At 44.4% G+C, this 57,671-nt stretch carries 52 protein-coding genes, 1 pseudogene and 1 riboswitch (1 of these 54 running past the window's edge); of the genes and pseudogenes, 34 read left to right on the top strand and 19 right to left on the bottom strand.

What is annotated here, in order from left to right; all coding sequences use genetic code 11:
- Positions 1-305, bottom strand: partial view of a GTP pyrophosphokinase family protein gene (locus Q7P33_RS13025; RefSeq protein ID WP_070370848.1) — the beginning only. 361 nt of this gene lie to the left of the window's left edge; only the first 305 of its 666 coding nucleotides appear in the window; it begins with the start codon at positions 303-305; its stop codon lies off the left edge, out of view.
- A 345-nt stretch (positions 306-650) separates the two neighbouring features.
- Between Q7P33_RS13025 and Q7P33_RS13020 the strand changes: the two genes are divergently transcribed.
- From Q7P33_RS13020 to Q7P33_RS13005, 4 genes are all read left to right on the top strand, one after another.
- A complete protein-coding gene (locus Q7P33_RS13020; RefSeq protein ID WP_303870934.1) occupies positions 651-899 on the top strand; it encodes a GlsB/YeaQ/YmgE family stress response membrane protein in 249 nt (82 codons plus the stop codon).
- 194 nt (positions 900-1,093) lie between these two features.
- Complete coding sequence (locus Q7P33_RS13015; protein WP_303870932.1) at positions 1,094-2,152, top strand: bifunctional glycosyltransferase family 2/GtrA family protein; 1,059 nt, start codon at positions 1,094-1,096, stop codon at positions 2,150-2,152.
- Positions 2,149-3,036 carry a phosphodiester glycosidase family protein gene (locus Q7P33_RS13010; RefSeq protein ID WP_303870930.1) on the top strand — a complete coding sequence of 296 codons (888 nt, stop codon included), beginning with the start codon at positions 2,149-2,151 and terminating at the stop codon, positions 3,034-3,036. Before Q7P33_RS13015 ends, Q7P33_RS13010 begins: the two co-directional genes overlap by 4 nt.
- Positions 3,017-3,493, top strand: a complete 477-nt coding sequence (locus Q7P33_RS13005; RefSeq protein WP_303870929.1) for a hypothetical protein — start codon at positions 3,017-3,019, stop codon at positions 3,491-3,493. The genes Q7P33_RS13010 and Q7P33_RS13005 overlap by 20 nt, the downstream gene beginning before the upstream one ends.
- A gap of 146 nt (positions 3,494-3,639) precedes the next feature.
- On the opposite strand, the gene Q7P33_RS13000 is transcribed toward Q7P33_RS13005, so the two are convergent.
- The 4 genes from Q7P33_RS13000 to Q7P33_RS12985 all read right to left on the bottom strand — a co-directional run bounded on the left by Q7P33_RS13000 (position 3,640) and on the right by Q7P33_RS12985 (position 6,451).
- On the bottom strand, positions 3,640-4,521 hold the full coding sequence (locus tag Q7P33_RS13000) for a sensor domain-containing diguanylate cyclase (RefSeq protein ID WP_303870928.1): 882 nt from the start codon (positions 4,519-4,521) through the stop codon (positions 3,640-3,642).
- An 85-nt stretch (positions 4,522-4,606) separates the two neighbouring features.
- On the bottom strand, positions 4,607-5,263 hold the full coding sequence (locus Q7P33_RS12995) for an acetoacetate decarboxylase family protein (RefSeq protein ID WP_303870926.1): 657 nt from the start codon (positions 5,261-5,263) through the stop codon (positions 4,607-4,609).
- Positions 5,256-5,999, bottom strand: a complete 744-nt coding sequence (locus tag Q7P33_RS12990; RefSeq protein WP_303870925.1) for an SDR family oxidoreductase — start codon at positions 5,997-5,999, stop codon at positions 5,256-5,258. Before Q7P33_RS12990 ends, Q7P33_RS12995 begins: the two co-directional genes overlap by 8 nt.
- The gene (locus Q7P33_RS12985) at positions 5,999-6,451 is read right to left on the bottom strand and encodes a MarR family winged helix-turn-helix transcriptional regulator (RefSeq protein WP_303870924.1); all 453 of its coding nucleotides are present in this window, start codon (positions 6,449-6,451) and stop codon (positions 5,999-6,001) included. Before Q7P33_RS12985 ends, Q7P33_RS12990 begins: the two co-directional genes overlap by 1 nt.
- A gap of 232 nt (positions 6,452-6,683) precedes the next feature.
- Between Q7P33_RS12985 and Q7P33_RS12980 the strand changes: the two are divergent.
- The 5 genes and pseudogenes from Q7P33_RS12980 to Q7P33_RS12960 form a co-directional block, all read left to right on the top strand.
- A pseudogene (locus tag Q7P33_RS12980) lies at positions 6,684-6,884 on the top strand (cation transporter); the annotation flags it as partial.
- A gap of 137 nt (positions 6,885-7,021) precedes the next feature.
- Positions 7,022-9,010: a serine hydrolase gene (locus tag Q7P33_RS12975; protein ID WP_303870922.1), complete on the top strand. Its 1,989-nt coding sequence runs from the start codon at positions 7,022-7,024 to the stop codon at positions 9,008-9,010.
- A 90-nt stretch (positions 9,011-9,100) separates the two neighbouring features.
- Positions 9,101-11,095: a serine hydrolase gene (locus tag Q7P33_RS12970; protein ID WP_303870920.1), complete on the top strand. Its 1,995-nt coding sequence runs from the start codon at positions 9,101-9,103 to the stop codon at positions 11,093-11,095.
- Between the two features lie 143 nt (positions 11,096-11,238).
- Positions 11,239-12,642, top strand: a complete 1,404-nt coding sequence (locus Q7P33_RS12965) for a DUF1254 domain-containing protein (RefSeq protein ID WP_303870918.1) — start codon at positions 11,239-11,241, stop codon at positions 12,640-12,642.
- A gap of 76 nt (positions 12,643-12,718) precedes the next feature.
- Positions 12,719-14,182 carry a histidine kinase N-terminal 7TM domain-containing protein gene (locus Q7P33_RS12960; RefSeq protein ID WP_303870917.1) on the top strand — a complete coding sequence of 488 codons (1,464 nt, stop codon included), beginning with the start codon at positions 12,719-12,721 and terminating at the stop codon, positions 14,180-14,182.
- A gap of 91 nt (positions 14,183-14,273) precedes the next feature.
- Here the strand turns inward: Q7P33_RS12960 and Q7P33_RS12955 are convergent, their stop codons facing one another.
- A complete protein-coding gene (locus Q7P33_RS12955) occupies positions 14,274-14,513 on the bottom strand; it encodes a hypothetical protein (protein ID WP_303870916.1) in 240 nt (79 codons plus the stop codon).
- 343 nt (positions 14,514-14,856) lie between these two features.
- Here Q7P33_RS12955 and Q7P33_RS12950 point away from each other — a divergent pair, with 343 nt between their 5' ends.
- The 8 genes from Q7P33_RS12950 to Q7P33_RS12915 all read left to right on the top strand — a co-directional run bounded on the left by Q7P33_RS12950 (position 14,857) and on the right by Q7P33_RS12915 (position 24,131).
- Complete coding sequence (locus Q7P33_RS12950) at positions 14,857-15,036, top strand: hypothetical protein (RefSeq protein ID WP_303870915.1); 180 nt, start codon at positions 14,857-14,859, stop codon at positions 15,034-15,036.
- A 145-nt stretch (positions 15,037-15,181) separates the two neighbouring features.
- Positions 15,182-15,778 (top strand): CdaR family transcriptional regulator, encoded by a 597-nt coding sequence (locus Q7P33_RS12945; protein ID WP_303870913.1) that lies wholly within the window; start codon positions 15,182-15,184, stop codon positions 15,776-15,778.
- Positions 15,779-15,800: 22 nt separating this feature from the next.
- Positions 15,801-16,607 carry a formate dehydrogenase accessory sulfurtransferase FdhD gene (gene fdhD / locus Q7P33_RS12940; protein WP_303870911.1) on the top strand — a complete coding sequence of 269 codons (807 nt, stop codon included), beginning with the start codon at positions 15,801-15,803 and terminating at the stop codon, positions 16,605-16,607.
- A gap of 87 nt (positions 16,608-16,694) precedes the next feature.
- Complete coding sequence (locus Q7P33_RS12935; protein WP_303870909.1) at positions 16,695-17,564, top strand: AraC family transcriptional regulator; 870 nt, start codon at positions 16,695-16,697, stop codon at positions 17,562-17,564.
- Positions 17,561-18,508: a DMT family transporter gene (locus Q7P33_RS12930; RefSeq protein ID WP_303870907.1), complete on the top strand. Its 948-nt coding sequence runs from the start codon at positions 17,561-17,563 to the stop codon at positions 18,506-18,508. Before Q7P33_RS12935 ends, Q7P33_RS12930 begins: the two co-directional genes overlap by 4 nt.
- 113 nt (positions 18,509-18,621) lie before the next feature.
- Positions 18,622-20,253, top strand: a complete 1,632-nt coding sequence (locus Q7P33_RS12925; RefSeq protein ID WP_303870905.1) for a D-alanyl-D-alanine carboxypeptidase family protein — start codon at positions 18,622-18,624, stop codon at positions 20,251-20,253.
- Between the two features lie 37 nt (positions 20,254-20,290).
- A complete protein-coding gene (locus Q7P33_RS12920; protein ID WP_303870903.1) occupies positions 20,291-20,674 on the top strand; it encodes a rhodanese-like domain-containing protein in 384 nt (127 codons plus the stop codon).
- A gap of 367 nt (positions 20,675-21,041) precedes the next feature.
- Entirely contained in the window at positions 21,042-24,131 is a 3,090-nt protein-coding gene (locus tag Q7P33_RS12915; protein WP_303870901.1) for an EAL domain-containing protein, read from the top strand.
- On the opposite strand, the gene Q7P33_RS12910 is transcribed toward Q7P33_RS12915, so the two are convergent.
- The 10 genes from Q7P33_RS12910 to Q7P33_RS12865 all read right to left on the bottom strand — a co-directional run bounded on the left by Q7P33_RS12910 (position 24,099) and on the right by Q7P33_RS12865 (position 34,018).
- Positions 24,099-24,650 (bottom strand): nucleoside-triphosphatase, encoded by a 552-nt coding sequence (locus Q7P33_RS12910; protein WP_303870899.1) that lies wholly within the window; start codon positions 24,648-24,650, stop codon positions 24,099-24,101. The genes Q7P33_RS12915 and Q7P33_RS12910 overlap by 33 nt on opposite strands.
- Positions 24,651-25,352: a methyltransferase gene (locus Q7P33_RS12905; protein ID WP_303870897.1), complete on the bottom strand. Its 702-nt coding sequence runs from the start codon at positions 25,350-25,352 to the stop codon at positions 24,651-24,653.
- The gene (locus Q7P33_RS12900; protein ID WP_303870895.1) at positions 25,349-26,125 is read right to left on the bottom strand and encodes a DUF364 domain-containing protein; all 777 of its coding nucleotides are present in this window, start codon (positions 26,123-26,125) and stop codon (positions 25,349-25,351) included. The genes Q7P33_RS12905 and Q7P33_RS12900 overlap by 4 nt, the downstream gene beginning before the upstream one ends.
- A 12-nt stretch (positions 26,126-26,137) precedes the next feature.
- Entirely contained in the window at positions 26,138-27,160 is a 1,023-nt protein-coding gene (locus Q7P33_RS12895; RefSeq protein WP_303871030.1) for an ATP-binding cassette domain-containing protein, read from the bottom strand.
- Positions 27,160-27,849 (bottom strand): GTP-binding protein, encoded by a 690-nt coding sequence (locus Q7P33_RS12890; RefSeq protein ID WP_303870894.1) that lies wholly within the window; start codon positions 27,847-27,849, stop codon positions 27,160-27,162. The genes Q7P33_RS12895 and Q7P33_RS12890 overlap by 1 nt, the downstream gene beginning before the upstream one ends.
- Positions 27,850-27,957: 108 nt before the next feature.
- Positions 27,958-29,040, bottom strand: a complete 1,083-nt coding sequence (locus Q7P33_RS12885; RefSeq protein ID WP_303870892.1) for an ABC transporter substrate-binding protein — start codon at positions 29,038-29,040, stop codon at positions 27,958-27,960.
- A gap of 113 nt (positions 29,041-29,153) precedes the next feature.
- Positions 29,154-29,930: an ABC transporter ATP-binding protein gene (locus Q7P33_RS12880; RefSeq protein WP_303870890.1), complete on the bottom strand. Its 777-nt coding sequence runs from the start codon at positions 29,928-29,930 to the stop codon at positions 29,154-29,156.
- Complete coding sequence (locus Q7P33_RS12875) at positions 29,927-30,940, bottom strand: iron ABC transporter permease (RefSeq protein WP_303870888.1); 1,014 nt, start codon at positions 30,938-30,940, stop codon at positions 29,927-29,929. The genes Q7P33_RS12880 and Q7P33_RS12875 overlap by 4 nt, the downstream gene beginning before the upstream one ends.
- Positions 30,941-31,189: 249 nt before the next feature.
- On the bottom strand, positions 31,190-32,440 hold the full coding sequence (gene hydF, locus Q7P33_RS12870) for a [FeFe] hydrogenase H-cluster maturation GTPase HydF (protein WP_228878459.1): 1,251 nt from the start codon (positions 32,438-32,440) through the stop codon (positions 31,190-31,192).
- A gap of 183 nt (positions 32,441-32,623) precedes the next feature.
- Entirely contained in the window at positions 32,624-34,018 is a 1,395-nt protein-coding gene (locus Q7P33_RS12865) for an aspartate ammonia-lyase (protein WP_303870885.1), read from the bottom strand.
- Between the two features lie 474 nt (positions 34,019-34,492).
- Here Q7P33_RS12865 and Q7P33_RS12860 point away from each other — a divergent pair, with 474 nt between their 5' ends.
- The 6 genes from Q7P33_RS12860 (at position 34,493) to Q7P33_RS12835 (ending at position 43,392) form a co-directional block, all read left to right on the top strand.
- Positions 34,493-35,290 carry a chemotaxis protein CheW gene (locus Q7P33_RS12860; RefSeq protein ID WP_303870883.1) on the top strand — a complete coding sequence of 266 codons (798 nt, stop codon included), beginning with the start codon at positions 34,493-34,495 and terminating at the stop codon, positions 35,288-35,290.
- A 106-nt stretch (positions 35,291-35,396) separates the two neighbouring features.
- Positions 35,397-36,533, top strand: a complete 1,137-nt coding sequence (locus tag Q7P33_RS12855) for a hypothetical protein (protein WP_303870882.1) — start codon at positions 35,397-35,399, stop codon at positions 36,531-36,533.
- Positions 36,534-36,707: 174 nt separating this feature from the next.
- Complete coding sequence (gene epsC, locus Q7P33_RS12850) at positions 36,708-37,658, top strand: serine O-acetyltransferase EpsC (protein WP_303870881.1); 951 nt, start codon at positions 36,708-36,710, stop codon at positions 37,656-37,658.
- Between the two features lie 240 nt (positions 37,659-37,898).
- Positions 37,899-38,999, top strand: coding sequence for an HD domain-containing phosphohydrolase (locus Q7P33_RS12845; protein ID WP_303870879.1), 1,101 nt, complete (start codon positions 37,899-37,901; stop codon positions 38,997-38,999).
- Complete coding sequence (locus Q7P33_RS12840) at positions 38,996-41,902, top strand: transporter substrate-binding domain-containing protein (protein ID WP_303870877.1); 2,907 nt, start codon at positions 38,996-38,998, stop codon at positions 41,900-41,902. The genes Q7P33_RS12845 and Q7P33_RS12840 overlap by 4 nt, the downstream gene beginning before the upstream one ends.
- A 143-nt stretch (positions 41,903-42,045) precedes the next feature.
- Positions 42,046-43,392, top strand: a complete 1,347-nt coding sequence (locus tag Q7P33_RS12835) for an MFS transporter (protein WP_303870875.1) — start codon at positions 42,046-42,048, stop codon at positions 43,390-43,392.
- Positions 43,393-43,492: 100 nt separating this feature from the next.
- Here the strand turns inward: Q7P33_RS12835 and Q7P33_RS12830 are convergent, their stop codons facing one another.
- Genes Q7P33_RS12830 through Q7P33_RS12820 form a run of 3 tightly spaced genes read right to left on the bottom strand, consistent with a single transcriptional unit; the run spans position 43,493 to position 44,871 of the window.
- Positions 43,493-43,984 (bottom strand): flavodoxin domain-containing protein, encoded by a 492-nt coding sequence (locus Q7P33_RS12830; protein ID WP_303870873.1) that lies wholly within the window; start codon positions 43,982-43,984, stop codon positions 43,493-43,495.
- 21 nt (positions 43,985-44,005) lie between these two features.
- The gene (locus Q7P33_RS12825; protein WP_303870871.1) at positions 44,006-44,392 is read right to left on the bottom strand and encodes an FMN-binding protein; all 387 of its coding nucleotides are present in this window, start codon (positions 44,390-44,392) and stop codon (positions 44,006-44,008) included.
- A 14-nt stretch (positions 44,393-44,406) separates the two neighbouring features.
- Positions 44,407-44,871: a MarR family winged helix-turn-helix transcriptional regulator gene (locus tag Q7P33_RS12820; RefSeq protein WP_369693308.1), complete on the bottom strand. Its 465-nt coding sequence runs from the start codon at positions 44,869-44,871 to the stop codon at positions 44,407-44,409.
- Between the two features lie 211 nt (positions 44,872-45,082).
- Here Q7P33_RS12820 and Q7P33_RS12815 point away from each other — a divergent pair, with 211 nt between their 5' ends.
- The 11 genes from Q7P33_RS12815 to Q7P33_RS12765 all read left to right on the top strand — a co-directional run bounded on the left by Q7P33_RS12815 (position 45,083) and on the right by Q7P33_RS12765 (position 57,662).
- Positions 45,083-46,411 (top strand): HAD hydrolase family protein, encoded by a 1,329-nt coding sequence (locus Q7P33_RS12815; RefSeq protein WP_303870869.1) that lies wholly within the window; start codon positions 45,083-45,085, stop codon positions 46,409-46,411.
- A 64-nt stretch (positions 46,412-46,475) separates the two neighbouring features.
- A riboswitch (cobalamin riboswitch) is annotated at positions 46,476-46,625 on the top strand.
- A 124-nt stretch (positions 46,626-46,749) separates the two neighbouring features.
- The gene (locus tag Q7P33_RS12810; RefSeq protein WP_303870867.1) at positions 46,750-49,110 is read left to right on the top strand and encodes an anaerobic ribonucleoside triphosphate reductase; all 2,361 of its coding nucleotides are present in this window, start codon (positions 46,750-46,752) and stop codon (positions 49,108-49,110) included.
- Positions 49,107-49,613 (top strand): anaerobic ribonucleoside-triphosphate reductase activating protein, encoded by a 507-nt coding sequence (gene nrdG / locus Q7P33_RS12805; RefSeq protein WP_303870866.1) that lies wholly within the window; start codon positions 49,107-49,109, stop codon positions 49,611-49,613. Before Q7P33_RS12810 ends, nrdG begins: the two co-directional genes overlap by 4 nt.
- A gap of 373 nt (positions 49,614-49,986) precedes the next feature.
- Positions 49,987-50,739 carry a YveK family protein gene (locus Q7P33_RS12800; RefSeq protein ID WP_303870864.1) on the top strand — a complete coding sequence of 251 codons (753 nt, stop codon included), beginning with the start codon at positions 49,987-49,989 and terminating at the stop codon, positions 50,737-50,739.
- A 22-nt stretch (positions 50,740-50,761) separates the two neighbouring features.
- Positions 50,762-51,556 (top strand): CpsD/CapB family tyrosine-protein kinase, encoded by a 795-nt coding sequence (locus Q7P33_RS12795; RefSeq protein WP_303870862.1) that lies wholly within the window; start codon positions 50,762-50,764, stop codon positions 51,554-51,556.
- Positions 51,557-51,566: 10 nt separating this feature from the next.
- Positions 51,567-52,265, top strand: coding sequence for a CpsB/CapC family capsule biosynthesis tyrosine phosphatase (locus Q7P33_RS12790; RefSeq protein ID WP_303870860.1), 699 nt, complete (start codon positions 51,567-51,569; stop codon positions 52,263-52,265).
- Complete coding sequence (locus Q7P33_RS12785) at positions 52,255-52,977, top strand: LPXTG cell wall anchor domain-containing protein (protein ID WP_303870858.1); 723 nt, start codon at positions 52,255-52,257, stop codon at positions 52,975-52,977. Before Q7P33_RS12790 ends, Q7P33_RS12785 begins: the two co-directional genes overlap by 11 nt.
- A 13-nt stretch (positions 52,978-52,990) precedes the next feature.
- Positions 52,991-54,022 carry an LCP family protein gene (locus Q7P33_RS12780; RefSeq protein ID WP_303870857.1) on the top strand — a complete coding sequence of 344 codons (1,032 nt, stop codon included), beginning with the start codon at positions 52,991-52,993 and terminating at the stop codon, positions 54,020-54,022.
- Between the two features lie 95 nt (positions 54,023-54,117).
- Positions 54,118-55,533, top strand: a complete 1,416-nt coding sequence (locus Q7P33_RS12775) for a sugar transferase (RefSeq protein ID WP_303870856.1) — start codon at positions 54,118-54,120, stop codon at positions 55,531-55,533.
- Positions 55,534-55,905: 372 nt separating this feature from the next.
- On the top strand, positions 55,906-56,697 hold the full coding sequence (locus Q7P33_RS12770) for a WecB/TagA/CpsF family glycosyltransferase (RefSeq protein ID WP_303870855.1): 792 nt from the start codon (positions 55,906-55,908) through the stop codon (positions 56,695-56,697).
- Positions 56,698-56,711: 14 nt separating this feature from the next.
- Complete coding sequence (locus Q7P33_RS12765; protein WP_369693307.1) at positions 56,712-57,662, top strand: nucleotide sugar dehydrogenase; 951 nt, start codon at positions 56,712-56,714, stop codon at positions 57,660-57,662.
- Positions 57,663-57,671: the final 9 nt, after the last annotated feature.

The raw sequence follows: 57,671 nt of genomic DNA, 5'->3' as shown, positions 1-57,671 counted from the left end.
TAGTTACAGATGACGCGAACTCCAGCAATATCCGTCAGGTTTTTACGGATGTTTTCAGCCGTAATTTCCAGCCCTTTTTTCTGCATCTTTCCGGCGATGCTCTGGGGGGATTTTAGCCGGTACTCCATGTGATGGATCGGGTTATGGTCATATCTGGCCTGGAATTCTTCATCCAGAATTTCCAGCTTGGTTTTAATTTCTTTGATGGCAGCCCGGTAAATCTGCTGCTGTAGGAGAAACTCCTTTAAACTACCATTCATGTCCAGGTCTTCAGAAAAGGGGAGCTCAGTCGAATTAATCTGCATGATTGTATTTCACTTTTATCAGTTAAGAGTTGAAAGTGCCTTTCTATAATTAATCGTGGATATGGAAAATAGTGAATCGAAAAACGTGGTAATCTCAATAGAGGCTACAACTAATTATTTTAACGCTAAAAGCTTAGATGCAATTTAAGCTTTGACTGACTAATAAAAAATTTAAATAATAAGGTGGAGAGAAAGCGGGGCTGATTAAAACGATGAAGTTGGAAGGTTTGTTTAAAGATAAGCGGGTATAATAATAAACAGAAGAAAATTAGGTGATTGAAAAACGAAACCCAAGACTGAAGGAAGGGTCGCAAGTACCTAAAAATTAAGAAAGGAGGTGATAACATGGGATTTTTTAGCTGGATTTTCCTTGGTGGTTTAGCCGGTTGGCTGGCCAGCATGCTGACAAAAAACAATGAAAAAATGGGACTTATTAAAAATATTGTCGTTGGAATACTGGGCGCCATGATTGGTGGTTTTGTATTTGGCTTTTTCGGCACCACGGGAGTAACCGGATTTAATCTTTGGAGTATTTTTGTTGCCTCAGTAGGAGCAGTAATTCTCCTGGTGATTATTAATTTGTTCACAAAATAAAATTGTCAACGCGATGTTTAATGTGGTCGGAAAGGAGATGCGGTTTATCTCCTTCCCGACTTTTTTGTATTTGGCTAAAAATCGTGTCAAAATCGAGAAGTTTTTGAAACAAAACGTTAAAATTCAGCGCCCAATCACAGAACTATCACTTTAGGACGATAGAATGCTGACAAGAACATAAAGGAGGTCAGCATATGAAACCTGTTGTGATTATTCCGGCTCTGAATCCGGACGAAAAACTAATCACCTTAGTTGAAAAACTAAAACACGATGATTTAACAACAATTATTATAAATGATGGCAGTGCCCCCGGGTATGAAATCATCTTTGATATCTTAAGAGAAAAGCTCGACTGTGTGGTTCGGGTTCACCATAAAAATATGGGCAAAGGGGTTGCATTAAAAACGGGAATGGCCTATGCTGCCAATATTTATCCGGATGCGCCGGGCTATGTTACGGCGGATGCCGATGGGCAGCATGCACCGGAGGATATCTTAAACGTAGCCAGGATGCTGGAACAAAATCCGGGCAGCCTTATTCTGGGAACCCGTGATTTCAATAATACGAAAACCCCCTTTAAAAGCAAGTGGGGTAACCGCATCACATCGTTGGCTTATTTATTGAGTACTGGAGCGCGGTGTCCGGATACCCAAACCGGACTGCGGGGAATTCCGATGAGTTGGACAAGAGAATTACTAAAAATTCCCGGTGACCGCTATGAGTATGAAATGAATGTGCTACTGGAAGCGGGTAAAAGTCGGATTCCGTTTGTGGAAATACCGATTGAGACCATTTATTTAAATGAAAACAAAGCATCTCATTTTCATGCCATTAAAGATTCGGCCCGGATCTACCTGAATATTTTAAAATTCAGTTTATCATCCTTTGTCTCGGCGATTGTGGATAACTCGGTCTTTACGCTACTGATGCAAATTGCTTTTGGAGCAACCTCGTTGGGAATTCTGGAGGCAACTATTATCGCCCGGGTGATGTCCGGTGGGGTCAACTATCTGCTTAATAAGCACTGGGTTTTTCAAAATACCGATCAGCAAGGGAAGGCGGCATTGCAGTACGCCATTTTGTTTATCAGTCAGATGCTGTTGAGCTGGTTCTTTGTCTCCAGTTTAAGCAGTCTACCGATTCACCTGACGGTGTTAAAAGTATGCGTCGACACAGGATTATTTATCGGCAGTTACCTGATTCAGAAAAACTTTATTTTCGGGGAACACAGAAAGGAGTATCGTCTTAAATGATCACGTTTTTTTCAAAACCGTATCGCTGGGCAGGGGTATTTTCGCTGCTGCTGGTGGGGTTGTTTATCTTTGTGTTGCTGGATGCTTTTGTGATTCAGAAATCAATGGTGATCGTGGCTTCAGAAACAAGTGCCGAAACGGCTGCAGCGGCAGAAACCGAACCGGTGATTACCGCAACATCTTATAGTGATGAAAATATCCAGATTAGCATTGAAACTATTTCGAAATATGATTCGACCATTTATGTGGCGGATATTCAGGTTTCGGATGCGGCCTATCTGAAAACCGCCTTTGCCAACAATACCTATGGGCGAAATGTCAAGGCCAAAACGTCAGATATCGCCGCTGCTCAAAATGCGATCTTTGCCATCAATGGTGATTATTATGGCTTCCGGGACGACGGCTATGTATTGCGTAATGGCATTGTTTATCGGGATAGTGCCAGTGAGAATGAGGCTTTGGTTATTGATCAGGACGGCAATTTTTCAATTGTCGATGAAAATGAAGTCAGCATGGCATCACTAAGCGAGAATTGGCAGGTGCTGTCATTTGGGCCAGCTCTGGTTGAAAACGGCGAAGTGATGGTGGACAATAGCAGTGAGGTTGGTCAGGCAAAAGAAAGTAATCCCCGCACGGCCATCGGACAGATTTCAGAGGGACATTATCTGGTGATCGTTTCGGATGGCCGGACGGATGAAAGTGAAGGTCTTTCATTGCTTCAGTTGGCCCAGGAATTTAAAGAACGAGGCTGCACCATTGCCTATAATCTGGATGGTGGCGGATCATCCACCATGGTTTTTAATGGCGAAGTGGTCAATAATCCCACCGACGGCCGCAGTAATTCAGAACGGGAGGTTAGCGACATTGTTTATTTCGGGTATTAAATTACAAAACAATTCTAAAAAGCTTGGAAAAACCATTGCTGTTTATTTGCTGATGACGGTTTTAGCCATTGCTGTTAATCTCATCTATGGTTTGTTTGGCCACGGGGTTCATTCAGCGGCCATGACCGGAATGTTCTTATACCCGTTATTGGGTGGGGCACTGGGGTATTTATTGATTGATCGCTACATGGTCTTTATTACCCGGTTTGTTGTTTATCGCATTGGGTATAATAGCTTCAATTCAGGGCTGGCCGCTCTGACGGTGGGGAGTTTTCTTAAAGGGATTCTGGAAATTGCCGGTACGAATTCCCCATATCTGATCATTTTTTTCTTCCTGGGTTGGGTAGCAGTTGGAATCGGATTGGTAGTATTTGGGTTTCTGGTAGTTTCAAACCAGCGGTTTTTAAAGGCTGGAAAAAGAATGAAAAAAACTGAAGAGACGTTCATCCATGAATAAGGTGAATATTTAGAATAATAGCAGCAACAGAAAAAGCAAGTGAGAGCATTTTTTAAAATCTCACTTGCTTTTTTTGGTATACGGGCAGGAGTCAGCATGAAATTGAATAAATGGGTAAAAAAAGCGGTTATCGATCACAAATCAGGTCACTGTTTAAATGAATGTGGGAGTTGATTGGGTCGGCTGTTTTTGATCTCATACAACTTTTTGTCGGCTTCAATGATGACCTTTTCCAGGAGCACCTCATGATGCATTTGGTATAATCCAAAACTGGCACTGATGTGGATCAGGGAATCATCGTACTTTATTTCAATGGTATTAAGGACATGCTTTAATCGGGCAATCAGGATCGAAGCTTCAGCATAATTGGTATTGGACATCAGCAAAACAAATTCATCACCACCATAGCGACCAAACAGATCAAAGGCCCGGATGCTTTCATTGATGGTTTTAGCCACCGTTTTTAAAACCAGATCCCCAGCATGGTGACCATAAGTGTCATTGATTGTCTTGAATCGATCAATATCAATCATGGCAACACAAAGATCAGCGTCAAATCGTTTGGCTTTGGAAAATTCAACATTGGCCAATTGTTCAAAATACTGGCGATTAAAGATCTGGGTCAGACTGTCCCGCTGGGCCAGATCCCGCAGCTTCTGGCCTTCCACTTTATCGGTCACGTCCATGCAGCTGCCAATATAGCCGGCAAATTCATGGTCGTTGATATAGTAGGGAACGCCCCGGTCATTGATCCAGCGATAAACACCATCCCGGCGTTTAAGCCGGTATTCCATTTCAAAAGATTCCTGTTTGGCGAAGGCTTCTAAATATATTTTCAGGCACATGTCAAAATCTTCGGGGTGGACACCTTCTGCCCATCCATTTCCCATTTCCTGAGTTATTGTCCGGCCGGTAAATTTCAACCAGGTGGTGTTAAAGTAGTTACACAATGTATCGGTACCAGCCCGCCAGATCATATTGGGTGAGGACTCAACAATGATCCGGTACTGGTCATTATCCAGTTTCATAGAAATACCTCCAGAAAAATTAAACATTAACGGTTTAGAGTTAATACTTATTATAGCCTGAGTTGGGTATCTTTGCAGTAAAATTTTAACAAGTTAAGTTACTTATTTTTGCCACCGGGAAAGTGATTTCAAAGGGATCAACCTTAATAATTACCAGGGGCTTAAAGTGAGATAGATCAGGAAATGCGTTTTCGTCAATGCTTAAATCGGTCATCGATGCAAATCGGCCGGTTCCTTTTCCGGAAAAGGTCGTCTGGAAGGCCTTCCCGTCCAAATGCTGAATCAATGGAAAGGGGAGCAGTCGGGTACTGACCGGAAATGGAACTGATCCGCATTTTAAGCGGGCCTCAAAAATTGGTGAGGACTTACCTTTATTTTCGCTCGTGACGGTGACTTTTTCGATTTTATCTGATAGCGATTCAAAACGGAATTGGGCCAGTTCTTTGGGAATCCCCCAGTTGATTCGGCCATTATCCACCGAAGCCTGGGATGATACATAAATTTTGCTGATGGTATGTATGTTTTTCTGGTCATACTGATATTTGCCGGGGATCACAAGCAACTCACCGTAAGGGCCGCAGTTTGAGGTTTGATAATTTACCAGCATTACACTGCCAAAACCGGGGATGGCCTTGTTGGCGAGAAACTCCGGCGCTTGTAGATTGGCAAAGTCGGTTCCGAAACGATAAAGAAGAATATAGCCATAGCCCTGCAATTTCCAGGGGGCGGGATAATTAATCATGAGTAGACCTCCAGTTAGAAAGTTTTTGTGCTTCCTGCTTTTTTATCAGTGGGTGAACCAGGCTGAGTGGTTTAATCAGCTGGAATGTTTTTGATGGATAAATGTGAGCCTTGTTTTTTTCGAGTCCAGAGATATACTGTTTTGCCACGGCCTCGGGAGTCTGTGTGGGAAAAAGCTCGGGATTGTCATTCTTAAAAAATGCCGTTCTGGTAGCAATCGGGTGGATCAGCGAAATCACCTGATGGCTGGGAAGTTCATACCGGGCGGCTTCGAAAAACCCCTGCAGACTGTGTTTGGTGGCCGAGTACAGGGAATAGCCGGGAAGCGGTAAAAAACTCATGGCGCTGGCGGTCACGGCAAACTGAAAGGGCTGGTTGCCCTTTATTTTTTTGAGTTTCTGAAAAGCATAGATGGGAGAAGTGACATTGGTGTCAAAAATGGCTTTTATATGATCCCAGTCTCCCTGTTCGGCCCCTTCATAAAAAGAAAATCCGGCATTGGCAATAACGATATCAACCCCACCGAGAATGGTTTCGGCTTTGGCAAAAACCGAATCGACCCCGGATGGAGTCGAAATATCGGCTTGGATATAAGTAATGGTAGAAAAGTCCGGCGTAAACGCCTGGCGCCCCACAGCCAAAACCCGGGACCCTTTCTGATGGAGGAGTGGTTGCAGCGCCAGTCCAATGCCCGAGGATGCTCCGGTTAAAATAATCCGTTTACCGTTTAAATTCATCAGTTATCATTTCCTTTCTGCGATGGTTCTTCAAGGTTTAGCAATTCTTCGAGCTGGAACATCATTGACAAAATTGAATGGGTCCGCTCGGAACCAAGATTTTTGCTGGCTTTTTCAATGACCTGATAGTGAAAATCATCAATTTCTGCAAGCACTGCTTTTCCTTTGGCGGTAATCTGAAGTGACTTGATTCGTCGATCGGACTCTTTTTCAAACCGTAACAGCAACTCTTTTTTGACCAGTCCATCGACCAGTCGGGTGGACTGGAAGGGTTTGATACCCAGTAGCTCGGTGGCATGGCCCATACTGAAGTCATTGTTGTTCAAGAGCTGTTTTAGCAGCAGCATTTCCTGCCAGGAAATTGAAAATTTTGCCAACTCCATTTGTTCAAATTTATAGATAGCCTGTAAAAATGCAAAAAGCGCTGCATTGATCTGTTGTTTGTCCATCATTCACCTCGTTTATTTGCGATATGCAAACAGTTTACCATAATTAATTGCAGAATGCAAATAAAAAAATAAACAAAGCAAATTCAGTGCTTTTTAGATTTATTTTCCTTAAGATTTGTGGTATTCTTTTACCAGCGACACCGGATCAGAAATTAATAACAGAGAAAGATGTGAGCGACAATGAAGATACTGAGATTTTTGCTCATACCGTAATCACCAATTGCCTCAATGCCCGTTTGTCATACCGGTGCTGATTTTTTTGAGTCTGCTGTTTACGCCGATGAGCATCGTTTTTAACGATTTTTAACTGGTGACTTTGGTATTATCGGTACTGATTGCCAATCGGATGGCCAGTGACGGTGAATCCAATTGGCTGGAAGGGGTTCAGCTGCTGGCAGTTTACCTGATTATGGCGGTTTCATTTTTTACTTTATAATTAAGAATATTAAGATCTCAAAAACAGATATGCGACTAATTATCTGTTTTTTTATACAAAAAAACATTGATAAATGCAACGCGTCGGGGTAAGAAAGAAATAGCGAAAAGTGGAGCTTATTTTTGAAAGGAATGGTAATGAAAAGAAAAAGTTTGATCTGGGTATGTTGTTTGATAGTGCTGGGATTGACGTTTTCGGGGTGTATCCCCAAGGCTGAACCAAAAAGCTATGAAAAGACCATTGAAACGGCTCGAACCGAGATCTGGAATGCCATCTCAGCGGGCGGGGCCTCCAGTGCCACCGTGGCGATTATGGACAATGGGAATCTGGTCTATCAAGAAGGTTTTGCGATGGCCGACCGGGAGGCCGGGCTTGCAGTAACCGAAGACACCCAGTTTAATATCTGTTCAGTCAGCAAGGTGTTTACCGCTGCCGCCATCTTGCAACTGTGTGAAGATGGAAAACTGGCGCTGGATCAACCGGTAGTTGATTACCTGCCAGAGTTCACCATGGCTGATAGCCGTTATAAAGATATCACGGTTCGGATGCTGCTCAATCATACCGCGGCCTTGCCCGGAACCTATACCTTTAATGCTGAAACAACGGAGCCGGATCCCGACTATACTCAAAAATTTCTGACCTACCTGGTCGGTACGGAGTTAAAGGGCGATCCCGGGAAGGTTAGTGTCTACTGCAATGATGGTTTCACGCTGGCCCAAATTTTGGTTGAAAAGAGTTCCGGACAATCTTTTTCTGATTATCTGGCAGCGAATATTTTTACAAAAGCCGGAATGAAAAACAGCAGCTGTTATTTTAAAGCCGATAACATCAACATTGCCCGGAAATATAACGAAGATGGCAGCGCTGCTCCAGTGGAATACATCAATAGCCTCGGTTCTGGGGGTATTGCCGCCACCGCCGTTGATCTATGTCGTTATGGCCAGGCACTGTTCCAGGGCAAAATTTTAAGTGAAGCGATGGTCACCGAATATACCAGTCCCCAATATGGGGACCAAACCGTGCCTGCTGGAACACCCCTGTATCCGTATGGGTTGGGCTGGGACAGTGTGGCAGTGGCCGATTTTGAGCGCCAGGGGGTGACGGTGATTGGTAAAAACGGCGGCTCGCCTCAATATAATTCGCAGTTATATCTGCTGCCGCAGGAAAATATCTCGGTGGCCATTGTTTTTGCCGGAAATGCCGATGTCACTGGCGTTGCCAATGATATTGTCCAGGCGTTGATTAATGAAAATGGCCTCAGTGAGGTTCTGGAAATTGCGACAGCGGTGCCAACGGCGGCCACCATCCCTGATGAGCTTCTGGCTTATGCTGGGATTTACGGCGATGGTGAAGCGACTGTCAAGATCGAATTCAATAACGAAAAAAATGCCATGATTTATAAAAAGTATAACGGAAAGGCTTTTGAAACCCAGGACACCTATCCCTATCTCAGCGATGGTTATTTTCATTTACCGGTGGGCTACCGGGGTGGTTTTGCCAAAAATTTCGGCCAGGAATTTTTTATGATCTATGATCAAAGCAGTGATGCTGGTTTTGTCTCCGGGCAGAAAATGGCGGCAGCAGCGGCAGTCCTGGATACCAGCCAGTTTAGCGGAAAATCATGGATTCCCACCAATCTTTCGGCCATTGACGCCAATGCGATGGGCGTAAAAACCGGGGTTGTGACAGAGCTGCCGGGTTATCTTTATCACACGGCCAATGGCGGCTACACCCTCTATGGCTTAAAAGATGCGACCACAACCCAAATGGTGCTGCCATACGGCAGGGATCTGGCCCAGGCGACGATTGCCGAAAACAACGGCCAAATGATCTTAACCATCATGGATTATCAGTTGGTCGATACCGCTTCCGTGGCGTCGCTGCAAAAAGATGAAGCGATTGTGATTGGCAGCGATGGGCTCAATGTCTGCCGCAAGCTGGATAATGATGGAACCTTCAGTGCAGTTATGCCAGAAGGTGGCCGAATTGTGATTTATGGTTCCGATCTGCAGCCAGACTACGACAGCATCAGTGGCATCGCCGAAGAAATCCCAGTGACAGCCGGTTCTTATCTGGTCTTTATCGGTGCGCCGGGAGCGACATTCGCTTATGCGTATACCGTTTAGTGGGGCAACATCGACAGGAATTATAAAAGCGGTTAAAGACTGGTTTTAAAAGAGGGAACAATTTATAAAAAAAACGAAAGGATAAAGAAAATGTTAAAAAAACGATTAACAGTTGTGATGCTTGGTTTGTTGTTGATTCTTGTTCCTTTGGCGGGATGTACGACCGCCCCATCCCAGAGTCAGAGCTATGAAAAAACCATCACCACGGCACGCACCGAAATCTGGAAAGCCATCGCCGGCGGTGGGGCCTCCAGTGCCACCGTGGCCATTATGGACGATGGTAAAATTGTTTATGAAGAAGGCTTTGCCATGGCTAACCGAACTGAGGCGTTGGGGGTAAATACCAGCACTCAGTTTAATATTGGTTCGGTCAGTAAGGTGTTTACAGCTGCGGCCGTGATGCAGCTGGTGGAGGCGGGTCAGCTGGAGCTCGATAAACCGGTGGTTAACTACCTACCGGATTTTACCATGGCAGACAACCGCTATCAAGACATCACGGTTCGGATGCTGCTTAACCATACTTCGGGATTGCCGGGAACAATGATGTATAATGGCTTTGCAACAGCGAAAGATCCCCAGTTCTTGGTGGAATTTATGAATTATCTGGCGGGTAGCCGTCTCAAGGGTGATCCAGGGGTAGTCAGTGTTTACTGCAATGATGGCTTCACTCTGGCCGAGGTGTTAATTGAAAAAGTGTCCGGCCAGACGTATTCCGACTATCTACAGAAGAACATTTTTAAAAAAGCCGGGATGAACGACAGCAGCTGTTCCTTTAAGGCTGAAAACCCCAATATTGCCCTGAAGTATAACAACGAGGATGGCACCGCTCTGCCAGCAGAAATCATTAATCTGATGGGTACCGGGGGAATTTCCGCGACAGCAGTGGATCTATGCCATTTTGGCAACGCGCTGCTGGAAAACAAGCTGATGAGTGCCGAATCCTTTACCGAGTATACCAGTCCTCAGTATGGAAAAGAAACGGTGCCGACGGGTACCCCGATTACCAATTATGGTCTGGGCTGGGATATGGTGGACGTTGCCAGTTTTGCCGAACAGGGCGTTCATGTGCTGAGCAAAAATGGTGGAACGCTGCAGTTTAATTCTCAGTTGTATGTCATTCCTGAGGAGAAACTTTCTGTGGCGCTGATCTTTGCCGGCACCGGGGATGCTTCGGGAATTGCCGAAACCATCACCCAGACACTGCTGGAAGAAAAGGGGATTGTTCCCACCCCGGCAGCAGCCGAGCAAACAACCGCTACCGCAGCGATACCAGGCGAAATGCTCAGTTTTGCCGGATATTATGGAGCCAGCGGTAGTGTCATCAAAATTGAGTTTAATCAGCAGAACAACACGCTGGAATACAAACGCTTTGATGGCAATGGCTTTACCACCGCCGGCAGTTATCCCTACAGCGGGGATGGGTATTTTGATATGCAAAACGGATATCGGATGTCTTTTTCCGATAGTTTTGGCAAAAAACTGGTGCTGCAGTCGATGAATACGGCCGATTATTCGATTGTCATCGGCCAGGGTATTACGGCCAATAATCCCGTGGATACCAGCCGTTTTGCCGGTAAAGCCTGGATTCCCAAAAATCTCAGTGCCATTGATTTATATGCATTTTCTGCTGTGACTGGCAGTCTGCCGGAGCTTCCGGGAACTATTTATTTTGGCAGTGACGGCAGCTTTACACCCTATCCCCTAAAGGATGAAAATACCGCCTATAACAACCTGCCTTATGCCCGGGATCTGGTTGAGCCAACCCTTACCGAAGCAAACGGAACCACCACGATGACTGCGATGGGTTATGTTTTTATGGATGTGGCTGATATCCCCGTTCTGGTCAGCGATGAAAAAATCAGGATTGATACGGCAGGCGAAAATGTCATCAGGAAGCTGAACGCTGACGGTAGCTTTAGTGTCACCCTACCAGAGGGCGGCCGCCTGGTGATCTATGACCCGGCACTGACGGTGTTGGCTGATACCATGTATGCCGCAATCGAAGACGTGCCGGTGCCAGCGGGTGCTTATCTCATGTTTATCGGCAACGAAGGCGATGAATTTGTCTATCAGTACAGCTTTTAAGTAATCAATACCGAAGTAAGGCTCAAAATTAATATTTTGAGTCTTATTTTTTTGCCGGAATTGGGGTACAATGAGTTGAGCATCGGCCGAATATTTGAGGATGATTGCCGATTCGATTAGTTGAAAAAGAAGGGAAATTTGTTATGAAGAAGCTAACTCAAATTATCTGTCTATTTCTTTCATTGCTGTTTTTAACCGGTTGTACCGCCAGCCAGAATGAACCAAAAACAGAGAGTATCAAAGAGACCATCTACGATGCCTACGTTTATGCCTTTCCGTTGGTGCTGGTGAATGCCACCATGGAAAAGATGACCAATACGGTGGAGCCAACGACGACCCAGGCACCGCCCAATCAGTTGTTCCACAGCCATAATCTGGCCAATGCCAGTGCCAGGGATGTGGTCACCCTCAATACGGATACCCTGTATTCGCAGGCGTTTTTGGATCTTTCGGAAACGGCAATGGTTTTTGTGATGCCCAAAGCGGATCGGTTCTGCTCTGGGGAGATTATGGACGCCTATACCAATGCCGTCAAAATCACTGGTTCCGGCAGCGATAATCCCGATCAGACGGCTTTTTTGATTACCGGGCCCGATTACAGTGGTGAAATTCCCAAAGAGCTGGTTCATGTTGCCATGCCTACCAATATGGCCTGGATTTTGTGTCGGGTGCTCAGCTATGGCGAAGCCGATCTTGACAATGTCTATGCCATTCAAAATAACATCCAATTGCTGCCGTTGACGAATTATTTATCAGGAGAAGCCTATATTCCGGCTAAGGGCAGTTATAGTGAAAGTAATAATTTTATTCCCATCGAACATGTTTTGCAGATGACTCCGGCGGAGTTTTTTAATACTGCCAATGCGTTAATGGTTGCCAATCCTCCTGCCAGCGCCGATCAGGCCATGATTGAAAAAATCAGTGCGGTGGGTGTCGGCCCGGGCCTTGAGTTTGACCCGGCGGTATTGGGGGATTCTGGCCAGGACGAGTGGACTACGATGATCAATGATCTGTCGACCACCTTGTTCAACGATTCTCAGGATTTTCTGGTTCAGATGAATAACTGGCGGTTTTTTGGTGAACCGGTGGCCGAATTTGGCACCGAATATGATTATCGGGCATTGATTGCTTTAAACGGTTTGGCCGCCAATCCGGTTTCCGTTGCCATTTATCCCAATGCCAGCACCACTAGTGATGGCGTCACCTTTGATGGCACCAACAATTATGTGATCCATTTTAACAAAGATCAGCTCCCACCAACCAAAGACACCGGTTTCTGGTCAATCACCGCCTATGACAGTGATAATTTTTTAATCGATAATCCGATTAATCGTTATAGCATCAATGACCGCAGTGCCGTTACCTATAATCAGGACGGTTCGCTGGATTTATTGCTGCAAACTCAGGCCCCGGCCGATGCCACAATGGCGAATAACTGGTTGCCGATCTCAGCGGATAACTTTCATCTGTACCTGCGAATTTATCTGCCTCAGGAATCAGTGTTTGATGGCAGCTGGCAACCGCCAACGATAAAAAAGGCCGAATAAAAAAATCAGCGTGGCGATAAGTTCGGTTAATAAGGGTGTTTTTTTGACAACGATAATTTTGAATGAGGCTAGTTAGATGAATATAATTTTAAGCACAATATTGGTGGTTTCATCAATGGTCTTGATTGTTTTGGGGATCGTTGGCTTTCGGCATCGGGGAATTTCTGGGGTTAAAGCGATTACGCTGTTAATGTTTGCCATGGCTATTCACAGTTTTGCCTATGGGATGGAATTAATGAGTTCAGATTGGGAAACCATGTATCAATGGATTCGAGTTGAGTATCTGGGTGTGTCTTTTTATCCCATTCTCATTCTCTGGTTTGCCAGAGAGTATGCCGGTGAGCGGCGTTTTGCCAACAATTATGTGATGGGGATTGTGCTGGCCATCTGTACAGCTACCTTGTTTTTAGTTCAGACAAATGCGATGCATGGTTTATATTATGCCCAAATGGGGGTGGATGGGAGCATTGGCTTCCCCATTGTGGTGACACAAAAAGGTCAATGGTATATGGTTCAGGTAGGGGCCTTGTACTTTGCGATGATTTATGCCCTGGTTGTTTTGACTGGACAGATCATAAATACCAGAGGGGTAACCCGAAGGCGAGCCATTCTGGTTTTTACCGGGATGTTGGTTCCAATGATTGCCAGCACCTGTTATTTATTGGGCTGGGGAATTGGTGAAATTGATCTGATACCTTTTTCATTTATCTTTTTAAGTGTGTTGGTAGCCAGTGGTATTTATCGCTATGATATTCTTTTTTTGAGTGAAGTCACCCATGAAATGATCTTTAATACCATTGGTGAGGGGGTTATTGTGGTTGACAGCGAAGGCTATATTCTGAAAATGAATCGGGCGATGCAAAGCCTGTTTGGAATCCTCGGTCAATTAAAGATCGGAGAGCCCATAAACCGTTATATGGTCTTGGCGCATATTTTGGAGTCTAATGCTTCACAGACCGTTGCCATGGGTGATAAACATTATCAGATTCGTTTGAATGCGATTGGAAAACACCATGGAACCATCGTTGTTTTTACCGATGTGACCGAAATTACTGAGGCAAAAAAACAGGTTGAGATTTTGGCTATTACTGATCACTTAACCCAACTCTATAATCGGCATCATTTTGTCCAGCGATTCAATCAGCTGGAGAAGGCGGGCGTGGTTATGTTGCTGGATATTGACCACTTTAAGCTGGTGAACGACCAATATGGACATCAGGCTGGAGATACCGTACTCTGTGAACTTGCCGATTGCTTGAGTGAGCATTTTTACGATGGCGTGATTTGTCGCTACGGTGGGGAAGAGTTTGCGGTGCTGATTGAAGGAGAAAGCCTTGAAAATGCCAGAAACCAGGGCGAAACGTTCAGGGCGGCTTTTCAATCCCGACAGACGGATTTTCCCTGTACGGTGTCGATTGGCTTATGCTGGTATAATAAGGAAGATTACAGCAAAACCATGAATCTGGTCGATAAGCTTTTGTATCAGGCTAAAAATGCAGGTAGAAACGCTGTGGTTTGGGAAGACGCGCTTGAGATATGAGAAAAATACGGATAAAAACATGAAAAAATTGGCGAAGCTTCAGGCTTCGCCAATTTTTATCGAAAAATTTAAAAATATGATGAAATTAAATTTAAACCAACTGATAAGCGGCGACAAAACCGGTTTCGACGGCATTGGCGACTTCGATCCCAATTTCCTGGGGATAAGTGGCACTGATGGTTAGGCCCATGCAGGTACCGATTTTTTCAACGTTTTCATCAGTGACGATTAATATTCTGTTAAATCCTAATTCTTTGGCAACATCTCCGGTGGTGTTAACAGCGCCAGCACCGAAAGCCATCGGACATAATTGTGAGTATCGTTGTACCATCTCAAATCCTCCTTGGTTTTGTTAAAGTGTTGTCATATCTAGCTGGCATCAGTATAACAGTTGGAGGTGGCGCCGTCTTTGTGATGGCTTGAGATTTTAGTGATTAAAAAGAAGCCCGTTAACAAAGCAGGCTTGTAAAAAGTAACAAAATGAGGAAGCGAAATTGGTAAACGATTCCTAAAAATGAGATCCGCAAACGGTCAGTCGTTTTTATTTAATACCCTGATGTACAGGGGGATCACCCCATGATATAATGAGTCAAATTCGATAAGATAATAAGGTGGTTTTGACGGTGGTAACACTTAAAAAAATGAGATCGGTATTGAATGGGAGACCCATTAGGATGAGCATCAATGAAAATGACGACGCAATTGAAATTAAAGGCATTGACTATTTTACTGAACAAGACCTGTCGCCGGACTACGCTTATGTCATAAAGGCGTCTGACATCCAGCGACGGCTGGATCACAAAAACTGTTTTATTATCATCGAGGATCAGCCAGACTGCCAGTTCACTGAGTGACACCTTTTTAATTGCCCTGCTGAATCAAAAAATGTATGATCACACAGCCATTGAAGAACGGGAAAGAATTTATGGATTAAAGCTCTACAAAAATCTCTTCGCCCTGGTCATCCGCATCGATAATCGCTAGAATACCAATGATCGGTTGTATTACTTGAAACGGATTTATCAGAATTTTTTTAATCAGCAAACGGTGATTATTTATAATGGCCAATTGGTGATTTTGCTGGACGCCATTACCGCAGAAATTCAGAATGAGCGGGAAATGGCATCATTTGAAAACCTGCTGGAAGAAAATGACTGCACCGCTGGCATCAGCAAAATATTTTATCATCTGTATGATTTTTGTGAGCACTATAAACAGGCGCACAATGCGCTAACCTTAGGCGATCAGCTGAAAAAAACAGGGCGGATTCGCAACTATGATGATCTGATTATTTCCCATATGATCTTAAGCTTTAGAGGGGAAACCAATATTAAAAATTTAATCCATCCGGTGGTGAAAACATTGAAAGACCTGGATGAGAAAAAGGGCAGTAATTTTCTGGAAACCCTGGTAGCCTATATTAATCATAATCAGGATACTATGCTGACCGCTAAAAGTTTGCATGTTCACTACAATACCCTCAAATACCGGATTAATCAAATCATTGAACTAACCGAGCTTGATTTATCCGATAGCGAAACCTTGTTCAACATTCAGCTCTCAGTGAAGGTGAATGATATTTTAGCCTGTTTATAGCAAAAAAGCGGAGAAAAGCGCAATGAAGATAATCAATGAAACCCACAACTTAAGTTTAAAAGAGAATTTTGCAATCGAACGTATCCGGCAGTCGGAAGACCATCGCTTGACTGAAGAGAAAATGACCGATATGGTTATTGTTGAACATCACTTGAATGCCTATATTAATGATCAACTGGCCTTTAAGCTGGTCTGCACCCCCGAAAAATTAGATGCCCTGGTGCTGGGATTTCTTCTTAGCGAGGGCTATATTAAAAACTCCGATGAAATTGAATTTATTTATGTCTGTGAAAGCGGGGAGCGGGCTAAGGTTCAGCTGAATAAACCGCTGGCATTGCCGGAAATTGACCATGATACCGGCAGCAACTCGATTTCCTGTGGTAACAACCGAAAAATCCGTCAGGCTACTTACGCTAAAAACCTGATGCCCTTACCGATTCATGACTGGTCCCCGGAAACCGTGTTGATGCTGGCCAATGCCTGCAACCGGAATGCCGGGCTGTTTGCCGAGACCGGCGGAACCCACTGCTGTGCCATGAGCATTCGTGATAATCTGGCGTTTGTTTGCGAAGATATAGGCCGCCACAATGCGGTGGATAAAGCCATTGGTCAGGCCTTGATGGAAGAAGAAAATATCGCTGAGGCAATCCTGTTTACCACCGGCCGAATTCCCTCGGATATGGTCATCAAAGCGATCAGAAGCCGTATCCCGGTGATTGCCTCCCATTCAGCGCCCACTGATGAAGCGGTTTTACTGGCCCGTCAGTTTAATCTCACCCTGATTGGCTTTGTCAGAGGTAAACGAATGAATCTTTATGCAGGAAAGTAATTTCCTGCTTTTTTTTCGGAACTGCAATATCATCCAAGAGATAAAGCCAGATTAATGCTACACTGGGATGGAAGCGGAGGTAGTTAAATGAAACACCACGAAGAACGGATCGTCCGTTATGATAGTGAACTGAAAATCGAAGCCTTGTGCTTAAAAGGCATTATTCAAAAGTTTCCGAATCACTTTCATGAGCATTATGTGATTGGTTTTATTGAAAGCGGACAGCGAAAATTGTCCTGTAAGAACAGTGAATACCGGGTGGAACCGGGGGATTTGCTGCTTTTTAATCCTTACGATACTCATTTTTGCGAACAAATTGATGAAAAACCGCTGGATTACCGGTGTCTTAACATCAAACCGGAAATAATGCGGGAACTGGTTTTTGAAATCACCGGAAAGCCGGACAAGCTGATATTTAAACAGCCGGTAGTATCCCGGTGCGAACAGGTGAAGGCCCTTCAGGAACTGCATCAGATGGTGATGCAGGAAGCATGCGAATTTAACAAAGAAGAAGTATTTCTGTTTTTAATCGAGCAGTTGGTTGAAGAATACGGAACCTGGGAAACCGATAGGGATCAGCCGGAGGTTGATAGTGATATTGAGATGATCTGTGCTTATCTGGAAGCGCATTACCAGGAGCGGATCACACTGGCAGACTTATGTGCCTTAAGTGGCTGCGGCAAGTATTATCTGGTTCGAGCCTTTACCAGAACAAAGGGAATCACCCCCTACCGTTATCTGGAGACGGTGCGCATCAATCAGGCCAAGCGGTTGCTGGAAAAAGGGCTGGAACCGCTTGAAATAGCTTACCAGACCGGATTTTCAGATCAAAGTCACTTTACTAATTTTTTTAAGCAATTCATTGGGATTACGCCCAAACAATACCAGAAAATATTTATCTCAACTGATTCGAAACCTCGGGGATCCAGGAGCGGGGATGAGGGGAGTAAAAATTGAACGGCGAGCATCGGCTGACCGGCCATCTGGCCGCAGCGTTTACGATTTTTATCTGGGGAATCACCTTTGTTTCGACAAAAATTCTTCTGGATGTTTTCACACCAATTGAGATTCTGGTCTTTCGCTTTGTGATTGGCTATCTCGCTCTGACCCTGGTCTATCCCCGGCGCATGGGTCTTTGCAGTAAAGCCGCAGAAATGATGATGATGGCGGCCGGTTTGTGTGGAGTAACGCTCTATTTTTTACTGGAAAATATTGCCCTCACTTATACTTATGCCTCCAACGTCGGTGTGATTATTTCCGTTGCACCTTTTTTCACGGCGATTCTAGCCCATTTCTTTCTGGACGGTGAAAAACTGAGTCTGAATTTTTTCATCGGTTTTGTCGCTGCCATCATCGGGATTTTTCTGATCAGCTTTAACGGGATCATGGTGTTGCAACTCAACCCCATTGGTGATTTACTGGCGCTGCTGGCGGCCGGAGTATGGGCGGTTTATTCGGTGCTGACCCGCAAAATTAGTGGCTTGGGTTATCATAGTATTCAAACCACGAGGCGGATCTTTTTTTACGGGCTTCTCTTTATGATGCCGGCCCTGCCCTTTTTTGATGTCAATTGGAGTCTTATACCATTGGCCCAGCCGGTTTATCTCTTTAATTTGTTGTTTTTGGGATTGCTGGCTTCAGCGATCTGCTTTGTCACCTGGAGTCTGGCGGTCAAACGGCTGGGGGCTACCAAAACCACGGTTTATATTTATCTGGTGCCAGTCATCACTGTGGCAACATCGGTACTGATTCTTAAGGAAAGATTAACCGGGCTGGCAGTACTGGGAATTGGGCTAACCCTGCTGGGGTTGATCATTTCTGAAAAGCAGAGCGCTCCTGAAAAAAATACGATGACCAAACAAACCGAAAAAACAGCGAAACGAAAATGCAATCAGACATGATTTTATAGCAAATGTATACAAATTATCTGACCATTCCCATGATTTATGATAAAATAAATCATGGGAATTAATTTTTTGAGATAATAAATGTATAAAAGGAAGGGATGAGTGAAATGTTAAGATTAAGGGCAGTGAGGATCACTCTGATTGGTTTATTTGGTCTGGTTTTGTTGTTGGCGATGATGCCGCTGATCAGCAGGGTTAGCGCAGAGGAGAATTCGACACAAACTGAAAACGCTGTCACAGCCGATTCAGTGGATCGGGTTGTGACCTCAGAGCGTACTGTGAATGCGATGATGGGGTGTTCGTACCGAACTCATGTTCAGAATGTCGGCTGGCAGAGTTTTGTCAGCAACGGAGCTATGAGTGGCACGGAAGGCCAGGGGCTGCGGTTGGAGGGGATTGAAATCAACCTGGAAAATGTCAGCGGCGATGTGGGGGTTGAATATACCACCCACGTGGAAAATATTGGCTGGCAGAATTACGTAAAGAATGGTGCCATGAGCGGAACATCGGGCCAGTCACTCCGGCTGGAAGCCATCAAAATCCGGCTAAGCGGGGCTGATGCAGAGAATTATGACGTTTACTATCAGGTTCACGCCCAGAATTTTGGCTGGCTGGATTGGGCTAAGAATGATGCCAGTGCCGGAACCGAAGGGTTTGGTTTAAGGCTGGAGGGGATCAGAATCATGGTGCTGCCTAAGGGCGAGTCGGCACCGGGAGCGACCGAGCGGCCCTTTGTCACTACCAACATCCAATCGACCTATCGGACGCATATCCAGAATATCGGCTGGCAAGGATGGCAGAAAAACGGCGAAATGAGTGGTACCACCGAACAGAATCTGCGTCTGGAAGCCATCGAAATAAAAAATGAAAATCGGGAAAGTAATGTTGGCTTTGAATACCAGACCCATGTCCAGAATCTTGGTTGGCAGGATTGGAAAGAGGATGGCGAACTGAGTGGTACTTCAAGTCAGGGGTTGCGATTGGAAGGGATAAAGATCCGATTGACGGGAGCCAATGCCAATCTGTTCGATGTGTATTATGAAGCTTATGTGGAAGGCTTTGGCTGGATGCCCTGGGTGATGAATGGTGAAAGTGCAGGGACAGAAGGTTTAGGGTTGCGGCTGGAAGGTATCAAAATAATTGTTCAACTAAAAGGCTTGCCGATACCCGACAATACCGCCAATGAATTGGGCTCACTGGCCCAGCTGGTCAATAAAAACCATCATATTCCAGCGGATTATGTGCCGGGAGATCTGGTTTGGGTAAATCTACCTTCCACCCGGGATACGCAATTGCGGGCCGATGCCGCCGAACATCTCATTGAGCTGTTTAATGGTGCCAGTGCTCAGGGCTTGATTCTCTACTGCAATTCCGGGTATCGTTCCTATGCAACTCAGTCGGCGTTGTATCAATGGAATGTCGAAATGTATGGAGTCGCCGGGGCGGAGCTGGTCAGTGCCCGACCGGGGATGAGCGAACATCAATTGGGATTGGCCATGGATGTCACATCCGCCACCGTTGATTTTGATCTGGTGGAAAACTTTGGCTTAACGGCGGAAGGACAGTTTATTCGGGATCATGCCCATGAATATGGCTTTATTGTTCGCTATCCCCAGGGTAAAACCAATATCACTGGCTATGCCTATGAACCTTGGCATCTGCGGTACCTGGGGGTTCCGGTGGCTACTGCTATTTACAGCAGCGGTAAAACGATGGAAGAATTTTATGGAATATACTAACTGAGCGGATGAGCTGGTTTTCTTGAAAGGCAAAGCGATGAAAAAGTTAGGAATACTGATGCTGGTGGTGGTCATTTTGGTGGCTGGATGTTCAAGTCAGGAAAAAGCAAAGGAGAATGTGGTGTCAGCTAAAAAAATTACAGCGGAAGAGGCAAAAGTCATGATTGATGGGAATGATGACCTGGTCGTTTTGGATGTCCGAACTCAGGAGGAATATAACGAAGGTCATATTGAAAATGCTGTGCTGATTCCAGATACGGAGATCAGCACTAAGGCACCCACAGTTTTAGCCGATCAGAACCAGACCATTCTTGTTTATTGTCGCACCGGCCGTCGAAGCGCCGCGGCGGCTAAAAAACTGGTGGACAGTGGTTATACCAATGTCTATGATTTTGGTGGCATTGTGGATTGGCCTTATTAAGTGGTGAAGTAACTAATTGCTGAATTCTTAATGAAATACTGATGGATTGGGATTTGTCAGTAATTGCAGGTTTGAAGATTGTTAAAGATGATAATCGATAAAGAGGTGAGGTGGGCCAGTTAAGTAATGACTAGCCCACCTTTTTTATATTTGGATTATTTATATTTGTTGGGGCCTCAAAGACTCATGGGAGTGAGCTGTTGAGTGTACACCAAAAAAGAGCATAAAAGGCTTGGAATATGTTAAATAATTAAATCACAATCAGATTATGAAATATTTGAAATTTAATGGGTATAAACTACAGTAAAGTAATAATCAAGGTCTTAGTTTCTTGTGATCCAATACAAATCATGGGAAAGGAGCAATTGTGGAGATAATACCATATCTGGTTTCATTTATATTTGTTGTGATTAGTGGTAGCTATGTTTTTTTTGGTAGCAATATCGTTTTGACGAACTCAAAAGAGAAGAGCAATCGCCTTTTTTTTGTGTTGTGTATCTTCTTAAGCGTTTGGGCTTTCGCATTTGCCCTGTCGGTTTCGGCACCGGATATGGAAACCTGTTTATTCTGGCGTCGGGTATCGGCATTGGGGTGGGCTACATTTCCGGGGTTGCTGTTTCATTATTTTTTGGCACTAACCCAGCGTAACAAGCTGTTAAAACAGTGGTGGCTTTATTTTTTGATCTACATCCCGGCAGCAGTTTTAATTTATGTGTTTTCACTGTCGCATGACTTAGCAGTTATTCAGTATAATTTGGAGAACACCATCTTTGGCTGGATCAATACCCCAGGGAATAACGGCTGGGATCGACTGTATGATTTATACTATTTTGGCGGCATTATATTGGGGCTGGTGTTATTGATTGATTGGATCAGAAACACACAAAATCAACAACATAAAAAGCAGGGCCGCTATATTTTGCTGTGCTTTTTTGTATCATTGGCAGTGGCAGTTAGTTTTAAGGTGCTCAGTCAATTGTTTTTATTTACTTCAATCCTTCAAATACTGCCAAACATTATGTACATTGTGACGGTGTGTATCTTTTTTTCAATCAAAAAATACGGCTTGGTGAAGATGAAGCGCATCAGCACCTACGAAATGATTTTAAATAATCATACCCGAAAGCAGATTTTTGATTACCTGACGGTGGTCTTTGTTGCCGGAAGTCTACTGAATATTATTTCCCAGTATTTTACGGCAAGTTCCGATGAGATCACCGCCGTTCTCCGTTTTAGCAGCCTGCTGCTGCTGGTTGGGCTAGTGATTCAGATTACGCAACGGAGCAACCTTCTAAGAAAGTATCAAAATATGATCATTATGGTGATTCTGGTAGCCGCTATTCCGGTGATTACCCTCCGGTTTATCAGCTCTGCCAGTCTGACAGTATGGGCATTTCCGTTTATTTTGATTATTATGACCCTTGTGTTCAATAATCGGATTGCTATCGTGGGGATCACGGTGTCGATTTTTTTGACCCAGATTCTGGCGTTTATCATTATGCCGCAGACGATTGTGGTAATTGACAGCAGTGAGCACGTGGCTAGAATCGGATTGTTTGGCATCGGTATCTGGGTGGCCTTTTTTGTCAACGCATTGTATGTTCAGCGACTCAAAGAGAATACCGAACAGATTAAGATTCAGAAAATGATTGCTCAGGTTTCCGCAGACTTTCTGACCGTTAATAGTGAGAATTTTGAAGCCATCACGGGTAAATGGCTAAAAAAAAGCGGCGAAATATTTGATATCGATCGGACGTGTCTGTTTTTTTTCAGTCTGGATAAAACTAACTTCAGTTGTACTGATGAATGGTACCGAGAAGGGCTAGAACCACAAAAAAATTGTCATCAGGAGATGCCGGTGGCAAATGCACCAGCCTGGATTGAGCGGATTCTTGCCAATCAGGTGGTGCATTGTTTAGAGCAAGCGAATCAATCAGAAGAACAACAGGAAGATCAAAAAATATGCGGCAATAGCAATGTAATCATGGCCATTCCGATTTCTTGTCGGGGGGACGATGTTCAGGGCTTTTTAGTATTTTCTTTTTTCCGAGAAGTTGCAGTCATTGATGAACGTTATGCGGATATGTTGGAGATCATCGCCAATCTTCTGGCCGATGCGATGTCAAAGATTCAGTCTGAACAGGAAATCCGATATCGGGCATATTATGACCAATTGACCGGATTGCCAAATCGACTATTGTTTAGCGAACGGGCGGCAAAACAAATTGAGGCATCCCGAGCCGATGAAAAGATGATTGGTTTTATCTATCTTGACATTGACAGTTTTAGAACCGTTAACGATATGATGGGGCATGAAGGTGGGGACAAATTGCTGATCCAGGTCAGTCAGAAGTTAGCTCAATCGATCAAAAAAACCGATACCGTTTGCCGCTTTGAAGGGGATGAATTTGTCATTATGATCAATAACATCGCCCGGGAAAAAGAGCTATTGAAGGTTGCAAACCGAATCATTGGTGTATTTAAGTATCCTTTTATCGTCAGCGGCCAGGAATTTTATATGGCGGCCAATGCTGGTATTGCTATTTTTCCCAAAGATGGGGGAACCGCTGAGGAACTGCTTAAGAATGCCGACATTGCCATGTATAAGGCTAAGGATAAGGGCAAGAATAATTACGTACTGTGTTCAAGTGCCATATATGAGGAAGTTGAGTTTAAGAACAAACTCATCAGTCATTTGTATCATGCATTGGACAATGATGAATTACGGGTCTATTATCAACCCCAGATTTCTCTGGAAACCGGCAAAATTGTTGCTGTTGAGGCGTTGTTGAGATGGCAGCATCCGGAACTGGGGCAGATTCCGCCGAAGATAATTATTCCCCTTGCTGAACAAACCGGGCTGATCAACCCCATTGGGGAATGGGTGTTAAAAACAGCCTGTCTTCAAAATAAAAGTTGGCAGGATAAAGGACTATCCCATGTTCGCATAGCTGTAAATGTCTCGGCCACCCAATTTCGAAATCCGCTGTTAATCAATCAGATTCAAAAATTAATCAAAGAAACAGAGCTAAAATCCAAATATCTGGAACTGGAGTTGACTGAGAGTATTGCCATCAACAGAGCCAACTATATTGTTAGTGTATTGAAGCAACTAAAAAAAATAGGAGTCTATATTTCGATCGATGACTTTGGCACTGAATATTCGTCTCTGAGTCGTCTGAAACTGCTGCCCATAGATCAGCTGAAAATCGATAAGCAGTTTATTGATGGGATTGTTGGCGATGAAAAAGATCAGGCCATTATTAATACAATCATCCAGCTGGCTAAAAATTTGGGTATCTCTGTAATTGCTGAAGGTGCGGAAACCATCGAACAAGTCAATTTTCTAAAAGAAAACCGGTGTGATACTGTTCAGGGTTTTTACTACCACAAGCCAATGCAGGCAGAGGAAATCGAGGCTGTACTACGACAGCAAATAACCATCAGAGATTTTTAAACAGCCACTTTGGAGGTAATAATTGACAAGACGAGCGGGGAGCTCATTACGGTTTTGGCTGGTAACGGTGATCAGTTTTACTTTTTTATGGCATCGAATCATATCCGTCCAGCCGTTGCTGTCATATTTAATCACCCCTAAAACAGGCGTGTCGCCATCCAGGGTATTTAAAATTTCACGCTGAAAGGTAAGGGCATTGCGTTCAAGATTTCCGCACTCATCCATGACAATCATCGCAGCGTTGGCTTTGGCTTGCTGGATCAATGTAACACCATCGGTATTGAATCGGGCGTCATCAACTTGCGGCAAACAATCTTTTTTAAAAACAGCAATGCCGTGATCGGTGGTGAAAAATTTGGGCTCGGCAGCCTCATTCAGATAGAGTAACCGATCGTCAGAACTCCGATCGGGTCCAAAATAAGTTTTAAAACCACCGTAAGTCCGATTTAGCTGACCCAGGGTTCGCTTGATAATGGTGCTTTTTCCGATTTGTATTGGCCCGGTTAAAAAGACGTGCATTTAGTGACACCGCCCTTCGATTTCAAAAATTCCCAATGATTTCTTTTTGGGAAGATAGAAGGGGTAATCGGTTTGATTGGTTTGGATCAGATTTTCTGCCAGAAAATGTTGCAGATCGGCCTCATTGACTTTGGGATAGTTTTTGCGGACAAACTGCGCTCCCTCTTCAAAGGAAGCAAGTGGCTGGCCAAATTCAAACGTGAGTTCAGTAACGGAATAGGGGATGCTTTTCTTATTTAAAACAGCGGCAACCTGATCACAGGTATTTTTATGAAAGGATTTGTATTTTTCGATTGATGAATGGTTGACGGTCTTTTGGCTGACGACAGAAATTTGCTTACGACAGTAGGGCAGGAATTTTTCGGGTTCGCGACTGCCAAAAAAGCTGGTATAGATGACATCCCAAGTGCTCTCAATGTCATCACAGTTTAGCAGCTGGGGCTCGATATTGGTAATTCCTTGTTTGGCAATGCTTGTCTTTAGAGAATTGAGGGCGAATTCATTAATATCAATGCAGGTGATATGATCGATATGTTTGCTTAATTCCAGATCGATCAGGCCCAGTCCACAACCAATATCGCATAAAGTGGTATAGCCGTTTAAACTGGGGGCAATAAAGTCGGCAATGTTTTTGAAAAATTGCGAATACGCATTGGCTTCCTGATACCATTTAATTGTTGTTGGATCCCAGCTGAAATTCATCGCGCGCTCACCTCAGATGCTTTTTTAAAAGCAACCTTTTGACCAGTGACAGAAATCTTGACATTTTCAGCGCCGGCGGCAATCCGGGCGGCTCGTACATTGTCTTTAACCATAAATCCGGATAACTCATCGACGCCAAAGTTAAACAATGCTGGTGCCAGGGGCGTCCCGGGTCCAACAATGGTAATGCGCCGGGCATTTTTTGACAGTTCCAGAAAGCGTGGCAGCGTTTTGTCCAGCAGTGATGCGCAGGTGATATAGACATAGTCGCAGTCTGGTAGAATATACTCGCTGGCAGAGATGGGGTAATCACCGGATTCCGGGTTCCACTCGATAATTGAAAAATCACAGACTGGTGCCATCAGCTTTTCAATATAGGGAAAATGTCCAATCACAGCGACTTTTTTATCCTTGATATCGTTTTGGCACATAATAAAAGGATCAAAGTTACGATCCTCCACCCGCTGCTTATCCGAGAATTCGATGCCATTGGCTCGGGCAATTTGAGGGTTGTTGTAATAGGCATTGATCGCCGCAATTCCCACGGCTGCCTCGACGAAATTCCAGGATTTTGCACAACTGGCAACCTCCCGTAAGGGCAGGTCGAGCATGTTTTTTGTCAACATCGGCAGCCGGGTTTCGCAAAGCCGGGGCGAGGCGATTCCGACACCGTCACCGCTGCGGACATAGGCGCGTTTTTTACCGCAGATCAACTCATCAACGCCATAATTTTCTGGGATGCCATCAATCAGGGCATCATATAATTCCCACATAAGCGATTCTCCTTACAGATTTATTAGTTCTTTGGTGATCAAATCACCACTGCGTAAATGATTGCGCAGTTTGAGCAGTTGATTATCCAGTTTTTCGATCAGAACCAAACTTTGCCGTTCTTCCGTTGACGTTTCAATAATTCTGTCAATACCACCGTTTTTGATAATAATTCGTTTGTCAGCATTGAGTGCCAATAGCGGATCATGGGTTGATACGAAAATAATTTTTTCACGCTTTGCCAGCAGCAAAATGGCCTCACGGCGATCGATCCCGGCGTTTTCAATCTCATCGATTAAAACGATGGGAGAATCACTCATGAACGCGGTGTCAGCAATCATCAGCGCCCGGGACTGCCCACCGCTGAGCTGGGTGACCTTGGTATCATCAGAAAACTTTTCGCCAGCCAGATCATTGGCGCAGGAAAAACACGTTTCTACCACTTCATTTACATTGGGAGACAACCGGCATTTAGCGTGCATTTCCAGAAATTCCCGAACTGTCAGATCCATCACGAAATTCATGTTCTGGGAAAGCTGGGCCACCAGTTTGCCATCCATTTCAAAACGTTGGGTATCATCCAGAGAACGATTATTAATCATTATCTGGCGCCGGGTTGGGGTATCCCGCTGCGCCAGACACTCAATGTCATTGAGTAATCGGCTTTTCCCCGATCCGGTGGGGCCGACAACGCTGATAACTTCCCCGGCAGAAATGGTCAGACTGATATTTTCCGGTTGTTTTAATTTATTGATGCCGCCATTAATGGTAATCGAGGTGACCCCATCAATAGTGGTGCGGGTTTCGGAAAATGTTTTAAGAAAGATGGCCAGATTGTACAAGAGATCATAAGGTTCAAACCCAAATTCCTCCAGAATTTCGTCTTCAACGCCCATCAGGGCATCAAGCAGCAGTCGATCAGTGGCGATATCGCTTAACCGATAGTTAGCCAGAAAATCCAGGGTGATCGGATAGCGTTCGATCACAAGGGACAGATCTTCGTTATTGAGAAGGGTCATAAAATCAGAAGCAGTCATCATTTTTTAAACTCCATTTTTTTGAGCATTCCCCGTTGGTGGGGTTCCCCAATTCGGGTTTCACCGGTGCAATAGGAACAAACCGCCGCCGGGGTGGTAAAGCGGAGCCGCATGTCCCGGATGGTGTCAATTTCCAGAGTGTTTTTCAGATATTTGGCCAGCATAAAAGTCCCTTGTCCGGTGATACCATTGATAAAAATAATCCGGGCGGTTAAATTAACCTGTTTGATGTTAAAGGCAAAGACTTCCCGCTCGGCCTGAGAAACAATGTCTCCCTTGGTGACAACAACAATGTCAGCGAACTTTAACATCGGACCAATTTTGCGGGGCGTATTGACCCCGGATAAATTATCAATGACGCAGATCGAAGCAATGCTATTAATATAGGGGGAGCAGCGGTTACAGAGACCGGCACTTTCAGTGATCAACAGTTTAAAACCGGACTCAATACCCCATTGAACAGCATCTTCAATATTGCTGACAAAATAGTGATCAGGACATGTTTTCCCGGAAAATCCCATTTGAACGGGAACTTGGGCGGCCTCATAGCTGAGATTGTCGAAGGAAGTGAGACAATCAAATTTGACCACACCAATGCTGCCCAGAGGCATCTTAAGGGTTTCAATCAGTTTTAAAATAACAGCGGTCTTGCCGGAGGATGGGGGCCCGGCGATGGTGATTAATTTCATTTTGTTACCTTCCTTACCTTTGGTTATCATGATTTGTGAGGGTTTAGACGCTAAATTTTTAAAACGGCAAAGCAGCGGGTTGGCTGCTTTGCCGTATTGGTGGTGGAATTATTTAGCTGTTTTACCCAGCGAATTAGCAACCAGTTTGTTATACTGATCCTGGGTTAAATCGGTGTGATAGAACAATTTGTAATATTCAGCGGCTTTTTTATAGCCATCGTATTGAGCCTGATCTGGATATAATAACTGAGTCATCCAGATCATTCCCATCAAACGGTTAACGGATGGTGGGCTACCCATCCAGTTATAGGGGCCATTGGGGACTTCATAATACGTTCCGTTTTTAATCGCTTTAAGATTCTGCCAGGCTTCGTTTGTTGCCACCGTACTATAAGCACTGCCGGGAGCAAAAATAATAACATCCGGATCCCATAGCATCAGTTGTTCCATATCCACCGGGTTGCCGGTGCCTTTACTGGAAATATCATTGACAACCGCCACATTGTTGCTGAGTTTGTCAATCACTTCGGCATGGAAAGATCCTTTGGCCAGCACACTCAGACCATCTTCACCGGTACAGTAGACCAGCTTTGTTTTGCCGTTCTCGCCAACTTTGTCAAGTATTTTTTGGGTATCGGCATTGACTGTTTCGCAGTATTTTGCCAGGACTTCGGCTTCTTCTTCTTTACCAAGCAGTTTCCCTAATGTTCGATAGGCATCGGCCATGGTATCGATGGTTGCTTCAATGTGAACGGTGGGAATGCCGACCTGTTCCTGAATGCCATCCATATCTTCAACGATGGTGGATTTGGATTCGCCAATATCAATGATAATCTGGGGGTCGACCTTGGCAATTTCTTCAAGATTCAAATCACCCTGGCCATAAAACTGGCCTAAAACCGGCAGATCCAGGTATTGGGTGTCAATGTACTCGGCGGCAGTGGCATCCCATTTACTGGAAAGACCCACAAACATTTCTGGAGCTAAAGCAAAAAGGGCGATCTGCGCCAGCGCCCCAGAAGGGACAATTCGGGTGATTTTGGCCGGAACCTCAACCACCCGGCCAGCAGAGTCGGTAAAACTGGTGGTGGCATTCGCTGATGCCGTGCCTGATCCGCTACTGCCACAGGCAGTGGTCAGTGTCATCACCAGACAAACCACCAGTAGTAGTGCTACAAGTTTTTTCTTCATTTCATTTTCTCCTCTTTAGACGTTTATGTTCTTTATATCAAAACCATTGATAATGGTTTAAAGTCAGTGTTAATCAACTCCTGGGGATAACCCGGGAGGGGCTTGTCAGCCAATCAGATGGCGCATTTTGGAATACAGACTCTGACACGGTCATCATAAAGACTGTTGATGGTTACCTCGGCAGCGTAGAGGTTGCGAATCAGCTCTTCGGTAAAAATATCGCCGGGTTGACCCCAGGCGGTGATTTCACCATCTTTCATGGCCATCACCGTGTCGGAGAATAAAAAGGTCTGATCCGGGTTATGGGTCGATTGGATGATCGTATAACCCTCTTGTGCCAGCGATTTCATCTGGTTCAGAACACGGATCTGGTTGCCATAATCCAAATTGGCGGTTGGTTCATCCAGAATCAGAATTTTTGCTTTCTGCACCAGTGCCCGGGCCATCAACACCAGCTGGCGCTCGCCGCCGCTTATTTGGGTATAGCCCCGCTTTTTTAAGTGACTGATCCCCAGCCGTTCCAGAGCCTGTTCCACCAGTTGCAGCTGTTTTTTTCCTGGCCTTGAAATCACTGAGACCTGATGGGTGGTGCCCATCAAGACCATATCAAAGACACTGTAGTTAAAGGACGGATAATGAGATTGGGGGATATAGGCAACAGATTTGGCAATATCCATAATGCTCATGGTATTGAGGTTTTTACCATGAAGGCGTATTTGGCCGGAATACCCTTTTTGTAACCCCAGCATGCAGCGAAAAAGGGTGCTTTTGCCGACGCCGTTGGCACCCAGAATCGACAACAACTGATTCTTTTGTGCGGAAAAACTGACGTGCTTGAGAATCAGGCGGTCGCCATAACTGAAGCTGAGATTTGCTACTTCAATACTCAATAGATTTCCTCCGTTCTGGTAATTAGATAGATGAAAAAGGGCGCACCTATAAAAGCGGTTAAGATCCCCAGGGGGATCTCGGTGGTGAACAGATTTCGGGATACATCATCCACAAGCAACAGAAAGATGGCACCAAACAGCATCGTGGCAGGCATCAGATGATTAAAATTATTCCCCACCAGTTTTCTGGTCAAGTGGGGAATGACTAAACCAACCCATCCAATCATACCGCTGACCGATACGCTGGCAGCAGTAACAAGAGTGGCGCAGATAATGACGATTAAACGAATCTGGTTTGAATTAACCCCCATGGTGCGGGCTTCATCATCCCCCATGGTCAGGACATTCATTCGCCATCTTAACAATAATAACGGGATTAGGCCAAGTGCCATGGGAATCAGGACAAAGGTGACTTCACTGATTTTGGCACCGTTTAAGCTACCCATCAGCCAGTAGGTGATGGCAGGGAGTTGATCGTTGGGATCGGCAATGAGTTTGATAAAGGAGGTGCCAGCCGAGAACAGCGAACTGATCATAATACCGGACAAAATGAGCGCTAAAATATTTTTGCCCTTGGCTTTTTTGCTGATTAGATAGACCAGGGCTACGGTTAGCAGACTGAATCCAAAGGCTGAGATTGTGATCATGAAGCTGCTGCTGTAATGAAGGATTGCCAGAGCAGCACCAAAAGCGGCGCCAGCAGAGGCCCCGAGAATATCGGGAGCAGCCATTGGATTCTGAAAAACGCCCTGATAAGCGGCACCAGCAGCCGAGAGACAACAACCGACCAGACAGGCCAATGCGATTCGGGGTAAGCGGACATTGAATAGGACGGTTTCAATTTTTGCAGCCCAAAAGGGTTCAATGGGAATAAGCTTTGAAAAGAGAATGCCCATCAGCTCATTGGTATAAATCGGGTAACGACCAATCCAGAAGGAAACGATAATTGTAAGAATCAGAATGATGCCCAGACTGAGGATGATTAAAGTATTTCGGTTAAACTGTTTCAATACCGGCTCCTTGATAAGTTTTGATTTATTTTGTTTAGTCTTTTTTTATTATGTTTGATCATTTTTGTTTATTGTACAATAAAGTCCTACTCGGTGTCAAACGGACTTTCCGAATATTCAAGTCGCAAAAAGAACGAATCTTTATTGATCCAAGTTAATGTGATCATTTAAATAAATCGGTGAGAACGGCCAGGAAAGCAAAAAAATAGACCCGCTAACGGATCTATTTACAAAAGATATTTTAGGGCGTTAATTCAGTTGATTTTCTTCCAAAGCCAGCTTGGCCGCTGGGAAGGGTTCCAGGGCTCGGCTTAAGATCCCCTGGACATAGGCGATCAGCATCCCGTAGTTGGTGATGTAAACCCCTTTTTGTCGGGCGGTGTGAACCCGGTACTGCATTTCCCGGCGGTTGAGCATACAGCCGCCACAATGGACAATCACCGCATACTCGCCAATATCCTTGGGATAATGCGCTCCGGAAGCCCAGTGAAAGTCAATATCGCAACCGGCGATCTGGCGGATCCAACGGGGGATTTTAACCTTGCCGATATCATCGGCCTGGCGGTGATGGGTACAGCCTTCAACAATCAGCACCTTGTCACCGGGGGCCAGCTGCTCAATCCGTTTAATCCCCCGAACCATTTCGGCCAGATCAGTTTTTTGTCGGGCAAACAGGATCGAAAAGGAGGTCAGCGGAATATCAGCAGGGGTGTCGGCCGAGACCTTCAGGAAGGCCTGGGAGTCGGTGATGACAATGGCGGGCGGTTTGTTCAGGCTTTCCAGCGTGTGTTTCAGTTCATGCTCTTTGGTGATCATCGCCACCGCATCCTTTTCGAGGATGTCCCGGATGGTTTGCTGCTGGGGCAGAATCAACCGGCCCTTGGGGGCCGATTTGTCGATCGGGGTCACCAGTACCACCATATCTCCGGAATCGATCAGATCACCGACCAGGGCTGGTTCGACATCTTCGTAATTGGCGTGGTCAATGATCATTTGCTTAACGGCTTTAATCCCGGTGCCATTATAAACACTGGTAAAGGATAAGGGGATTTTAAGCGATTTCTTTAGCGCTTCGATCTCTTCCGGCGCCGGACAGCCCTTGTCGGCCTTGTTGAGTACAAAAACGCTGGGAATCTTGCGTTTGATCAGTTGATCGATGAATTCTTCTTCAAAGTCAGTGATGCCGGTTTCAATATCTGCCACGACAATGGCAAAATGACATTTTCTTAGCACCTCATAGGTTTTTTCGATCCGCAGTAGTCCCAGTTCACCGGTATCATCCAGACCGGCGGTGTCAATAAAGACCACCGGGCCGATGGGCAGCAGCTCCATGGTTTTATAAACCGGATCGGTGGTGGTTCCGGCGACATCCGAAATAACTGCCACTGACTGATCGGTCAGTGCGTTAATCAAAGAAGATTTACCGGCATTTCGTTTGCCAAAGAGTCCAATCGCCATCCGGCTGGACATCGGGGTTTCATTCATACTATTGAGATTCATAATTTCCTTCCTTTCGATCGGAGAGTTTTTTAGGTAATTGCGTCATGAAAAACATCGACCAATGATTGCTTTGAGTGCAGTTTCCACAACAAGAAGAAATCGCGATGCGAATTTCTTCTGGTTTTTCGTGCGAAACTGGGCGCAAAGCTCACGGCAGTTTTGCAATTAGCTAAGAGATTTTGATCAGTGTTTTTTATCCATGCTGGGTGAGGTCAGCCGTTCCGGTTTTAATACCGCATCGAGCTCCGAAACGGTCATCCATTTTTTTTCGAGAATGATATCCCGGATCGGCTTTCCGGTTTCTTTTAAAATCAGAGCCGCTTCGGTGCCCTTATCATAGCCGATGATGGCAGTCAGAGCGGTGAGCATGACGGTGCTATTTTCCAGATGTTCCCGACAGGTCTGTTCGTTGGCGGTGATTCCCTCAATACAGCGCTTGCTAAACAACGGAAGCGCATGACGGAGGAGATCCAGTTCTTCAAACAGGTTTTTCGCAATTACCGGTAAAAAGGCATTCAGTTCCAACTGTCCGGACATGGCCGCCAGGGTGATGGCGGTGTCATTGGCAATAATCTGAAAGGCGACCTGATTGACCGCCTCAGGGATCACCGGATTGACCTTGCCAGGCATAATTGAAGATCCGGCCTGAACCCCCGGCAGGGTGATTTCGCCTAGTCCGGTGTAGGGCCCGGAAGAAAGCAGCCGCAGATCATTGGCGATCTTGGAGAGATTGACGGCGGCTGTTTTTAACAGTCCGGAGACTTCCACAAAGACATCGCAGTTCTGGGTCGGATCCATCATGTAATCGGTTCGGGCCAGGCTGATGCCGGTGAGATCCCGGAGTTTTTCAATCATTGTAAAGATATAGGCCCGGGGGGCATTGAGGCCGGTGCCCACCGCAGTGCCGCCGATGTTGACCTGCCGGAGCCGTTCTTCAGCCTTGTAAAGCCGCCAGCGATCCCGGGAAATAGCCTGAGCCCAGGCGCCAAACTCCTGGCCCAGGGTTACCGGTACGGCATCCTGAAGCTGGGTTCGCCCGGCTTTGATGATCCGGGAAAAGGCTTCTTCCTGTTCCTGGAGGGCCGACTGCAGATTGGCAAAGGACTCGGTCACCGGTTTTAACAGCCGGATGGCAGCAATCCGCACCGCTGTCGGAAAGACATCATTGGTTGACTGGTGGAGATTGACGTGATCAAGCGGATGAATCAGGTGGTAATCCCCTTTTTGTCCGCCCAGGCGTTCAATGGCCCGGTTGGCAATCACCTCGTTGACATTCATATTGGCCGAGGTACCGGCGCCGCCCTGAAGACAATCCACCACAAACTGGTTACTCAGGGATCCTGCCAGGATCTCATCACAGGCGGCGATGATGGCTTCGCCTTTGTCTGGAGCCAGGGCGCCAATGCTTAGATTGGTCAGCGCTGCCGCTTTCTTGATAACCACCAGGGCGGCCACCAATTCGTTGTGAATGGGTGTGCCAGTCAAATAAAAATTTTCACGGGCCCGCACCGTATGAATACCATAATAGGCATTCGTCGGTACTTCCCGTGATCCTAATAAATCATGTTCAATTCGCATGTTTTCCCTCTTTTCCACTACAATACAAAAAAGCTCTCCTTCCGAAAAATAGGCGGAAAGAGAGCGCAATTGCATCAGGATGTTTTAAAAATAAAGCAAACACGTGCATTATCAATAAACTTGCCAATTTCGCACCTTTCCGGTCAGAAAAAATCTTTTCGGTCAGGATAATAGCAACACTTTAACGTTTTCAGTTTAATAAGGCAATCTTAGCATTGTTTGATGGGTTTGTCAAAGTTGGGTTAGGATATTATTTTGCCAAAATGGTCTGATTTGATTGTTAATTCAACCAGATGGGATGATAATAGAGTAATAAGAAAATAAAAGCAGAAGAATTAACGGGAATTATATATGTGAATTAACAAACTTTTTTCTTGACTAATTAAACCGGTTTAATTAACATAGAATTTAATTAGTTTATAATGATTATTTGATAAAAAAGAATAAAGCATACAAAAAATCAGGAGGTCAGCAATGAGTGAATTAGAAACCGCATACCCATGGGCATTGTTTAATCTGGAGCAAGGTGTCTATGGTGTTTGCAGTCAGTCCATTAAATCCATTTTTAAAATCGAAAATTTAATAAAGATGCCAGGAATGCCCACCTATATGCGGGGTGCAGTGAATATGCGGGGAAAAATTGTGCCGATTATCGATACCCGAAAATTTTATGGGTTTCAGTCGGTAGCAGAGGAAATTAACGAATTAACAAAACTGTTGGAACAGCGAAAACAGGATCATATCAATTGGATCAGAGAACTGGAAGACTCGGTCGTCGAAAACCGGGAGTTTAAACTAACAACAGATCCCCACGCCTGTGCCTTTGGAAAATGGTATGATAATTTTGAAACCAATGATCACACGCTGGAATATCTTTTGCGAAAATTTGATGCGCCCCACAAGCGGATTCATGCTGTCGGCGTTGAGGTTAGAAAACTAGTTGACCAGGGTGATCGGGAAAAGGCATTTGCGGTAATTAGTAAAGCAAAAAATAACGAGTTAATTCAAATGATCAAACTGTTTGATACATTGGTGAACGATTTTACGGAATTCAAGCGGGAATTGGCGATTGTATTGGAAGATCCAAAACAAAATCTGGAAATTGGCCTTACGGTGGATCGGGTTATTGCGATAGAACCGATCCTGGAAGATCGGGAAAATTCCCTCGATTCAGTAACGCATAAGTCCCATGAGAGCCTTGGTCTGGGAAAACGCTCGAAAGATCAAACACCGGTCTTTATTATTGATCATAACTATTTTTTTAATTTATAACAAAATTATTATTTCGGAAGCGGTTCTATGACAGGATAATTGAAACGATGTGATTTTATAAAAAAAACGGGTAAATACTCCATAAACCAGAGAGGAGGATTTGTAGATGAATTATCAAATCGTTAAAGAATTTCCCCATCCGATGATGGAAAAAGGAAAGAGGCCGGTGATCTCCATTTATGTGGATACTCATATCAAGAAACCGGATCGTCTGGAAAATCCCATCCGTTTTAAGAATCTCGTCAAAGAAGCCCAGGCTTCTTTAAAAGACAAAGAATTCAAAGGTTTTAAAGATCTGTTTTCGCTGTTTAAAGAAATGGAGGAAGATGCTTTATTCTGGGAGGGTGCCACCGAAAGTATGGCCATTCTGGGGGATGAGGAAGAATGCATTGTTTATAAGCTGCCGGTGAACGTCAAAAGTCTGGCGATTGTGTCAGACAGTTTTTATATAAAACCCCTGCTACGAAGTTTTCAGTCCAACGGCCACTATCATGTACTGGGGTTGAATCGGGATAATTTTATTTTGTTTGAAGCTGACCGTTGCGGCCTTACAGAAATTCCGGTGGATGCCAGTGATGCCACCATGGAAGGCGTGCTGGGAACTGAAAAAACCGCCCCCCATCTGTCCGTGGCCAGCATTGGTGGTGATCAATCGATGTATCACGGTCATGGTGGTGCCAAGGATGAGAAGAAGGTGGATCAGGAAAAGTTCTTCCGTCATGTTGATACCTTTGTGCTGGAAAAGTATTCCAAAAAACAAAAAATACCTTTGATTCTCGTCAGTCCCGACGAACACCAGGGTGAATTTCGAAAACTGTCAAAAAATAATTTCCTGATCGATGATGGGATCAAAATTGATGGTGACGCTTTGGATAAGAAGAGCCTTTATGAAAAGGTTCAGGATGTGATGGAGGAACTGTTTAAAAAAGAATTGAAAGACCGGATGGCCACCTTTTCTGAAGCCCACGCCAAGGATTTAGGCTCGGATGATGTGGTACAAATTGGCCGAGCCATTGCCGAAGGCAAGGTCGCCAGTCTCTATCTGGAAGAAAATACGGTTCATCCTGGCCGCTTTGATCCCCAGATGGGTATCGTTGTGCAAGGTGAAATTACCGACCCACGAGTCGGTGATGTCTATGATGATATGGCTGAGGTGGTGCTGAGCCGGGGTGGTGAGGTGCTGATTCTTAAAAAAGATGAGATGCCCACCGAAAGGGATCTGGCAGCTGTGTATCGATACTGATAGCCTGATTATAACAACAAATAAATGAAGGATTAACTCCTAGTATTTAAAGGGGTTAATCCTTATTATTTTTCCGGATTAAGTTGGATTTTGTAGTATAATAGAAAAAACTTTTGTAAGAACAGAAATTAAATGGTTGATGTGTAAAAATAAGCGAAAGTGAAAGGAAATACCATGAGTAACGAGTATAAAGCAAAAATAGGCAATTTGGTTGATAACATTTCAGAAAGTTATCGAAAGGAGTGCTATATTGCACCGCATGATTTAGGATTTTTACCAAACCGTACCGTCATCATTGATACCACTAAAGCTTTGCGCCAGCTTGTTTTCCCCAGCTATTTCGGGAAAACCAATTTTCGCAGAGAAATTCAGGATTATCATATCGGCGAGTTATTGGTCTGTATTATTGAGACCTTAACCAAACAGATTACCCTGGCTTTGAAACATCAGGCCAGCCGCAAGGAAAATTTGGGTGAGGAATATTATCATCAGGAAGCGTTACGAATCTGCTATGAATTCATGAACCGAATTCCTCAGATCCGGGAGTTTTTAGCGACCGATGTCATTGCTGCCTTTGACGGCGATCCTGCGGCAAAGAGTAAGGATGAAATTATTTTTTGTTATCCCGGTGTTTTTGCGATCAGCATTCACCGCCTGGCACACGAGTTATACAAACTTTCAGTTCCATTGATCCCCCGAATTATGAGCGAATATGCCCATAACATTACCGGGATCGATATTCATCCTGGTGCGACCATTGGTAAATATTTCTTCATCGATCATGGTACTGGCGTAGTTATTGGAGAGACTGCGATCATTGGGGAACACGTAAAAATTTATCAGGGTGTTACGTTGGGGGCTTTGTCCACCCGGGGTGGTCAGAAACTCCGAGGCGTGCGGCGACACCCGTGTCTGGAAGATGAGGTTACCGTTTATTCCGGGGCTTCAATTTTAGGTGGCGATACGGTTGTCGGAAAGGGCGTTGTCATTGGTAGTAATGTATTTATCACAAAATCAGTACCGGAAGGAACAAAAGTCAGTATAAAAACCCCGGAACTGCTTTATTCCGGTCATGAAACCAAAGAAGCTATGATGGAAGCCTTTGACCAAGACCATAGAAAGTGAGATAAACGGGAGAAGACCTTATCAAAGCGATCATTTTTCTGTAAATTGATAAAGGGAGACGTCCCATGAGTTCTGGTATTTCGACGGGGTTTATACTATTTTTGTACGGTTGTTTAAAATGTGGTGTTAAGGGTAAAATAACATTGTTAGTTTGAGCTGAATTTAACGCTGAAAAGTAAGCGAAGCGTGAACGAATAAAATAGTTGCTAAGAAATCAATAATAAAAGCTTAGGGGGAATAATGAGCACAAAGATATTGATTGTGGATGATTCGACCACAGATCGGTTGATTATCAGTACCATGTTAGCGGATTATCAGACGCTGACAGCCTGTGATGGGTTGGATGCCATGGAATTAATTGCCAAAAATCCAGATATTGATTTGGTCATTCTTGATTTGAACATGCCCAGAATGAATGGATTTGAAGTGTTGGAAGCACTGCAGAAGGATCCGGAATACCGCAAGATTCGTACTATTATTTTGACCAATTATGATGAAATTGACAATGAGGTCAAAGGCCTGGAATTAGGAGCGGTGGATTATATCCGAAAGCCCCTAAATCTTCAATCGTTGTTGATCCGGATTAATATTCATATCAAATTAAAGCGGATTCAGAAAATGATCGAACTGGATAATGAACGGTTGGATGCCATGGTGTTAAAGAAAACCAGAGAGGTGGCAGCCACCCGGGATATCACCATCCAGGCGTTGGTCGGGCTGTTGGAAGTTCGCAATGTCGAATCGTCCAAACATACCATCCGCACCCAATTAATTATGAAAATTCTTTGTGACCATTTAAGGGAAAAGCCTAAATATCAGGATATCCTTCGTGATAACTATGTCAAAGAGCTGGTGACCACCACCCCGCTTCATGATATTGGCAAGGTAGGCATTCCCGATAATATTTTATTAAAACCGGGAAGACTCACGGAGGATGAATTCACAATCATGAAAAAACATGTGGATTATGGGGTCAATGCGCTGCAAAATGAAATTTACTGTGATGAGGATGTCCCCAGCTTTATCAAAACGGCCATGGAAATTGTCGGTGCCCATCATGAAAAATTTGATGGCAGCGGTTATCCCCGGGGGTTAGCGGGAACAGAAATTCCGTTGCCGGGACGTCTGATGGCGATCATCGATGTTTATGATGCGCTGACCAGCAAACGGGTTTATAAACCGGCCTATGACTATGACTATAGCATCAATCTGATCAGAAGCGAAAGCGGCAAACATTTTGATCCGGATATTGTGACGGGGTTCCTGGAAATCCAGGAAAAAGTAATTGAGATTTCCCGTAAATTCATTCAGGACTCCGATGATACGGCGGTCTGGTCATGAAGCGATCGGCCAGGGTAATCGTGATAGTGATCATAATTCTGGGGTGGCCCTCTTTTTGTTATGCCCGAGATGACACCATTAACTGGACCCCCGAAGAACTGGCGTTTATGGAAGAGCACCCGGTGATTCGTCTGGGGGTCGATCCCAAGTTTGTTCCCTTTGAGTTTTTTGATAAAGATGGCACCTATCAGGGCATTACCTCGGACTATCTGGAAATAATCAGTGAAAAAACCGGCTTGGAGATGGTGGTAACCCCCGGGCTGACCTGGACCGAAGCGTATGAAAAAGCCCTTCGTGGCGAGGTCGATATGCTTCCGGCGGTTTCCAAAACCCCGGCCCGGGAACAATATTTTTTATTTTCAGAACCCTACTATTATTTTAAGCGGGTCATTGTGGTACGGGATTCCACCCAGGGAATCAGCAGTATCGAAGATCTGTTCGGCCAAACCGTGGCGGTTCAAAAAAACAGTTCCCATCACAGTTATCTTGCGGACTATCCGCAGATTAACCTGAGTTTGTATGACTCAGTGGAAGCCGCCTTAACGGCTGTTGCCAATGGCAGCGAAACGGCTTTTGTGGGAAATCTGGCGACCACCAATTATCTGATCAATTCAACGGGCCTGACCAATCTGAAGTATGTTGCCTTTGAAGCCGAAAAACAGCAGGGCCTGTATTTTGCGGTACGCAACGATTGGCCGGTTTTGATTGGCATTATTAATAAAACCCTGGCTACGATCACCCCGGAAGAGCGGATTGAAATTAACAGCAAGTGGGTTGGGGCCGATGTGGAGCTGGATTATGGTCCGGTTTATCAGGTGGTTATGGTGATCAGTGGGGGGATTATTCTGATCTGGCTGGTGTCTATTTACTGGATTTTACGGCTCCGAAAGGAGATTGACACGCGCAAGAAAATTCAGAGTGATCTGGAAATCGCCCGGCAGGAAGCTGAGGCCGCCAACACGATTAAATCCAGTTTTTTGGCCCGAATGTCCCATGAAATCCGGACGCCCCTTAATGCCATTACCGGGATGGCCTATCTGGTTAAAAAAACTCAGGTAACCCTGACTCAGAAGATGTACCTGGATCGGATCACTCAGTCGGCGAATACGATGCTGAGCATTATTAACGACATTCTTGATTTTTCTAAAATTGAAGCCGGAAAAATCGAGTTGGAGCGGGTTTCTTTTAATCTGGATCAGGTGATTCAGGAGGTAATTAACATCGTATCCTATAAAATCGAAGAACAGCGGATCGGTTTTAAACTGACCAAGGATCCCAAAATCCCAAATTGCTATTTCGGTGATGCTAAACGGATTGAGCAGATTTTACTGAACCTGATAAATAATGCCACCAAATTTACCACCGCTGGAGAAGTCTCCCTTGATATCCGGCTGGTGGCCCGGGAATCAAATTACTATCATCTGGCTTTTACTGTCAGGGATACCGGCATCGGGATGACCGATGAGCAGATAAAAAATCTTTTCGAACCCTTTGCTCAGGGTGATGCCAGCATTAACCGCCGCTTTGGTGGGACCGGACTGGGACTTTCGATTGTCAAAAGTCTGGTGGAAATGATGAAGGGCAAGATTGAAGTTTACAGCACTGCAGGCGAAGGATCAACCTTTATTGTCGAATTGTCACTGGAAAAAGATCAGCAGAACGAACAGGAATATCAGCAGCAGGTATCCGCACTTTATTTTAATGATATCAAGACTCTAGTACTGGAAAAAACCGGGTCAAATATGAATATTATTGACAGTTATCTCGGGGCTTTTGGAATGCACTGCGAGCTGACCACCTCGTCGGTCAGTGCCATCAACATGCTGGAACTGGAAAATGGCAAATTTACGGAGCCCTTTGATCTGCTGATTCTGGATTACGATACGCCAAGTGGTGGGGGTTTTAAATTTGTCGAAATGATTCAGGAAAACAAGAAAATCCTCAAAAAGCCGAAGGTCATTATGCTGTTGCCAATGATGCGGGAGGACTTGTTTGACCAACTTGATACCCAGGGGGTGGACATTGGCATTGGTAAACCGATCATCCCCTCAGTTTTATACAATGGGATTCTGGAGATTTTTAGAACGAAAGCAATTGTCGCCAATCAGGCGTTTAAGCAGGAAACGTTGAATAAGGCTATCCTGGATAGTAATTATGGAATCCTGGTGGTGGAAGACAATAAAACCAATCAGCTGATTGCGAAATCCCTGTTGGAACCAGTGGGTTTCCGGGTTTGGCTGGGCAATGACGGACAGGAGGGGATCGATCTGTTTACGGCGCACCGCAGTGAGATTGATTTAATCCTGATGGATTTGCACATGCCGGTGCTTAATGGCTATGAAGCGGCGGAGCAAATCAGAACGCTCTCGGCGGATATTCCAATTGTCGCCATGACGGCTGATGTGATTGAGGGAGTCAAGGAAAAATGTGAATCCTGTGGAATTCATCACTACATCAGCAAACCCTTTGATCCTGAGCAATTTGTGGAAACCATCAGTAAAATTGTCAGTGTCGAAACAGCGACAAAAAAAGAGTCCGAACACCCGGGTAGTGATCAGAATAGCGAAATGGCGGTTATGGTTCTTGATCGGGCAGAGGGACTCCGATATATGGGGAACAATCAGGCGCTCTATCAGGAGGTTCTGGCGGCCTACTTCACTGAAAATCAGGATGTGGTTGAAAAACTGGCGCTCACTATTAAAAATCGGCGCTATCAGGAAGCTGCCCAGACGGTTCATAAGGTTAAAAGCAGTTCTGGCAGTATCGGCGCCAAGAAACTTTTTGAAGTGGCCAAGGTGTTGCAAAAAGCTCTGGAAACCGGTGATGAAAAGGAAATAGCCAGCCTTCATCCGCTATTTTCTGAGGCCATGAAACAACTATTGACAACCATAAAAAGCGGTTAGGAACAATGTGGTTAAAGAATGAATCGCAGGAACGATAAGGGTTATGGATAAACAATTTTGTCCAATTCATGCCGGGATTTTGTAGCAAAAACCAATAGTTGTGCTATAATAATCACAATGTAAGTATGATGAGGAGGGTAACAATGTTAAATATTGCGTCACGGATTGATCAGCTGCCGATGACCCCGATGTTAAAGAAGGTCTTGCTTTTAACCGGAATCGGCTGGATGTTTGATGCGATGGATCAGGGGATGGTTTCCGGTGTGATGGCAGCCATCGGCAAAGAATGGGCTTTGGATCCCAGTCAGCTGGGGTTGTTGGGCAGCATCGGAATGCTGGGGATGGCCTTGGGTGCCGGATTGTCCGGGATGGCCGCTGATAAGTGGGGTCGCCGAGCGGTGATTATGTGGACCCTGATTATTTATGGTGTCTCCAGTGCGCTGTCTGGTTTTGCCGTGAACTTTACGATGCTGTTGGTGTTACGGTTTTGTACCGGTTTTGGACTGGGTGGGGAGTTGCCAGCGGCATCAACTCTGGTCAGTGAGTTTTCGCCGACCCGGATGCGGGGTCGTAATGTTATTATTCTAGAGAGCTTCTGGGCCTGGGGATGGCTGATTGCGGCTTTTGTAGCGTATTTGTTTATTCCCGTTTATGGTTGGCGGATGGCCTTTTTTGTGGGTGGCGTACCAGCCCTGTTTGCGGCTTTCTTTCGGATGGCTGTGCCGGAATCGCCCCGGTATCTGGAATCAGTTGGTAAAACCAGCGAAGCGGAAGCATTGCTGGTAACCATGGAAAAGCAGGCCAATATCACCTGTCCGATCAAAGCAGCTGAATCAACCACTGAGAAACTAACCCAGATCAAGGCATCGTTTCTGGATTTATGGGGCAAAGAATACATCCGTTCGACAATTGTGTTATGGGTGATCTGGTTTGGAATCAATTTTGGCTACTATGGCTTTGTATTATGGACACCATCGCTATTGGTAGCCAAGGGTTTTACCCTGACCAAGAGTTTTGAGTTTACCCTGATTATGTGTCTGGCCCAGCTGCCGGGTTACTTCAGTGCCGCTTATCTGATCGAAAAGGTCGGGCGAAAAAAAGTATTGGCTATTTATTTTGCCGGAACGGCTCTGGCGGCCTGGCTGTTTGGCCATGCTGGCAGTGTGGAGCAGATTCTGATTTATGGTTCAATGCTCTATTTCTTCAGTCTGGGCGCCTGGGGTTGTGTTTACGCCTATACACCGGAAGTCTACCCTACCTTTTTTAGGGCCACTGGTTCCGGTTGGGCAGCAGCCTTTGGCCGGATTGGTGCTTTTTCGGCCCCCTTTATTGTGCCGGTGATCTATAATTATTATGGCACCGAAGTGGGCTATACCAATGTGTTTATTACGCTGATGCTGGTGTTTGCAGTGGTGGCCATTGTGGTAGCGGTGTTTGGGAAGGAAACGATGGGGAAAAGCCTGGAAGAGATCAATAGGCCCGGGATGTAGTTATAAATGATTTATAATTCAAGATAAAAAAGGACTGCCTGTGATCGTTTATTCGGTCACAGGCAGTTTTAAATGCAGATTTTCTTTGAAAAATAAACCATTAAGAAAGGTTATTAATAATCGTGGCCATATTTAAAATATTTTCCGGCAATGGTTTCATTGGCGGCGTATTATTTTTGTCAGACGATTTTTCGACCATATTTGAAACGAATTTATGAAAAAAATTCATTTTGTCGGGCCGCATTTCGCCGCCGAAATTCTCAATCGAAACAGCTTGATTCAAAAGATTCTCAGGGAAGGCGGTTTTAAAATAGTCGTCAGAATGCTCGGCTGATCCACAGGAAATAAAAAAGCCAATCTTTTTATTCTTTAATGCTTCCAGATTTTTGAGACAGTAGTTTTTAATCGGCTTCTGTATTTGGCCCATATAGATGGAACCGCCAATTAAAATCGTATCATAGTCATCAAGGGTGGGGATATTCTCTTTAGTGATGTTGACGATCTGAACGTCACCATTTACATTCTTCTTTAGCATTTGCACACAATCTTTTGTAAACCCATAGGTGCTGGCATAAAGTATCAGGGTTTTCATCAATTTATTCCTTTCTTTTGCTTAATTTGATAATGCGTTTTCAATGGATTTGAGATACGCCTTACTGGTAACCGTGGCGCCGGTGACGGTGTCGACGGTGGTGTTCTGTTTTTCGATGACACTGCTTATAATGGTGTTGGTCACATCAGGCGTTTCCAGACTGACGGTTTTGACCACTGCAATGTTTGAAATCTGGTGATCGGCCACGCTAACGGCGACCTCATTGCTCCAGCGTCCAGCCTTATAGACACCGGTATAGGTGCCGTTTTCAATTCCCTTTAGATCGACGGGGTTAATCGCCAGATTTTCTCCGGATTCCAGGCCGTTGGTGATGTAAAAAACGCCACCAGCCCCAACCAGTACCAACACCCCCAGAATACTGAGAATAATAATTATTGCTTTTTTCATCTGTTTTCCTCCTGTTATTTTGATTCCTGGTCCATTTTTTCCAGGTTGGCCAGTAATTTTTCAAAGGCTGACCGGGTCATCGCCAGTTCTTCGTCAGATATGCCTTCAAATAATTTTTCGGTAAAGATTTCTGATTTCTGCTGACTTGCCTGGCCAAACGAATCAACCGCATCGGTTAGTCTGATCCGGGTGATCCGGGCATCATGAGTATCTTTTTCCATCACAATGAAACCCTTTTGTGCTAACTTGAGTGCCACCTGTTTGACATTCTGATGGGAACTGCCCATGCTTTTTGCTACTTCCTTTATGGTTGGATCGTGATCAAAAACATTCTGTACCACAATGGTCAATAACCATTGCTTCGTTGTCAAATTGTATTCTTTCAGCTCCCGTTCCAATAGGGTATCCATCTGGTTGGCAGCGACTTGGACGCCGCCAAAGATGAATTTTTGATCGGGCATTGAATCCATATTGTCCAAAATATAACCTCCACTTATCAATTAAGGTAATATATTACCTTAATTGATAATACATTACCTTTTTTTGCCTGTCAATACTTTTAGGCAAAATAAATCTGTTTCTGAAAAAAGTTAAGGGGTATCTGTATTTGAAAGGGTTTGCAGAAATTTAAGCGGCAGAAAATTTCAAATTTATGTTATTATAGATAGGCATTAGAAAGAGGAGAAGGTCATGCCAAAAGTAGGAATGCGAATTTTTAAAACATTTATAGCGGTTTATCTCTGCTTCTTAATCTATTTATTAAGAGGCGAGCAAGGATCCCCCTTCTATTCGGCGATTGCGGCGATTTTATGCATGCAGCCCTATGTTTCCAATAGCTTCAAGGTGGCCATGAATCGAACCCTGGGAACATTTATCGGTGGGGCGATGGGGTTGGGGCTGCTTATTTTTGAGCGGAGCTTTATCCCGGTGGATATGCCGATGCTGCAATATCTGATTGTATCCTTGTGCATTATTCCGCTGATTTATTTTACGGTGACCATCAAAAAACCAACGGCATCGTATATTACCTGTGTGGTTTTTTTAAGCATTACAGTGACCCATGGGGCCGATGTGAATCCGCTGATCTTTACCATTGACCGGATCGTGGACACCCTCATCGGAATCTTTGTTTCATTGGGAGTCAATGCTTTTCACTTGCCCCGGCGCAAAAATCGAAAAACGCTCTTTGTCACCAATCTGGATGGTTCGTTGTTGAATTCTCACGGTGAAATCAGCAGTTACTCCAGAATAAAACTAAACACCATGATCCGCCAGGGCGCTTTGATTACCATTGCCACGACCAGAAGTGCAGAAACCCTGCTGCCCTTGTTGGAAGGCGTAGAAATGAAGGTTCCCATTATCATGATGAACGGGGCGGTTTGGTATGATCTGCAAAAACGAAGTTATTCAAACTGCAAGAAGATGAATCCGGAAGTGGCCAAGCAACTAATTGATGTTTTTGAAAAACGGGAAATGAATTGTTTTACCCACACCATCATCAATGATGTCCTCCATGTTTATTACACCAGGCTTATTAATCCGGTGGAGGAAAAAATTTATCATTCCAAAAAGCGATTACCGGAACAGAGCTATGTGTGCGGCGAGGTGCCAAATGATCAAAGCGTCTTATCAATTATGGCAGTGGATCAGAAGGCGACGATAGTCCAGGTTAAAGCGGCCATTATAAAGCTGGAAATTGCGTCGGCGGTTAATGTTGAGTGCTATCCGGATGATCAACATCCGGGCTATTACTTTATCGAAATAACCAGCCGGGAAGCCTCGGTGAAAAATGCCATCATGGATATGAAAGCCCGATATGCGACCGATAAAGTGATTGCATTTGGCAATGACATCAGGAATGCAGCGATGCTGGAAGCCGCTGATTTTGCTTATGTGGTTGAAAATGCATCCATTGAACTAAAAGAAATGGACTGGCTGCAGATTGGCGCAAATGACGATGACGCAGTGGTCAAGACCATCAGTCGCCATTTTTACGCCAAACCGGGGATCTTTAAATAATGATGACCGTTTGCAGGGTACAACCGGTTTGACACCACATCTTGTATGTGGTAAAATTAAAACAACCAAATATGAAGATGACGGTGCTGTGCCAACCGGTGCAGCACGGGGGAAGCCGGTGCAAATCCGGCACGGTCCCGCCGCTGTAAGGGGGAGATTTTTTTAATAAGATCAAACCTAAGTCAGATTACCCGCTGTTATTTGTCACACCAGACTCTACGCGTGATAGAGGGTGTTTGAGCCAAGCAATCTTAGGCCTCTTGACCCACGCCGTCGAGGGGTTTTTCAATGCCCCAAATACAAAAAAGATACGTAGGAAAGTAGGAAAACAAAGTAGGATGATTACGAAGATCAAAAAAAGAGACGGACGGGAAGCCCCTTTTAATATTGAAAAAATTGCCAATGCCATTTTTAAGGCCGCCAGTGAAATCGGCGGTCAGAATTATCAGACTGCCATGGAGCTATCTGAAAAAGTGGCCATCTATATCGAACAGGAGATGAATACCAAAACCCCGACGGTAGAAGAAATTCAGGATGCGGTGGAGAAAATTCTGATCGAAACCGGACATGCTAAAACCGCCAAGAAATATATTCTCTACCGGGCCGAGCGAACCCGAATCCGGGAAATGGATACCCGGTTGATGAAAATATATGAGGATCTGACTTTTAAAGAAGCCAAAGACAACGATGTCAAACGGGAAAATGCCAACATTGATGGAGATACCGCCATGGGTACGATGCTAAAGTATGGATCAGAGGGAGCCAAACAGTTTTATGAAATGTTTGTCCTGAATCCGGAGCATTCAACCGCGCATAAAGCCGGTGAAATCCACATTCACGATATGGATTTTTTAACTTTGACTACCACCTGCTGTCAGATTGATTTGGAACGATTATTTAAAGATGGGTTTTCGACTGGTCACGGACATCTTAGGGAGCCCAACGATATTCAGAGTTATTCGGCGTTGGCCTGCATTGCGATTCAGTCTAACCAGAATGATCAGCATGGTGGACAAAGCATTCCCAATTTTGATTATGCCATGGTACCCGGGGTGAAAAAAACCTTTATCCGGCTCTATCGGGAGAATTTGGCCAAGGGACTGAGCTTATTAACCGATACCAAAAATGCGTTGGCGAAGGTTAACGCCATCAGTGAAGATGTCGAAAAGAAGCTGGGGTTAAAGCCCGAGTTGAATCAACCGAAGAATTATTTGGAAGCCGAAGCCCGAAGTTTGGCGTTATGGATAGCGGATGCCAACAGCATCAGCCGAGCTCAGAATTTTGCCATGGAAAATGCCGAACGGGAAATTGATCGCAGTGTTTATCAATCCATGGAGGCCTTTGTTCACAATCTCAACACCATGCACAGTCGGGCTGGGGCTCAGATCCCATTTAGTTCTATAAACTACGGGATGGATACCTCAATTGAGGGACGTCTGGTCATAAAAAACCTGCTATTGGCGACGGAGGCAGGATTGGGAAATGGCGAAACCCCGATTTTCCCAATCCATATTTTCAAGGTGAAGGAAGGGGTTAATTATAATCCCTGGGATCCCAATTATGATTTGTTTAAATTGGCCTGTCGGGTTAGTGCCAAGCGCCTGTTTCCGAATTTTTCCTTTCTGGATGCACCCTATAACCTGAAATATTATCAGGCTGGCCAGCCGGAAACTGAAATTGCCTATATGGGCTGTCGTACCCGGGTGATCGGTAATGTCCATGATCCCAGTCGGGAAATCACCTATGGCCGGGGAAACTTAAGCTTTACCACCATCAATCTGCCCCGGATTGCCCTAAACAGCAAGGGGAACCCGGACGTGTTTTTTGCCGAGTTGGATCAGAAAATTGATCTGGTGATTGAGCAGCTGCTGGAACGATTTGAAATTCAGGCCCACAAAAAAGTTAAGAATTTTCCCTTTTTAATGGGCCAGGGCGTTTGGATTGATTCAGCGGATCTGACCGAAGAGATGGAAATCCGGGAAGTGTTAAAACACGGCACCCTGAGCATGGGCTTTATCGGCCTGGCGGAATGCTTGACCGTTCTTACCGGCAAACACCATGGTGAAGCGGCTGAAGTACAGGAGCTGGGACTAAAAATTATTGGCCACATGCGCAAGCGGATGGATGAAACCAGCCAGGCGTATGGCATGAACTTTACCCTGCTGGGCACTCCGGCCGAAGGGACTGCCGGACGCTTTGTCAAGCTGGACAAACAGGTCTTTGGTGAAATCCCCGGGGTAACAGATCGGGAGTATTATACCAATTCGTTTCATATTCCGGTTTACTACCCCACCAGCGCCTATGAAAAAATTACCCTGGAAGCGCCCTATCATGAGTTGACCAACGCCGGACACATCACCTATGTGGAAATGGACGGTGATCCCCTTGATAATCTGGAAGCCTTTGAGAAGGTGGTTCGGGCGATGAAGGAAGCTGGCATCGGCTATGGTTCGATCAATCATCCGGTGGATCGCGACCCGGTTTGCGGCTATACCGGCATCATCGGCGATGTGTGCCCGAATTGTGGACGAAGTGAAGGCGCTGTTCCCTTCGAGCGGATTCGTCGGATTACCGGTTATCTGGTTGGCACCCTGGATCGTTTTAATGATGCAAAAAAAGCGGAAGTAAGGGATCGGATCAATCATTTCAATGCGACCGGTCAAATGGCTGGTGGGGAACGGTTGGAGCAATTGCAGTGACCTCCCAAATACGAATCGCCGGGGTGGTTAAGGAATCGATTGTGGATGGACCGGGCATTCGCTTTGTGGTGTTTGCCCAGGGCTGTCACCATCATTGTGAGGGCTGTCACAACCCGGCCACCCATGATTTAAGCGGCGGTCACCTGGTTTCGATCGACACCATTATCGCCGAAATGAAAAAGAACCCCCTGTTGGACGGCATTACCTTAAGCGGTGGCGAACCCTTTTTGCAGCCCGAGGGCTTTAGCGAGCTGGCCAAATGCGCCCAGGCAGCCGGTTTTCATGTGATAACCTATACCGGTTATACCTTTGAAACACTGCTGGCAAAAAAGGATCAGCGGTGGCTACGACTGCTTAGGTATACTGATCTGCTCGTGGATGGAAGATTTGAAGAGGAACAAAAAAGTTTGCTGCTAAAATTCCGGGGTTCAAAGAATCAGCGGATTATTGATGTAAACCAGTCACAGTTAAAAAATAAACTGATATTGAGTAAAATGAATTAATGAAGATGTGAAAAAAGCACCGATCACTGAGGATCGGTGCTTTTTTTATCCATAAATGTTTATTATTATCCAGAGACTTTTATTTTTGTCCAGGATGTCAGTATTGTCCCGGCGGGTCATTTCTGAGTGCGATTAAGTCGCTAATGATGAAAATTAGACATTTATTGAAAAAATTACATTATGCTAAAAAATATTGACATATGAAAAAGAGTCGCAAAAAACAACGCAAAATAAATTCAAAAAAAGCCTAAAAATCCTGTCACACAGATTGCCACACGTTGTCATGGGAAAGTAAACGTGATAGAATGAAGAGAAATGAAAAAGTCAAGGGATTTATATTAAACAGTATACTATTTAATTTAGGGGAGAATAGATGGCAAATACGACACAACAATTTGAAGATGATTTAGAAATAGATTTACTCCGGCTGGTCAAAGCACTCTGGCGGAAGGCGTGGTTAATTATTCTCGTTGCTGTTTTTTGTGGCAGTCTGGTACTTGGCTATACCTATTTTTATGTTGATCCGCTTTATGAGTCCAAGGCACAAATGTATGTCAATAACAGTTCATTGTCTTTTGATTCCACGGCATTGAATATTACCAGCGGCGATATTACGGCGGCTAAAAGTCTGGTAGCGACTTATATTGTCATCCTTAAGTCTCGGCAGGTGCTTGAAGAGATCATCAGAAAAGGCCAGCTCGATCTGACCTATGAGGAACTGGTTGGGATGATCACAGCTGCGCCAGTCAGCTCAACCGAGGTGTTCGAAGTGGTGGTAACCGACACCGACCCCTACCGGGCCGAAAAGATCGCCAACATCATTGCCGGTATTCTGCCTGAAAAAATCAGCAATATTGTTGAAGGCAGCTCGGTGAAGATTGTTGACTATGCCGTTGTTCCGGCGGCGAAAAGCGGTCCCAGCCTGCGTAACAATGCGCTAATCGGAGCCTTGATCGGTTTTGTGTTAGCATCAGGGCTGATTATCTTCAGGGAACTGAGTGATACCGTCATCCGGGATGATAATTATCTGATTACAAACTATGGTGATATTCCACTGCTGGCCATCGTACCGGATTTGGATAGCACGACAAGTAAAAAAGATTATTATTATAGCAACTACAAGTAAATTCATCGAGAGGAGGAGGACAATGTGGTGGAAAAAGAAAAAGACTTCCGGTAAAGGGAATGAATTTGATCTGATCAGCGAGCAAAAGAAAATTGGCAACAATCTGAATTTTCAGGCATCTGAAGCCTATAAATTGCTAAGAACCAATTTGGAATTTTCATTTGCCGACGAAAAAAAGTGCAGAGTGATTGGCATTACCAGTGCCATCAGTGCTGAAGGAAAAAGCCTGACTGCCATCAATGTTGCATATGCCATTGCCACTAACGAAAAAAAGGTGCTGCTGATTGAATCTGATTTTCGAAAACCAACAATCGCTGCCAAACTCGGTATGAAACAAAATGTTGGATTAACCGACCTGCTGGTTGATCCCCATGTATCACTAAGTGATATGCTGGCAAAGGTAACGCTATCCGAGAACAGTCAGTTTGACCTGGCACAGGCGGGTAGAGTTCCGCCCAATCCGGCTGAATTACTGGATTCGAATAAAATGAAAGGTTTTCTGGAAAGTTGTGCTGAAATTTATGATTACATTTTGATTGATTTGCCTCCGGTCACAATCGTAGCGGATGCGGTGATTGCTTCTAAATATATCGATGGTATGGTGGTGGTGGTGCGACAGGATCGCAGTGATCAAAAAGCGCTAACTGAAACAATCCGGCAGTTGAAGTTTTCAAACACAAAAATCCTGGGATTTGTATTTAATGGATACAATCAGGAAAAGTCCGGCTATTATAAGAAATATGCGCATTATGGTTATAAACGTTCTAAGGGTTATTACAAAGCAGAGTATGAAAACAGCAATGCTCCGCTGATATAGGGGTGATCGGATGATAGATTTTCATTCGCATGTTTTACCGGGGATGGATGACGGCAGCAGGAGTGTTGCAGAATCGATAAAAATGATGGAAGCGTCGCTTGATCAGGGGGTTGAAATGATTGTCGCTACACCGCACTTTTTTCCCTGGCAGGAAAAACCGGATGATTTTTTAGCAAGAAGAGACAGTGCCATCAACACGTTGCCACAATTTTCTTCAATAATCCGGGCTGGGGCAGAAGTTGCATATTATGATGGAATCGATTACTCGGAAGAGATCGAGAGACTAAAAATTGACGATACGGATTTCATCTTGATCGAAATGCCGATGACAATTTGGAGCAGGCGGATGCTTGAGGCGCTGCATACCATTGAAAAAAGAACCCGGCTCAAAGTTGTGTTAGCTCATTTGGAACGATATGTTCCGTTTCTAAAAAAAAGTGATCACCTAGACTATGTTTGTGAAAACTTTCTTATCCAGGTCAATGCAGATTATTTTTGTAACCGCTGGACCCAGCGAAAAGCACTGAAACTGGTGAAAGAGGGCGCAGTTGATTTTGTCGGTTCGGATTGTCACAATATGACCTCCCGTCCGCCGAATATGGGGGAGGCCTATCAAACAATGGAAAAAAAATTAGGCATCAAAAGCGTGTGTGCTTTTAAAGATAAACAGAAAAAATTTTTAGAAGGAGGACAGATTTATGAAAGGTAAAATGAATTGGAACCTGGTAATGCTGATGTCGGCAGTACTCATAATGTTGACAGCGGGGCAGGTATTTGCAGCTGTCACCCCGAGTGTTGCCCAAAAAGAAGGCCCGGAGGTAGTGGGGACAGCGACCTATATTGATGCCGATGGTAATGTAACGGTTATCGATACAGCACAGATTACGATCACGCCTGATGCTAAAACGGGAACATTGACCCCGGAACAAAAAGCGGTTTATGACGAAGCGAAAGCACTACTGATGGATCCCAAATCAGAGTTTGCAGATGAATTGGCCGCGTTCATGACTGAAAATTACCCGGGGATTCCGGCCGAGAACATTGTGGTGAGAGAAATCTTTGAAATCGACTATTCTCAGGAATTATCATTTGGCAATGGACAAAAACTGGAATTAACCTTAAGCGGTAATTATAAGCAAGGTGACCCGGTGATTGTGACTATTTTTAACAAGGACACCGGGAAATGGGATTTCATCGAGACCAGCGATGTTAAAATCAATGCTGATGGAACAATCACAGTTGAATTCCCGCATTTATGTCCAGCGGCCATTCTTGTTTATGACCAGGGAGCTGAAACAGCATCAGCAGGTCCTGCTGAAGAAGGCGGTAGCAATACTTTAACACTACTGCTTGTTGGTTTGGGTGTTTTGATTATTGCAGCAGTGGTATTCTTGATCTTTAAGAAGAAAAAAACCGCATAACTAATCGAATCCGATGAAAACAAAGAATAGAGGTCGCAGTAATATTGGTAATCGTGCTACTGTTATGTTAATTTTTGGCACGGTCATAATTGTTGCGGCCTGCTTAATAGTGACATTATTTGGACAAGATTTAAAAAAAGTATTTGGAAAAGAAGAAATTGCCAATGCCGGGAAAACCCTGACGAATTACGAAGAGACAAAAGCCATTTATATCAACGGACAGAAGTATCTGCCTGACCCGGATGTGTATACCTTTCTACTTGGTGGGGTGGATAAATTCGGTGAGGTCACCGAAAGTGATTCCTACTTGAATAACGAGCAGATCGACTTTCTGGCCCTGATTGCCTATGATAAGAACAAAAATTCCTGTCGTATTCTGATGATCAATCGGGATATGATGATGGATGTTCCGGTGCTGGGGTTAGGCGGCAAAAGTGCCGGAACCGCATATCAACAGATCGCCCTGTCCCATACCTATGGGTCGGGTCTGAAGGACAGTGCCGAAAACACCGTCAACGCTGTTGAAAACCTGCTGGGAGGGATTACGGTGGATAACTACGCAATCATGAAAATGGATGCAATTCCGATTTTAAATGATATGGTGGGGGGGGTCAATGTAACGTTGACTGAAGATCTGCCTCAGATTGATCCGAGCTTTTTAGCGGCTTCCACCGTCACACTAAAAGGTGATCTGGCCCTGCAGTTTGTACGCCGACGTATGGATATCTCCGACGGGACGAACCTGTCACGAATTCGCAGACAGGAACAGTATATCAACGGGTTCTATAACAAATTAAGGGCAAACGTTGTTGGCGATGGCAATTTTATAATCAAGGCCTTTGGCGCAGTGGAAAATTACATGACAACCGATTGTGATTATGCCCAGTTAAATGAGTTTCAAAACTATATTAAAACCTATCCGGAAGCCAGCATCTATACCATTGCCGGTGAAGCCCGGCTAGGCCGCGAGTTTATCGAGTATTATCCGGATCAGGATAAGCTGGCCCAATTAACGGTGGAGCTTTTTTATAAGCCAGCCGAATAGACATCGGTTTAAGAAAAACAGGCAGATGATCCGGATGGGTTGCCAGAAATTAGACGTTGTTTAGGTTTCATGGTTTTTGGAAATGAGGGAACCAGATGTATAAAGTCTACAAAGATAATTTTTTAAAATATTATAGGTTTGCAATCGGCGACTTCTTCTGTCTGTATATTCCTTTCGTGTTGCCGTTTGCCAGTGGCACGATGACCAAGAACAACTATGGCACTTACTTGCAGCTTGCTCTGATGATTGGTGTGTGTTTTTATTTTTATATTCTTTTAAATGATGCCTACAAAAACATTTACTGCCGGAGCTGTTTGCAGGAAATGAAGGCGGTGTTGTTTATGATCAGCAGTATTTATGGCTGGGTAATCTTATTTACCTTTGTTTTAAAAACAACGGCGATGTATTCCCGGTTGAATCTGGCCTTGATGTATCTGTTGACACTCACGTTGAGTTGCCTGATGCGGTGCGTTTTTCGGTCTATCGGAAAAAAGCGGTCGAAAGATAGAGAGTATGCCAGAAAAGGTGTGATCTTTACCTTCAGTGATCGGCTGGATGAACTGGAAAACATTGTAACAACGGTTCAAGAAAATGATTGTAAGGTTTACAGTTTTAACTGGGTGGTGCTGCTGGATAACCCCCATGTAATCGAATGTAGAATTCCGAGATTGTCTTCAAAAGAAGCGGCGTTTAAATATATCCAAAAAAATGTGGTTGATGACGTGCTGATCTTTGCCAATCATTACAACGAGTTAATTTATGAAATTGAGGAAACCTGTATTTCGATGGGGGTAGTGGTTCATTATGTATTGGGTGAACGCAAGACAAAATATCCCAAAAAGGAGATTATTGAAGAGTTTGGGCCGTATAAGATTGTTACCAGTGGCATCAATGTAATTAGTGCCCAACAATTGTTTGTAAAGCGTTTAATTGATATTTGCGGTAGCTTGGTAGGGCTTTTGATTATGGGGATCTGTTTTCTCTTTGTCGCCCCGATGATTTATATTCAAAGCCCAGGGCCGATTTTTTACGCTCAAACCCGGGTGGGGGCCAATGGACGGCCGTTTAAAATTTATAAGTTCCGGTCGATGTACCCCGATGCCGAAAAGCGCAAAGCGGAGCTGATGGCCCAGAACAAAATGGACGGGCTGATGTTTAAGATGGATAATGACCCCCGGATCATTAAGGGGATTGGGCAGTTTATCCGTTCTACCAGCATTGATGAATTGCCGCAGATGTGGAATGTGCTAAAAGGTAATATGTCGCTGGTGGGCACCCGGCCGCCAACGATTGACGAATTTAAAGCCTATAATTTTCACCATAAGTCCAGACTGGCGATGAAACCTGGCATTACCGGCCTATGGCAGATAAGTGGACGCAGTGAAGTGACAAATTTTGAAGATGTCGTGGCCCTTGACAATCAATATATAAGTAATTGGCGGATGATGTCGGATGTTAAGATACTGTTTAAGACGGTGATGGTGGTGATTGGGAGAAGTGGAGCGGTTTGATGCTGGAGAAATGAATTTGACAAATGAAGAAGATTTTATTGTCACAAAAGGTTAAGATGATGGCATGGTTGAAGAGCATCGTGTCGATAAAAAGAAGAGTCAATAGATTTGTAGGTGTGAAAAAAATCCGCTATGTTAGTAAATGTATAGTGGTTTTTTTGAAAACGAATTGTATGGAGCTAGGTTTTGCCAGATTAGACTCTAACCTTCATAACCATAGTTCTTTGATTTTGCGTTCATCTTTATGTACATTGTAAATTGATCGCTTTGAATGTAAGATGACGAGAGACAATAGGAGCCACTACAATACAGCATGAGGCTGGCGACAAATGCGAAAATATAATTCGCATTAGACTAAGAGGAGATGAAGTTATGAGTGAAGTAGGTTTAGAGCATATGAAAGATCATATGCGATACAAAATTATGAACACATATGTTAATGCTATTTCTATGGAGGAGACTATCCGCAGGGTTGAGGATATCATCGCACAGGGTAAGCCAACACAACATGTAGTTATTAATGCTTCCAAGGTAAATTTAATTGAAAATGATCCTGAACTGAGAAGAATTGTTAATTCTTGTCCCCTAATTAATGCGGATGGAACTTCAATTGTGTGGGCTGCTAAGAGGGTAGGTATTCCACTTACAGAACGAGTAACGGGCTGTGATCTCTTTCAGAAGTTAGTAGCTGTTGCGGCAGAAAAAGGGTATAAAATTTATCTTTTTGGTGCCAAAGAAGAAGTTGTTAGCAAGGTTAAAGCAATATTTGAGAAAGAGTATTCAGGTATTCAAATCGTTGGATACAGAAACGGCTATTTTACTGAGGTGGATGAGCCTGAAATCGTTAAGAATATGGCTGATTCTTGCGCAGATATGTTGTTTGTTGCATTCTCTTCTCCTAAAAAAGAGTACTGGATAAATAAATACATTGACAAATTAAACATTCCATTCGTTATGGGAGTTGGTGGTAGTTTTGATATCGTTGCTGGTGTTACAGGTCGAGCACCTGAATGGATGCAGGCGTTTGGTCTGGAATGGTTCTATCGCTTCATTCAAGAACCGCGTAGAATGTGGAAACGCTACATTATTGGAAACGCAAAATTCGTTGGCTTGACATATAAGTATAAATTCATCAATAAGCGAAACAAACAGCAAGAAATCTAAGGAGGACCTTGGAAATGGTAAATGTCATTGGATTAGGCTATATTGGATTACCTACCGCTTTGATGATGGCTTCTCATGGCGTAGAAGTTATAGGAACTGATTATAATAAGGATCTTGTAGCGACTCTTATGGAAGGAAAGACTACTTTTAAAGAAGATGGATTGGATGAACTTTTCAAGAATGCAGTAAAAGCTGGTGTTAAATTTACTACAGAGTATCCAGTTGCTGATACTTATATCATATCTGTTCCTACTCCATACGATAAGTTTAGCAAGAAAGTTGATGCCTGCTATGTTGTTGCAACTGTTAAAGAAATATTGAAAGTATGTCCTAATGGAGCTACAATTGTCGTTGAATCTACAGTATCGCCTAGAACTATAGATAAGAATGTACGTCCTGCAATTGAAGATGAAGGTTATAAGATTGGAAAAGACATTAACCTTGTCCACGCACCAGAGCGTATTATCCCTGGTAACATGGTTTATGAATTAATTCATAACAACCGCACTGTTGGTGCTGATAATAGGGCTATTGGTGAAAGTATTAAAGACCTGTATTCTTCCTTCTGCAAGGGTGAAATTGTTGTTACTGACATTAAGACGGCTGAAATGTCAAAGGTTGTTGAAAATACATTCCGTGCAGTTAATATTGCATTTGCTAATGAGTTAGCTAAAATTTGCCGTCATGAAAATATGAATGTTTACGAGATTATCAGAATTTGCAACATGCATCCTCGTGTAAATATTCTTCAGCCTGGACCTGGTGTCGGTGGACATTGCATTTCTGTCGATCCTTGGTTTCTTGTAGGTGATTATCCTACTTTAGCAAAAGTCATTGATGAGTCCATGAAGACAAATGATAATATGCCTGATTTTGTTCTGAACCGTATTTACGAAATTATGAAAGAAAAGGGACTTAATTGGAGTGTTATCATAAAAGTGCAGTCCCAAATTGCAAGGAAATGAGGTAAAATA

This window comes from Acetobacterium wieringae, from assembly GCF_026646375.1.
In the GTDB taxonomy this organism is placed as follows: domain Bacteria; phylum Bacillota; class Clostridia; order Eubacteriales; family Eubacteriaceae; genus Acetobacterium; species Acetobacterium wieringae_A.
This window is presented reverse-complemented; position numbering and strand designations above follow the sequence as displayed.

Excerpts from the sequence above, each read along its gene's own strand:
- epsC (WP_303870881.1), top strand. The coding sequence starts at position 36,708 with ATGAGTAACGAGTATAAAGCAAAAATAGGCAATTTGGTTGATAACATT.
- Q7P33_RS12780 (WP_303870857.1), top strand. The coding sequence starts at position 52,991 with ATGAAAACAAAGAATAGAGGTCGCAGTAATATTGGTAATCGTGCTACT.
- Q7P33_RS12985 (WP_303870924.1), bottom strand. The coding sequence starts at position 6,451 with ATGATGGACAAACAACAGATCAATGCAGCGCTTTTTGCATTTTTACAG.
- Q7P33_RS12845 (WP_303870879.1), top strand. The coding sequence starts at position 37,899 with ATGAGCACAAAGATATTGATTGTGGATGATTCGACCACAGATCGGTTG.
- Q7P33_RS12815 (WP_303870869.1), top strand. The coding sequence starts at position 45,083 with ATGCCAAAAGTAGGAATGCGAATTTTTAAAACATTTATAGCGGTTTAT.
- fdhD (WP_303870911.1), top strand. The coding sequence starts at position 15,801 with ATGAAGATAATCAATGAAACCCACAACTTAAGTTTAAAAGAGAATTTT.
- Q7P33_RS13015 (WP_303870932.1), top strand. The coding sequence starts at position 1,094 with ATGAAACCTGTTGTGATTATTCCGGCTCTGAATCCGGACGAAAAACTA.
- Q7P33_RS12865 (WP_303870885.1), bottom strand. The coding sequence starts at position 34,018 with ATGCGAATTGAACATGATTTATTAGGATCACGGGAAGTACCGACGAAT.
- Q7P33_RS12890 (WP_303870894.1), bottom strand. The coding sequence starts at position 27,849 with ATGAAATTAATCACCATCGCCGGGCCCCCATCCTCCGGCAAGACCGCT.
- Q7P33_RS12925 (WP_303870905.1), top strand. The coding sequence starts at position 18,622 with ATGTTAAGATTAAGGGCAGTGAGGATCACTCTGATTGGTTTATTTGGT.
- Q7P33_RS12955 (WP_303870916.1), bottom strand. The coding sequence starts at position 14,513 with ATGGTACAACGATACTCACAATTATGTCCGATGGCTTTCGGTGCTGGC.
- Q7P33_RS12990 (WP_303870925.1), bottom strand. The coding sequence starts at position 5,999 with ATGAATTTAAACGGTAAACGGATTATTTTAACCGGAGCATCCTCGGGC.
- Q7P33_RS12975 (WP_303870922.1), top strand. The coding sequence starts at position 7,022 with ATGAAAAGAAAAAGTTTGATCTGGGTATGTTGTTTGATAGTGCTGGGA.
- Q7P33_RS12935 (WP_303870909.1), top strand. The coding sequence starts at position 16,695 with ATGAAACACCACGAAGAACGGATCGTCCGTTATGATAGTGAACTGAAA.
- Q7P33_RS12795 (WP_303870862.1), top strand. The coding sequence starts at position 50,762 with ATGTGGTGGAAAAAGAAAAAGACTTCCGGTAAAGGGAATGAATTTGAT.
- Q7P33_RS12810 (WP_303870867.1), top strand. The coding sequence starts at position 46,750 with ATGATTACGAAGATCAAAAAAAGAGACGGACGGGAAGCCCCTTTTAAT.
- Q7P33_RS12995 (WP_303870926.1), bottom strand. The coding sequence starts at position 5,263 with ATGATTAATTATCCCGCCCCCTGGAAATTGCAGGGCTATGGCTATATT.
- Q7P33_RS12835 (WP_303870875.1), top strand. The coding sequence starts at position 42,046 with ATGTTAAATATTGCGTCACGGATTGATCAGCTGCCGATGACCCCGATG.
- Q7P33_RS12770 (WP_303870855.1), top strand. The coding sequence starts at position 55,906 with ATGAGTGAAGTAGGTTTAGAGCATATGAAAGATCATATGCGATACAAA.
- Q7P33_RS12920 (WP_303870903.1), top strand. The coding sequence starts at position 20,291 with ATGAAAAAGTTAGGAATACTGATGCTGGTGGTGGTCATTTTGGTGGCT.
- Q7P33_RS12785 (WP_303870858.1), top strand. The coding sequence starts at position 52,255 with ATGAAAGGTAAAATGAATTGGAACCTGGTAATGCTGATGTCGGCAGTA.
- Q7P33_RS13000 (WP_303870928.1), bottom strand. The coding sequence starts at position 4,521 with ATGAAACTGGATAATGACCAGTACCGGATCATTGTTGAGTCCTCACCC.
- Q7P33_RS12775 (WP_303870856.1), top strand. The coding sequence starts at position 54,118 with ATGTATAAAGTCTACAAAGATAATTTTTTAAAATATTATAGGTTTGCA.
- Q7P33_RS12965 (WP_303870918.1), top strand. The coding sequence starts at position 11,239 with ATGAAGAAGCTAACTCAAATTATCTGTCTATTTCTTTCATTGCTGTTT.
- Q7P33_RS13010 (WP_303870930.1), top strand. The coding sequence starts at position 2,149 with ATGATCACGTTTTTTTCAAAACCGTATCGCTGGGCAGGGGTATTTTCG.
- Q7P33_RS12790 (WP_303870860.1), top strand. The coding sequence starts at position 51,567 with ATGATAGATTTTCATTCGCATGTTTTACCGGGGATGGATGACGGCAGC.
- Q7P33_RS12765 (WP_369693307.1), top strand. The coding sequence starts at position 56,712 with ATGGTAAATGTCATTGGATTAGGCTATATTGGATTACCTACCGCTTTG.
- Q7P33_RS12970 (WP_303870920.1), top strand. The coding sequence starts at position 9,101 with ATGTTAAAAAAACGATTAACAGTTGTGATGCTTGGTTTGTTGTTGATT.
- Q7P33_RS12840 (WP_303870877.1), top strand. The coding sequence starts at position 38,996 with ATGAAGCGATCGGCCAGGGTAATCGTGATAGTGATCATAATTCTGGGG.
- Q7P33_RS12905 (WP_303870897.1), bottom strand. The coding sequence starts at position 25,352 with ATGAATTTCAGCTGGGATCCAACAACAATTAAATGGTATCAGGAAGCC.
- Q7P33_RS12800 (WP_303870864.1), top strand. The coding sequence starts at position 49,987 with ATGGCAAATACGACACAACAATTTGAAGATGATTTAGAAATAGATTTA.
- Q7P33_RS13020 (WP_303870934.1), top strand. The coding sequence starts at position 651 with ATGGGATTTTTTAGCTGGATTTTCCTTGGTGGTTTAGCCGGTTGGCTG.
- hydF (WP_228878459.1), bottom strand. The coding sequence starts at position 32,440 with ATGAATCTCAATAGTATGAATGAAACCCCGATGTCCAGCCGGATGGCG.
- Q7P33_RS12860 (WP_303870883.1), top strand. The coding sequence starts at position 34,493 with ATGAGTGAATTAGAAACCGCATACCCATGGGCATTGTTTAATCTGGAG.
- Q7P33_RS12855 (WP_303870882.1), top strand. The coding sequence starts at position 35,397 with ATGAATTATCAAATCGTTAAAGAATTTCCCCATCCGATGATGGAAAAA.
- Q7P33_RS12960 (WP_303870917.1), top strand. The coding sequence starts at position 12,719 with ATGAATATAATTTTAAGCACAATATTGGTGGTTTCATCAATGGTCTTG.
- Q7P33_RS12825 (WP_303870871.1), bottom strand. The coding sequence starts at position 44,392 with ATGAAAAAAGCAATAATTATTATTCTCAGTATTCTGGGGGTGTTGGTA.
- Q7P33_RS12950 (WP_303870915.1), top strand. The coding sequence starts at position 14,857 with ATGAGCATCAATGAAAATGACGACGCAATTGAAATTAAAGGCATTGAC.
- Q7P33_RS12885 (WP_303870892.1), bottom strand. The coding sequence starts at position 29,040 with ATGAAGAAAAAACTTGTAGCACTACTACTGGTGGTTTGTCTGGTGATG.
- Q7P33_RS12895 (WP_303871030.1), bottom strand. The coding sequence starts at position 27,160 with ATGACTGCTTCTGATTTTATGACCCTTCTCAATAACGAAGATCTGTCC.
- Q7P33_RS12830 (WP_303870873.1), bottom strand. The coding sequence starts at position 43,984 with ATGAAAACCCTGATACTTTATGCCAGCACCTATGGGTTTACAAAAGAT.
- Q7P33_RS12910 (WP_303870899.1), bottom strand. The coding sequence starts at position 24,650 with ATGCACGTCTTTTTAACCGGGCCAATACAAATCGGAAAAAGCACCATT.
- Q7P33_RS12900 (WP_303870895.1), bottom strand. The coding sequence starts at position 26,125 with ATGTGGGAATTATATGATGCCCTGATTGATGGCATCCCAGAAAATTAT.